Source organism: Streptomyces yangpuensis (genome assembly GCF_001005295.1).
Lineage (GTDB): Bacteria > Actinomycetota > Actinomycetes > Streptomycetales > Streptomycetaceae > Streptomyces > Streptomyces yangpuensis.
Window position 1 is genome coordinate 1 of sequence record NZ_LBMK01000008.1, and the last position, 56,067, is coordinate 56,067.

49 protein-coding genes and 3 pseudogenes (1 of these 52 only partly in view) are annotated in these 56,067 nt (G+C 74.7%); 29 read left to right on the top strand and 23 right to left on the bottom strand.

The window, feature by feature from the left end; translation table 11 throughout:
- Positions 1-317: aldo/keto reductase (locus tag AAT21_RS29205; protein ID WP_046779986.1), on the top strand; the 317-nt coding region annotated here is incomplete at its 5' end.
- Between the two features lie 287 nt (positions 318-604).
- Here AAT21_RS29205 and AAT21_RS29210 read toward each other — a convergent pair.
- Both AAT21_RS29210 and AAT21_RS29215 read right to left on the bottom strand, forming a co-directional pair.
- Positions 605-1,477 carry an ABC transporter permease gene (locus tag AAT21_RS29210; RefSeq protein ID WP_046779987.1) on the bottom strand — a complete coding sequence of 291 codons (873 nt, stop codon included), beginning with the start codon at positions 1,475-1,477 and terminating at the stop codon, positions 605-607.
- Positions 1,474-4,314, bottom strand: a complete 2,841-nt coding sequence (locus AAT21_RS29215) for an alpha/beta fold hydrolase (protein WP_046779988.1) — start codon at positions 4,312-4,314, stop codon at positions 1,474-1,476. Before AAT21_RS29215 ends, AAT21_RS29210 begins: the two co-directional genes overlap by 4 nt.
- Positions 4,315-4,466: 152 nt before the next feature.
- Here AAT21_RS29215 and AAT21_RS29220 point away from each other — a divergent pair, with 152 nt between their 5' ends.
- From AAT21_RS29220 to AAT21_RS29240, 6 genes are all read left to right on the top strand, one after another.
- Entirely contained in the window at positions 4,467-6,002 is a 1,536-nt protein-coding gene (locus AAT21_RS29220) for an ATP-dependent DNA ligase (protein WP_046779989.1), read from the top strand.
- A gap of 314 nt (positions 6,003-6,316) precedes the next feature.
- Positions 6,317-6,883 (top strand): HPP family protein, encoded by a 567-nt coding sequence (locus tag AAT21_RS29225; protein WP_235439265.1) that lies wholly within the window; start codon positions 6,317-6,319, stop codon positions 6,881-6,883.
- A gap of 90 nt (positions 6,884-6,973) precedes the next feature.
- Entirely contained in the window at positions 6,974-7,606 is a 633-nt protein-coding gene (locus AAT21_RS29230; RefSeq protein WP_046779990.1) for a helix-turn-helix domain-containing protein, read from the top strand.
- Between the two features lie 17 nt (positions 7,607-7,623).
- Complete coding sequence (locus AAT21_RS38265) at positions 7,624-7,788, top strand: DUF6126 family protein (RefSeq protein WP_167350634.1); 165 nt, start codon at positions 7,624-7,626, stop codon at positions 7,786-7,788.
- Between the two features lie 70 nt (positions 7,789-7,858).
- Positions 7,859-8,941 (top strand): NAD(P)H-dependent amine dehydrogenase family protein, encoded by a 1,083-nt coding sequence (locus AAT21_RS29235; RefSeq protein ID WP_046779991.1) that lies wholly within the window; start codon positions 7,859-7,861, stop codon positions 8,939-8,941.
- Positions 8,938-9,417, top strand: a complete 480-nt coding sequence (locus AAT21_RS29240; protein ID WP_046779992.1) for a carboxymuconolactone decarboxylase family protein — start codon at positions 8,938-8,940, stop codon at positions 9,415-9,417. The genes AAT21_RS29235 and AAT21_RS29240 overlap by 4 nt, the downstream gene beginning before the upstream one ends.
- An 85-nt stretch (positions 9,418-9,502) precedes the next feature.
- Here the strand turns inward: AAT21_RS29240 and AAT21_RS29245 are convergent, their stop codons facing one another.
- The 4 genes and pseudogenes from AAT21_RS29245 to AAT21_RS29255 form a co-directional block, all read right to left on the bottom strand.
- On the bottom strand, positions 9,503-11,152 hold the full coding sequence (locus AAT21_RS29245) for a GMC oxidoreductase (protein ID WP_046779993.1): 1,650 nt from the start codon (positions 11,150-11,152) through the stop codon (positions 9,503-9,505).
- A 91-nt stretch (positions 11,153-11,243) separates the two neighbouring features.
- Positions 11,244-11,525 (bottom strand): DUF6629 family protein, encoded by a 282-nt coding sequence (locus AAT21_RS29250; RefSeq protein WP_052758034.1) that lies wholly within the window; start codon positions 11,523-11,525, stop codon positions 11,244-11,246.
- 37 nt (positions 11,526-11,562) lie between these two features.
- Positions 11,563-11,640 (bottom strand): annotated as a pseudogene (locus tag AAT21_RS40100) (hypothetical protein); the annotation flags it as partial.
- Entirely contained in the window at positions 11,618-13,126 is a 1,509-nt protein-coding gene (locus AAT21_RS29255) for an MFS transporter (RefSeq protein ID WP_046779994.1), read from the bottom strand. The pseudogene AAT21_RS40100 and the gene AAT21_RS29255, both read right to left, overlap by 23 nt.
- A gap of 186 nt (positions 13,127-13,312) precedes the next feature.
- Between AAT21_RS29255 and AAT21_RS39770 the strand changes: the two genes are divergently transcribed.
- The 5 genes from AAT21_RS39770 to AAT21_RS29280 all read left to right on the top strand — a co-directional run bounded on the left by AAT21_RS39770 (position 13,313) and on the right by AAT21_RS29280 (position 21,309).
- Positions 13,313-16,921: a S8 family serine peptidase gene (locus AAT21_RS39770; protein ID WP_046779995.1), complete on the top strand. Its 3,609-nt coding sequence runs from the start codon at positions 13,313-13,315 to the stop codon at positions 16,919-16,921.
- 174 nt (positions 16,922-17,095) lie between these two features.
- Positions 17,096-18,034, top strand: a complete 939-nt coding sequence (locus AAT21_RS39415; RefSeq protein ID WP_063838160.1) for a serine hydrolase domain-containing protein — start codon at positions 17,096-17,098, stop codon at positions 18,032-18,034.
- 325 nt (positions 18,035-18,359) lie between these two features.
- Positions 18,360-19,745, top strand: a complete 1,386-nt coding sequence (locus tag AAT21_RS29270) for a cytochrome P450 (protein ID WP_046779996.1) — start codon at positions 18,360-18,362, stop codon at positions 19,743-19,745.
- 99 nt (positions 19,746-19,844) lie between these two features.
- The gene (locus tag AAT21_RS29275; RefSeq protein ID WP_052758035.1) at positions 19,845-20,807 is read left to right on the top strand and encodes a hypothetical protein; all 963 of its coding nucleotides are present in this window, start codon (positions 19,845-19,847) and stop codon (positions 20,805-20,807) included.
- 154 nt (positions 20,808-20,961) lie between these two features.
- Positions 20,962-21,309 (top strand): hypothetical protein, encoded by a 348-nt coding sequence (locus AAT21_RS29280; RefSeq protein WP_046780199.1) that lies wholly within the window; start codon positions 20,962-20,964, stop codon positions 21,307-21,309.
- A 41-nt stretch (positions 21,310-21,350) separates the two neighbouring features.
- Here AAT21_RS29280 and AAT21_RS29285 read toward each other — a convergent pair whose 3' ends face one another.
- Together AAT21_RS29285 and AAT21_RS29290 are read right to left on the bottom strand one after the other, a co-directional pair.
- Positions 21,351-21,728, bottom strand: coding sequence for a VOC family protein (locus AAT21_RS29285; protein ID WP_046779997.1), 378 nt, complete (start codon positions 21,726-21,728; stop codon positions 21,351-21,353).
- Positions 21,729-21,735: 7 nt separating this feature from the next.
- Positions 21,736-23,649, bottom strand: coding sequence for an ABC transporter ATP-binding protein (locus AAT21_RS29290; protein WP_046780200.1), 1,914 nt, complete (start codon positions 23,647-23,649; stop codon positions 21,736-21,738).
- 135 nt (positions 23,650-23,784) lie between these two features.
- Here AAT21_RS29290 and AAT21_RS29295 point away from each other — a divergent pair, with 135 nt between their 5' ends.
- The gene (locus AAT21_RS29295; protein WP_046779998.1) at positions 23,785-25,863 is read left to right on the top strand and encodes an AMP-binding protein; all 2,079 of its coding nucleotides are present in this window, start codon (positions 23,785-23,787) and stop codon (positions 25,861-25,863) included.
- Here the strand turns inward: AAT21_RS29295 and AAT21_RS39420 are convergent.
- The gene (locus AAT21_RS39420) at positions 25,845-27,734 is read right to left on the bottom strand and encodes a GNAT family N-acetyltransferase (protein WP_063838161.1); all 1,890 of its coding nucleotides are present in this window, start codon (positions 27,732-27,734) and stop codon (positions 25,845-25,847) included. The genes AAT21_RS29295 and AAT21_RS39420 overlap by 19 nt on opposite strands.
- Positions 27,735-27,828: 94 nt before the next feature.
- On the opposite strand from AAT21_RS39420, the gene AAT21_RS29305 reads away from it, so the two are divergent.
- Positions 27,829-28,251 (top strand): DUF350 domain-containing protein, encoded by a 423-nt coding sequence (locus AAT21_RS29305; RefSeq protein ID WP_046779999.1) that lies wholly within the window; start codon positions 27,829-27,831, stop codon positions 28,249-28,251.
- 87 nt (positions 28,252-28,338) lie between these two features.
- Here AAT21_RS29305 and AAT21_RS29310 read toward each other — a convergent pair whose 3' ends face one another.
- The 4 genes from AAT21_RS29310 to AAT21_RS29325 form a co-directional block, all read right to left on the bottom strand.
- Positions 28,339-29,580 carry an acyltransferase family protein gene (locus AAT21_RS29310; protein ID WP_046780000.1) on the bottom strand — a complete coding sequence of 414 codons (1,242 nt, stop codon included), beginning with the start codon at positions 29,578-29,580 and terminating at the stop codon, positions 28,339-28,341.
- Entirely contained in the window at positions 29,577-30,725 is a 1,149-nt protein-coding gene (locus tag AAT21_RS29315) for an alpha/beta hydrolase (protein WP_046780001.1), read from the bottom strand. Before AAT21_RS29315 ends, AAT21_RS29310 begins: the two co-directional genes overlap by 4 nt.
- 198 nt (positions 30,726-30,923) lie before the next feature.
- Positions 30,924-31,604: a response regulator gene (locus AAT21_RS29320; protein WP_046780002.1), complete on the bottom strand. Its 681-nt coding sequence runs from the start codon at positions 31,602-31,604 to the stop codon at positions 30,924-30,926.
- Entirely contained in the window at positions 31,601-33,055 is a 1,455-nt protein-coding gene (locus AAT21_RS29325; RefSeq protein ID WP_079026039.1) for a sensor histidine kinase, read from the bottom strand. Before AAT21_RS29325 ends, AAT21_RS29320 begins: the two co-directional genes overlap by 4 nt.
- Before the next feature lie 83 nt (positions 33,056-33,138).
- On the opposite strand from AAT21_RS29325, the gene AAT21_RS29330 reads away from it, so the two are divergent.
- Both AAT21_RS29330 and AAT21_RS29335 read left to right on the top strand, forming a co-directional pair.
- Positions 33,139-34,086 (top strand): AEC family transporter, encoded by a 948-nt coding sequence (locus AAT21_RS29330; protein ID WP_046780003.1) that lies wholly within the window; start codon positions 33,139-33,141, stop codon positions 34,084-34,086.
- A gap of 67 nt (positions 34,087-34,153) precedes the next feature.
- Entirely contained in the window at positions 34,154-34,546 is a 393-nt protein-coding gene (locus AAT21_RS29335; RefSeq protein WP_052758036.1) for a hypothetical protein, read from the top strand.
- On the opposite strand, the gene AAT21_RS34755 is transcribed toward AAT21_RS29335, so the two are convergent.
- A complete protein-coding gene (locus tag AAT21_RS34755) occupies positions 34,500-35,768 on the bottom strand; it encodes a trypsin-like peptidase domain-containing protein (protein WP_157879811.1) in 1,269 nt (422 codons plus the stop codon). The two genes, AAT21_RS29335 and AAT21_RS34755, sit on opposite strands and share 47 nt — an antisense overlap.
- A 12-nt stretch (positions 35,769-35,780) precedes the next feature.
- Positions 35,781-37,331 carry an FAD-binding oxidoreductase gene (locus AAT21_RS29350; protein WP_052758038.1) on the bottom strand — a complete coding sequence of 517 codons (1,551 nt, stop codon included), beginning with the start codon at positions 37,329-37,331 and terminating at the stop codon, positions 35,781-35,783.
- Positions 37,332-37,556: 225 nt separating this feature from the next.
- On the opposite strand from AAT21_RS29350, the gene AAT21_RS29355 reads away from it, so the two are divergent.
- Positions 37,557-38,756 carry a cytochrome P450 family protein gene (locus AAT21_RS29355; protein ID WP_046780005.1) on the top strand — a complete coding sequence of 400 codons (1,200 nt, stop codon included), beginning with the start codon at positions 37,557-37,559 and terminating at the stop codon, positions 38,754-38,756.
- Positions 38,757-38,771: 15 nt separating this feature from the next.
- Here the strand turns inward: AAT21_RS29355 and AAT21_RS29360 are convergent, their stop codons facing one another.
- Positions 38,772-39,185 (bottom strand): contact-dependent growth inhibition system immunity protein, encoded by a 414-nt coding sequence (locus AAT21_RS29360; RefSeq protein WP_046780006.1) that lies wholly within the window; start codon positions 39,183-39,185, stop codon positions 38,772-38,774.
- Between AAT21_RS29360 and AAT21_RS37815 the strand changes: the two genes are divergently transcribed.
- Complete coding sequence (locus AAT21_RS37815; RefSeq protein ID WP_157879812.1) at positions 39,178-39,339, top strand: hypothetical protein; 162 nt, start codon at positions 39,178-39,180, stop codon at positions 39,337-39,339. The two genes, AAT21_RS29360 and AAT21_RS37815, sit on opposite strands and share 8 nt — an antisense overlap.
- A 2-nt stretch (positions 39,340-39,341) precedes the next feature.
- On the opposite strand, the gene AAT21_RS29365 is transcribed toward AAT21_RS37815, so the two are convergent.
- Positions 39,342-39,740, bottom strand: coding sequence for a VOC family protein (locus tag AAT21_RS29365; RefSeq protein ID WP_046780007.1), 399 nt, complete (start codon positions 39,738-39,740; stop codon positions 39,342-39,344).
- Between the two features lie 92 nt (positions 39,741-39,832).
- On the opposite strand from AAT21_RS29365, the gene AAT21_RS29370 reads away from it, so the two are divergent.
- A complete protein-coding gene (locus tag AAT21_RS29370; RefSeq protein ID WP_157879813.1) occupies positions 39,833-40,138 on the top strand; it encodes a hypothetical protein in 306 nt (101 codons plus the stop codon).
- Positions 40,139-40,237: 99 nt separating this feature from the next.
- Here the strand turns inward: AAT21_RS29370 and AAT21_RS29375 are convergent, their stop codons facing one another.
- Complete coding sequence (locus AAT21_RS29375; protein ID WP_046780008.1) at positions 40,238-40,891, bottom strand: class I SAM-dependent methyltransferase; 654 nt, start codon at positions 40,889-40,891, stop codon at positions 40,238-40,240.
- A 33-nt stretch (positions 40,892-40,924) separates the two neighbouring features.
- Positions 40,925-42,439: an IucA/IucC family protein gene (locus AAT21_RS29380; protein WP_046780009.1), complete on the bottom strand. Its 1,515-nt coding sequence runs from the start codon at positions 42,437-42,439 to the stop codon at positions 40,925-40,927.
- Between the two features lie 130 nt (positions 42,440-42,569).
- Between AAT21_RS29380 and AAT21_RS29385 the strand changes: the two genes are divergently transcribed.
- From AAT21_RS29385 to AAT21_RS40160, 3 genes and pseudogenes are all read left to right on the top strand, one after another.
- A complete protein-coding gene (locus AAT21_RS29385; RefSeq protein WP_079026040.1) occupies positions 42,570-44,297 on the top strand; it encodes an IucA/IucC family protein in 1,728 nt (575 codons plus the stop codon).
- A gap of 61 nt (positions 44,298-44,358) precedes the next feature.
- Entirely contained in the window at positions 44,359-45,132 is a 774-nt protein-coding gene (locus AAT21_RS29390) for a GntR family transcriptional regulator (RefSeq protein WP_052758040.1), read from the top strand.
- Positions 45,133-45,201: 69 nt separating this feature from the next.
- A pseudogene (locus AAT21_RS40160) lies at positions 45,202-45,324 on the top strand (IS5 family transposase); the annotation flags it as partial.
- Here AAT21_RS40160 and AAT21_RS37820 read toward each other — a convergent pair.
- The gene (locus tag AAT21_RS37820) at positions 45,288-45,449 is read right to left on the bottom strand and encodes a hypothetical protein (protein WP_157879814.1); all 162 of its coding nucleotides are present in this window, start codon (positions 45,447-45,449) and stop codon (positions 45,288-45,290) included. The pseudogene AAT21_RS40160 and the gene AAT21_RS37820 overlap by 37 nt on opposite strands.
- Positions 45,450-46,144: 695 nt before the next feature.
- Entirely contained in the window at positions 46,145-48,358 is a 2,214-nt protein-coding gene (locus AAT21_RS29395) for an MMPL family transporter (protein WP_235439266.1), read from the bottom strand.
- A 258-nt stretch (positions 48,359-48,616) separates the two neighbouring features.
- Between AAT21_RS29395 and AAT21_RS29400 the strand changes: the two genes are divergently transcribed.
- The 4 genes from AAT21_RS29400 to AAT21_RS29415 all read left to right on the top strand — a co-directional run bounded on the left by AAT21_RS29400 (position 48,617) and on the right by AAT21_RS29415 (position 52,077).
- Positions 48,617-49,786, top strand: coding sequence for a sensor histidine kinase (locus tag AAT21_RS29400; RefSeq protein ID WP_046780011.1), 1,170 nt, complete (start codon positions 48,617-48,619; stop codon positions 49,784-49,786).
- Positions 49,783-50,451, top strand: a complete 669-nt coding sequence (locus tag AAT21_RS29405; RefSeq protein ID WP_046780012.1) for a response regulator — start codon at positions 49,783-49,785, stop codon at positions 50,449-50,451. The genes AAT21_RS29400 and AAT21_RS29405 overlap by 4 nt, the downstream gene beginning before the upstream one ends.
- Before the next feature lie 143 nt (positions 50,452-50,594).
- Entirely contained in the window at positions 50,595-50,831 is a 237-nt protein-coding gene (locus tag AAT21_RS29410) for a hypothetical protein (RefSeq protein WP_046780013.1), read from the top strand.
- A gap of 337 nt (positions 50,832-51,168) precedes the next feature.
- The gene (locus AAT21_RS29415; protein ID WP_046780014.1) at positions 51,169-52,077 is read left to right on the top strand and encodes a LysR family transcriptional regulator; all 909 of its coding nucleotides are present in this window, start codon (positions 51,169-51,171) and stop codon (positions 52,075-52,077) included.
- Here AAT21_RS29415 and AAT21_RS36220 read toward each other — a convergent pair.
- Positions 52,054-53,343, bottom strand: a pseudogene (locus AAT21_RS36220) (MFS transporter); the annotation flags it as partial. The gene AAT21_RS29415 and the pseudogene AAT21_RS36220 sit on opposite strands and share 24 nt — an antisense overlap.
- On the bottom strand, positions 53,340-53,942 hold the full coding sequence (locus tag AAT21_RS29425) for a TetR/AcrR family transcriptional regulator (RefSeq protein WP_046780015.1): 603 nt from the start codon (positions 53,940-53,942) through the stop codon (positions 53,340-53,342). The gene AAT21_RS29425 and the pseudogene AAT21_RS36220, both read right to left, overlap by 4 nt.
- Before the next feature lie 111 nt (positions 53,943-54,053).
- Between AAT21_RS29425 and AAT21_RS29430 the strand changes: the two genes are divergently transcribed.
- The 3 genes from AAT21_RS29430 to AAT21_RS29440 all read left to right on the top strand — a co-directional run.
- Entirely contained in the window at positions 54,054-54,314 is a 261-nt protein-coding gene (locus tag AAT21_RS29430; RefSeq protein WP_046780016.1) for a DUF6158 family protein, read from the top strand.
- A 39-nt stretch (positions 54,315-54,353) separates the two neighbouring features.
- Entirely contained in the window at positions 54,354-55,262 is a 909-nt protein-coding gene (locus AAT21_RS29435; RefSeq protein ID WP_157879815.1) for a hypothetical protein, read from the top strand.
- A gap of 78 nt (positions 55,263-55,340) precedes the next feature.
- Positions 55,341-56,067, top strand: partial view of an MFS transporter gene (locus AAT21_RS29440; RefSeq protein WP_052758042.1) — the 5' portion only. 53 nt of this gene lie beyond the right edge of the window; 727 of the gene's 780 nt are visible here — the first part of the coding sequence; the start codon lies at positions 55,341-55,343; its stop codon lies off the right edge, out of view.

Here is a 56,067-nt window from a genome sequence, read left to right on the forward strand (position 1 = left end):
ACGCCGGAACGGTGTCGATCTGGACGGTGGCCGGACGGCTGAAGAACGTCCGCTTCGCGTGCTCACCGGACGCGCTCAAGATGCCCGAGGAGCGCCTCGACGTGGTCGAGGCACTGGCCGCGATCGCCGAGAAGCACGGCCGCACCGTCCTCGAACTGGCCATCGGCTGGCTCTCCGCCCGCCCCGGCTGCGCCTCCGTCATCGCCGGCGCCACCTCCCCCGAGCAGATCCGCGCGAACGCGGCCGCCGGGGAACGCCCGCTGGACGCCGACCTGCTCGCCGAGATCGACGCGATCGCCCCCGGCCTCCCCTCGTAGGCCGTGTCGCCGAAGTCCCGCCTGGCCCGCTGCGCCCGGTGCCGCACCTCGCCGCGTTGGCGGGGCGCGACGAGTACGTCCGGTACGCGTCGCGCCCCTCCGCCTCGCGATGCTTCCCCTCGGCCCTGCGGGCCCGGGGAGGCCCCATGACACCGGACACCGCGGGGCCTGACCGGCGCTCCTTCGACGACAGAACCCGGGGGCGGTACACGCCGACGAGCGCTCCCCGCGCCCCGCAGGGCATGGGGAGCGCTCGTCGCGCGGGCGAGGCGGCGGCCGCCGCCGGGTCAGGACACGATGTCCTTGCGGGAGAACCCCCGGAAGGCGAGGGCGAACAGCACCAGCGCGTACGACACCGACACCACCGCCCCCTTGGCCATCCCGCCCCACTCCAGCTGCGGCTGCAGCGCGTCCGCCCACGCGAACTGCCAGTGCGCCGGCAGGAACTCGCGCCACGATCCGAGCGCCGTCACCGCGTCCAGCACGTTCCCGACGATCGTCAGACCGACCGCGCCGCCCACCGCGCCCAGCGGTGCGTCCGTCCGCGTGGACAGCCAGAACGCCAGCCCCGCCGTCACCAGCTGCGACACGAAGACGAAGGCGACCGCCAGCGCGAGCCGCGGCACCGTGTCCGCGGCAGGCAGTGCGCCGCCCGCCGGGAGCTTGAGCGGCCCCCACCCGTACGCGACCGTGCCCGCCGCCAGCGCCACCACCGGCAGCAGCACGATGGCCGCCAGGCTGAAGCCCAGCGCCACCACCAGCTTGCTCCACAGCAGCCGAGCCCGCGGCACCGGCGACGCCAGCAGATAGCGCAGCGAGGACCAGCTCGCCTCCGAGGCCACGGTGTCCCCGCAGAACAGCGCCACCGGCACCACCAGCAGGAAACCGGCCGACACGAACAGACAGGTCGCGGCGAAGTTCGCCCCCGAGGCCGTGGCCGTGTCGATCAGGGTGATCCGGTTGCCGCCGCCGCGCCGGCCCTCCGGGCCGCCGCCCACCGCGAACGCGATGATCATGATGAAGGGCAGCGCGGCCAGCACCCCGCCCATCACCAGCGTCCGCCGCCGGCGCCACTGCCGCAGCGCCTCCACGCGCAGCGGCAGCGTACGGCTCGCCCGGTAGCCCGGAGCCACCTCCCGCGCCGTCGTCGCCGTACTCACGCCGCACCTCCGATCAGGGTGAGGAACGCGTCCTCGAGTCTGCGGTGCGGCCCCACTCCGGTCACCGGCACCTCCAGCCGTACGAGTTCGGCGATCAGCCCGGCGGCCGTCGCGCCTTCGAGCCGTACGAGCAGACCGTCGTCCGTTGCCACCACCGAACCCACGCCCTCCAGTGCCGTCACCTTCTCGACGGTCACCTCGTCCACCGGCTCGGCCAGGGTCACCAGCAGCGTGTCGCCGCCCCCGGTGATCTCGGCCACCTCGCCCGCCGCCACGCGCTGCCCGCGGTCCATGACCACCAGGTGCGTGCAGGACTGCTCGACCTCCGACAGCAGGTGGCTGGAGACGATGACGGTCCGCCCGCCGGCCGCGTAGCGGATCATCACATCGCGCATCTCGCGGATCTGCGGCGGGTCCAGACCGTTCGTCGGTTCGTCGAGGATCAGCAGGTCCGGCATCCCGAGCATGGCCTGCGCGATCGCGAGCCGCTGCCGCATGCCCTGCGAGTACGTCCGCACCGCGCGCTCCAGCGCGTCGCCGAGCCCCGCGATCTCCAGGGCCTCCGCCATGTGCGAGTCCTCGGCCGGACGGCCGGTGGCCTGCCAGTACAGCTCCAGGTTGGCGCGGCCCGTCAGGTGCGGCAGGAAGCCCGCGCCCTCCACGAAGGCCCCGACCCGCGACAGGACCGGCGCTCCGGCCCGCACCGCGTGCCCGAACACCCGGATCTCACCGGCGTCCGGTGAGATCAGCCCCATCAGCATGCGCAGGGTGGTGGTCTTCCCGGCGCCGTTCGGCCCGAGCAGCCCCAGCACCTGCCCCTTCTCGACCCGGAACGACAGGTCCCGCACCGCGTACCGGTCCTGCGACTTCGCGTACCGCTTCGTCAGTCCCGTGATCTGGAGCGGTACGTCGGCCAGTGCCGGGTCCGGCTGCGGTACGCCGGCCCGCGCCCCGGCGGAGCCCGTCCCCGTCCGGCGGAGCCCGAGCAGCGCCGCGGCCAGGAGCAGCGCACCCAGCGGCAGTCCCCAGGTCCACGCGGGCAGTCCCGCCGTGGCGGTCCGCACCTGCGGGGCGACGGGCACGGCCAGGGGGCCGTCCACCGAGACCGTGTAGACGGCCGACGCGGCCGGGCTCGCATAGCCGAGGTCCGTGGCCGCGACCACCAGCCGCAGGCGGTGTCCGGCCGCGAAGGAGTGGTCGATCGCGGGCAGCCTCAGCCGCACGGTCGCACCCTGCTGCGCGTTCTCGACCCGCAGCGGGGCGACCAGCTGGGAGGGCAGCACCTGCTGCCGCCCGTCGGGCCCCACGTCGTAGACCTTGCCGAACAGCACGGCCGACCCGTCCGCGGCCGTCGACCTCAGCTTCAGGGTGACGGTCGGGGTCCCGGTGATCTGCAGGTCCTCCTCCAGCGGCGCCGACTCGAAGCGGGCGTTCTGCCCGGGGAAGTCCAGCGAGAGCCCGGCCCCGAAGGAGGCCAGCTGCCCGCCGATGCCGGGCAGGGAGGACAGCGCGGGCGGCGTGCCGCCCGCCGGGTTGGTGAAGGTCTGCTCCCGCCCGGTCAGGGGGAACTCCCGCGGGCCTGAAGCCAGCCCCGGGTAGCGGTCGCCGCTCGCGCCGCGCAGTATCACCTCGCCGTCGGTGGAGTCGATGCCGCCGGAACGCGAGACCCGGAACGCAGGTCCCGTGTCCACGCCCTCGTCACCCTTGAGGTGGCGGTCGAACCAGGCGGCCACCCGGGCCTCCACCCGGTCCGCCTCGCGCATGCCGCCGTCGTGCCCGCCGGCCGCCCAGTCCACCGCCACGGGTGCGCCGTTCGCCGCGATGGCGGCGGCCATGGCGTCGGCCTGGTCCAGGGGGAAGAGGGAGTCGTCCTGGCCCTGCACGATGAGGGCCGGCACCTTGATCCGGTCGGCGACCGCCGACGGGCTGCGCCGTTCCAGCAGGTCGCGGGCCTCGGCGTCGGGCTTCCCGGCGACGGCGACGCGTTCGTACATCGCGCACAGCTCCGGGGTGAACCTCCCGCAGCCGGGTCCGGCCGGGACACCGTCCTGGGGACCGGCACCGGTCGCGCCACCGTTCGCGGCGGCGGTCGCATCGGCGTTCGCGCCGGCGGCTCCGGTCGCGGCATCCGGCCGTCCGCCGCCGCCGTCCTGCGGCCGTCCGTTCCCGCTGTCCTGCTGCGCCGTCCCGGCCTGCTGCATCCCGCCGGCCGAGCCGGTGGTGAAGAAGATCCCGGACCACAGCTTCTTGAAGACGCCGCCCGGGAAGAGGGAGTCCGCGAGGTTCCAGTAGGTGATCTCCGGGGCGATCGCGTCCACGCGCCGGTCGTGACCGGCGGCCAGCAGCGAGACGGCCCCGCCGTAGGAGGCCCCGGACACCCCGACGCGCGGGTCGCCGGCCGCGTCGAGCCGCACCTCGGGCCGCGCCGCGAGCCAGTCGACGAGCCGCGAGACGTCCTTGACCTCGTGCTCGGGGTCGTTCATCCCGATCCGGCCGCCGGAGCGGCCGAAGCCGCGCGCCGACCAGGTCATGACGGCGTAGCCGTCGCGGGCCAGCCGTTCGGCCTGTTCGCGGACATCGTCCTTGCTCCCGCCGAAGCCGTGGCCGAGGAGCACGGCGGGACGTCTTGCCCCACCGTCCCGCCCGCCGCCCGCGACGAAGTAGGAGGTGTCGATGTCGGCACCGGGCATGTTCAGGACCTGGTCCTGGCGGTGCACGGCGGGCGTGTCGCCGGACGCGGACGCGGCCGTCCACGTACCGCCGCCCGCCACGACGGCCAGCGCGGCGGCGCCCGCGAGCAGTCGGTCTCGGCGCCGCCGGGGCATTCGGAGCTTCATACGGGCACCCTAAACGGCCGGTGGCCGGCGTCGGAGCACCCACAGGCGGAACCCCGGACCTTCTCAGGGAGTACTCCGGCTCCGGCGCGTACCGCACCTGCGGTACATCCGTCCGACCTGCACACCCCACCGCCGGGCGGGAGGATGGCCGCATGCTGCTGGCCGAGGTCGCTCGCGTGTCCAGGGAAGTCGCCGCCACTTCCGCCCGCTCCCGCAAGACCGCGCTGCTCGCGGAGCTCTTCGCCGCCGCGCCGCCCGAGGAGGCCGGGCTGGTCATCTCCTACCTCTCCGGACGGCTCCCGCAGGGCCGGCCCGGCATCGGCTGGCGCACCCTGGCCCAGGAGAGCGCACCGGCACCGCAGCCCACCCTCACCGTCCGCGACGTCGACGCGGCGGTGAGCGCCCTCGCCGCGGAGGCCGGCGCCGGCTCCGCCGCCCGCCGCAGTGCCCTCGTCGCCGGCCTCCTGGGCGCGGCCACCGAGGCCGAGCAGGCCTTCCTGCGCAGCCTGCTCTCCGGCGAGGTACGCCAGGGCGCCCTCGACGCCGTGGCCCTGGACGGTGTGGCCGCGGCCGCCGGAGTACCCGCCGCGGAACTGCGCCGGGCGGTGATGCTGGACGGCTCCCTGGCCCGGGTCGCCGGGGCCGTGCTCGCCGAGGGCCCCGATGCGCTGCGCGCCGTGACCCTGCGGGTGGGCCGTCCCGTCCAGCCGATGCTGGCGGGCACCGCCGGATCGGTCACCGAGGCGCTCGCCGCGCTCGGTCCGTGCGCGGTGGAGGAGAAGCTCGACGGGATCCGGGTGCAGGTCCACCGGGAGGGGGACGACGTACGGGTGTACACGCGCTCCCTCGACGAGATCACCGGGCGGCTGCCGGAAGTGGTGGAACTGGCCCGCTCGCTGCCGGGGGAGCGGTTCATCCTCGACGGAGAGGTCATCGGGCAGGCGGCGGACGGCCGCCCCGTCCCCTTCCAGGAGATCGCGAGCCGGGTCGGCTCCCGGGTGGACGTGGCCGCCGCCCGGCGGAGGCTGCCGGTCGTCCCCTGCTTCTTCGACGTCCTGGCCGCCGGCGGCGACGTCCTGCTCGACCTGCCGGTCCGCGAGCGGTACGAGGCCCTCGCCGCCCTCGTGCCCGAGGCCGCCCGGGTCCGCCGCCTGGAGGTGCGGGACCCGGCGGCCCAGGAGGCCGACGCCGTGGCGTTCTGGGCCGAGACCCTGCGCCGCGGCCACGAGGGCGTGGTGGTCAAGGCCCTGGACTCGGCGTACGCGGCCGGCCGGCGCGGCAGGCACTGGCTGAAGGTGAAACCGGTGCACACCCTGGACCTGGTCGTGCTCGCCGCCGAGTGGGGCCACGGCCGGCGCACCGGACTCCTCTCCAACCTGCACCTGGGGGCGAGGGCCGCCGACGGCACCTTCGCCATGCTCGGCAAGACCTTCAAGGGCCTTGACGACGAGATGCTGCGCTGGCAGACGGAGGCGCTGCGCGCGCTCGCCACCTCGGACGACGGGTTCACCGTACGGGTCCGGCCCGAACTGGTGGTGGAGATCGCCTACGACGGCCTGCAGCGCTCGCCGCGCTACCCGGCCGGAGTGGCCCTGCGTTTCGCCCGCGTGCTGCGGCACCGCCCGGACAAGACGGCGGAGCAGGCCGACACCGTCGAGACGGTCCTGGGCCGGGGGAACACCCCCTGAGGGCGCCGCCCGGCATGTCCGAAGCCTTGCACCCCCGGCGGGTGGCCGGAGCGCCGCTCCACCGCCGGCCCGGGGCTCCGGAGGCGGACATCCGGAAGGCGCAGGCGGACAACCGCGGTGAAGGCCCGGATGCCGGCCGACCGCGGCATCGAACCGTCGTAGGACGGCGATAGACGCGCGGGCCAAGGTGGCTGTCCACGTGCCGGGCCCTGACGGACGGCACGCACGCACGCACCACGACGGGCCCGCCCCCGCTCCCGTCACCCGCTCGACCGTGCCCGTGTCCGTGACCCGTTGTGCCAGGAGCCGCCATCGTGGACGTTGACTCCGTGCTGTCCCCCCGGGCCATCCCCGGCACCGACGCGCCCCGCGGCGCCGTACCCGTACCGAGGGAGACAGGGCGCCTGCACCGGGCCCGGGCCGCGGCCGCCGCGGTCCTTCACGGCTCCGGCGCCGTCGCCGCCGCCCTCCTCGCCATCGCCGCCATCGGCGTGGTCCTCGGCGAACCGGTCCTCATACCCTCCCTGGCCGCCAGCGCCGCCGTGCTCCACTACACCCCGGCCCTGCCCACGGCCCAGCCCCGGACCGTGGTCGTCGCCCACCTCCTCGGCGCCGCGGCCGGTTACGCGGTCCTCGCTGCCCTGCCGGGCAGCCCCTGGAGCGCGGCCCTGGCCGCAGGGCTGACCTTCGCCGCCACGAGCCTCACCCGGACCCAGCACTCGCCCGCCTGCGCCACCGCCGTCGTCGTCGTGTTCCAGGCCCCGGCCCCCGAGCGGTTCGTCCCGCTGCTGTTCTGTGCCACGGTGGTCCTCGTCCTCGGCGGTCTCGCCGCCTCCCGCCTGCACCGGTCGGCGCCCCGGTACCCCGTCCGCTGGTGGTAGCCGCGGCCGCCGCGATGGACGCGTGCAGGACAGTTTGCCTCAGAGGCAAGGAGGTTTGCCAGGAAGGCAAGACTCTGGCTCAATCGGGGCATGAACCCCGGTCCCGCCCCCGACCGCTCCGACGACACGGCCGACGAGCTGCCCGCCGTGGCACCGCAGCTGCGCGAGCTGCGCCGCCGCGCCGGTCTCACCCTGGAGGCCGCCGCCGTCCGGGCCCGGCTTTCGCCCGCCCACCTGTCCCGGCTGGAGACCGGGAGGCGCCAGCCCTCGCTGCCGCTCCTGCTGGGGCTCGCCCGCACCTACGGTACGACGGTCTCCGAACTGCTCGGCGAGACCTCCCCCGCCGCCGATCCCATCGTACGAGCCGGCGGTCCCGGCGCCCGCGAGGCCGACGGCTGGACGTACTGGCAGGCGGGCGGCGCCGGCCGCGGGATGCAGGCGCTGCGCGTGCACGTCCCGTACGGCCGCGGCCCGGACGAGCTGGTCCGCGTCCACCCCGGCGAGGAATGGCTGCACGTCCTCCAGGGGCGGCTGCGCCTGCACCTGGGCGAGGCCGAGTACCTGCTGGAGCCGGGGGACAGCGCCCACTTCGACTCCCTCACCCCGCACCGGATCGGCGCCGCCTCCTCCGGCGGGGCCGACCTGCTGTTCGTCCACACCCTGCTCCAGAGCAGCCTTGCCGGGCTGTGCCTCGGCGGGGCCCCGACCACCACGCACCACTGACAGGCGAGGAGCCACTCATGACCCCCGTGCCCCCTGCGGACAAGCCCGTCGGCGTCCGCGCGCGCTTCGAGGCCACGTTCCCGCGCGGCCTGATCATCCGGCTGATCGCCTACCTCTTCGTCGGCCACCTCTTCGCCTTCTTCGTCTACCTCCTCTTCGTCCTGGGTGGCCAGAACCAGTAACCGCCCCGAGCGCACGAGTTCGGGCCTCACGGCTATGGAAAGGTGCGGGGCCGGTGGCTACCCTCCGCGCATGATTCCCACGGTTGTCTGGGGTACCGGCAATGTCGGCCGGCTGGCCATCCGCGCCGTCACGGCCCATCCCGCGCTGAAACTCTCCGCCGTCATCGTCCACAATCCAGCCAAGGTCGGCCGCGACGCGGGCGAACTCGGCGGCCTCGACCACCTGTTGGGCGTCGAGGCCACCGACGACGCCGAAGCCGTCCTGGCCGGCCGCCCCCGCGCCGTGGTGTACGCCGCGTCCGGGGACGTCCGGCCCGACGAGGCCCTCGCCGACATCACCCGTGCGATCCGGGCGGGCGCGGTCGTCGTCAGCCCGGCCCTCTACCCGCTCTACGACCACCGCAGCGCCCCGCCGGAGTTCCGCGACCCGGTGCTGGCGGCCATCGCGGAGGGCGGCGGCTCGCTCTTCGCCTCCGGCGTCGACCCCGGCTGGGGCAACGACGTACTCCCGCTCCTGCTCAGCGGACTCGGCACCACCATCGACGCCATCCGCTGCCAGGAGATCTTCGACTACTCCACCTACGACCAGCCGGACTCCGTCCGCGACCTCGTCGGCATGGGACACCCCATGGACTTCGAGCCGATGATGCTCATGCCGTCGATCCCCACCATGGTCTGGGGCGGCCAGATACGGATGATGGCCCGGGCGCTCGGCGTCGAACTCGACGAGATCCGCGAGACGTCGGAGCGCCGCGCCCTCGACACCACCGTGACCACCCGCACCATGGGCATCTTCGAGGCGGGCACCCAGGGCGCCATCCGCTTCGAGGTCCAGGGCGTCGTGGCCGGTGAGCCCCGCATCGTCATCGAGCACGTCACCCGCATCCACGCCTCCTGCGCCCCGGACTGGCCCGTACCGCCGGACGGGGGCGACGGCGCCCACCGGGTCGTCATCGAGGGCCGCCCCCGCATCGAGGTCACCGTCGAGGCCACCGACGAGGGCGAGAACCGCTCGGCCGGGGGCAACGCCACCGCCGTCGGCCGTCTCGTCGGCGCCATCGACTGGCTCACCGAGGCCGAGCCGGGACTCTACGACGCCCTTGACGTCCCGCTGCGCCCCGCCACCGGCAGACTCGGAAGGAAACCGTCATGAGGATCGACATCCCCGAAGGCCAGCACCCGATCGAGTACGTGTGGGGCGACATGGTGCCCGGGATCGGCATGGCCGCCGCCAACTTCTCCCTGTCGGTGTACGCCCACACCACCCTGGGGCTGCGCGAGTTCGAGGCGGCCCGGCTGCGCGTCGCTCAGATCAACGGGTGCGTCTTCTGCCTGGACTGGCGGACCGAACGGGACGGGGAGAAGGTCGAGGAGGAGTTCGCCGACGCGGTCACCGAGTGGCGCACCACCGAGGCGTTCGACGAGCGCACCCGGCTGGCGGCGGAGTACGCGGAGCGGTACACCCTCGACCACCACGGGCTCGACGAGGAGTTCTGGGACCGGATGACCGCGCACTACAGCCAGTTGGAGATCGTGGAGCTCACGATGAGCATCGGGTCCTGGCTGGCCTTCGGGCGGCTCAACCACGTGCTGGGCCTCGACAGCGTCTGCGTGCTGCCCGGGCACTGAGCGGGCCCCGGGCGCGGGCGGGGCATGGAAAAGGGGCCGTTCGGCACATCCGAACGGCCCCGGCCGCTGGGGGGAGGGCACGGCCCTACGGGAGGTCGGTGGCGATGATCTTCTCGATGTTGCGCTCGGCGAGCGCGGTGATGGTGACGAACGGGTTCACGCTGGCGTTTCCGGGGATCAGCGCGCCGTCGATCACGTACAGACCGGTGTAGCCGTGCAGACGGCCGTAGTTGTCGGTGGCCCTGTCCAGAACGGCGCCGCCGAGTGGGTGGTAGGTGAGGGTGTCGTGCCAGATCCTGTTACCACCGAACAGATCGGTGCGGTAGATCGTCCCCTCCCTGGAGTTGATCTTGTCGAAGATGGTCCTGGCCATGGAGACGGACGGCTGCTTCCAGGCCGTCTGCCAGCTCAGGTCCGCCCTGCCCGCCGCCGCGTTCCAGGTGAACTCGGCGCGGTGGGGGTTCTTCGTGATCGACAGGTAGAAGGAGGCGTAGGTCTCGATCCCGGTGGGGAGCGGGGCGACCTCGGCGAAGGCACCGCCGGCGTCCCAGTTGTCGATGCCGGAACAGGGGATCGTCGACTGGAGCTTGCCGGTCGGGTCCCACATGTGGTTGGCGCGGCCGCACATGACGTTGCCGTTCTCTCCCCAGCCCTTGCCCACCTCGTCGTTGAGGTTCGCCAGCGCCCCGGTCGCCTTCAGCTTGACCAGGAGCTTGGCTGTACCGACGCTGCCGGCCGCGAAGAACACCCGGTCGGCGGTGACCGTCTTGGTGGCCACGGTGTCCCCGGTGGTGCTGATCTGGTCGATGGCGACCGTGTAGCCGCCGCCCGCGGCGGGGGAGACCGTGGTGACCTTGTGCAGGGGGGAGACGGTGACCCTGCCCGTGGCCCTGGCCTGCGCCAGGTACGTCTGCACCAGCGACTTCTTGCCGTGGTTGTTGCCGTAGAGGATCTCCCCGGCCAGCGCGGACCTGGTGACGGTGCCGGCGGCCTCCCGCTTCATGTAGTCCCAGTCGTACACGTCGGGCACGAAGGTCCAGGCGAAGCCGGAGCGCTGGGCGTGCTTGCGGCCCACGCGGGAGAACTGGTAGCAGTCGGCGGTGTCGAACCAGGCCGGGTCGACCGTTCCCACGCCGAGCCCGGTGTTGGCCCGCGGGTAGTAGGTGTCGTACATCTCGTCGGCGTTCACCGACGGGAGGACGGCGGCGAAGTTCGCCCGCCTGGGCGTGACCGCCATGCCGCCGTTGACGAGCGAGCCGCCGCCGACGCCGCGGCCCTGGTAGACCGTGATGCCGGCGAAGTCCTCGGCGTCCAGGATCCCCGTGTACCTGGGGACGTCCTTGTCGATGGGGAAGCCGAGGAAGTTGCTGAGCGGGGCCTTGGTCCGGGTGCGGAGCCAGAAGGAGCGGTAGTCCGGGCTGGTCACCTTCGGGAAGATCTTGCCGTCCGGGCCAGGGGTGTCCCAGTTCATGCCCATTTCGACCATCTGTACGTCCACTCCGGCCTGGGCCAGCCGCAGCGCCGCGACCGAGCCGCCGTAGCCGGTGCCGATGACCAGGGCCGCTACCCGGGCGCCGTCGGTGATGGGCCCGGCCGCGGCCTCCGCCGCCGCGGCGGAGGCCGGTGTGATGTGACCGGATAGTGCCACAGCCCCGATAATGGAACCTGTTCCACCCAGGAAGCCGCGACGTGAAATTCCATTGGAGCCTTTTTTGGTCAGGGTGTTGTCACCCATGTGATGTTCCTCACTCTCGATGGAATGGGAACGAGTTCTACTGCTGCCCGCGTGTGAAGTCACTACATACGTCTAGGTAACTTTCGGTCGATCAGTGGCCCCCGGCGGCCGGTTCCCGGCCCCGGACCCAGCCCAGGACGAGCAGTGAGGCGACCGCCGCGAAGGCGCACCAGGTGGAGGCGAATTCCAGCCGCCACAGCGCTGAGCAGGCCAGTGCCCCCACCGCGCGCACCACGCCGAGGGTCCGCAGCCGCCGGTCCCCGCCGAGCAGCAGCGCGCCCAGGGTGGCGAACAGGTAGCCCGCCAGGACCAGGGGCGTCCACGGAACATTCACGCCGTAGCCGATGGTGCGGCCCCGGATCTCGGCGGTCACCGGCCCGGCGCACCCGGGCCACGCAGACGAGTCCGACGGCGGCGACGGCCGTGCCCGCCACCAGATCGGCCGTCGCGCTCCAGCACACGGGATCAGCCCGGCGCCGTACGGTCACCCCGCTCGCGGGGTTCGAGCGGCGGGGAGGACAGCGCGCAGTGCGTGTGGCACCGCGGGTGGCACGCCCCGGGCGCGGGCGAGCGTACGGTCGCCCACGCCACGGCCGCGCCGGCTACGAGGGCGCCCGCGCACCATGGCATCGCCCGTCCGAAAGCGGCGTCGAACTGCGTGGCCGAGAGGTACGACTCCGGCCCCATCCCGGCCAGCAGCGGCAGCGCCGCCACCGCGAGCAGCCCGGCCGCGCGCGCCGCGGCGTTGTTGATGCCGCTGGCCAGGCCCGCCCGGCCCGGGTCCACCGAGGACAGCACGGTCGCGGTCAGTGGAGCCACCAGGGTCACCATCCCGAGCCCCATCACCACCATCGCCGGCAGCACGTCCCCCGCGTAGGAGGCCCCCGGGTCGATCCGCAGCGTCAACAGGGTCCCCGCCGCGCACAGCAGCGGTCCCACGGTGAGCGGGACGCGCGGCCCGGTCCGCTCGCCGATCTCCCCCGAGCGGGCCGACAGCAGCAGCATCAGCAGGGTCGTCGGCAGCAGGGCGGCCCCGGCCGCCAGTGCCGAGTACCCGGCGACCACCTGGAGCTGGAGCACGACGAGGAAGAAGAAGCCGCTGAACGCCGCGTACACGCACAGGGTGACGAGGTTGACGGCCGTGAACTGCCGGGAGGTGAAGATGTCCGGCGGCACCATCGGATCGGCCCGGTGCCGCTCCACCCACACGAAGGCGGCGCCGAGCAGCACACCGCCCACCGCCGCGGCGATCACCGGTGCGGTGCCCGACGAGGCCTCGATCAGTGCGTAGGTGACCAGGCCCAGGGCGCCCGCGCCGAGCACCGCCCCGGCCACGTCGAAGCGTCCGTGCGCCTGTGGGTCCCGCGACTCCGGTACATGCCGCAGCGCCACCGGTACGCACAGCGCGGCCACCGGCACGTTCAGCAGGAATACCCACCGCCAGCCCGGCCCGTCCACCAGCCAGCCGCCGAGGAACGGTCCCACCGCCGCGCCGACGCCGCCCAGCCCCGACCACAGACCCACCGCGCGGCCCCGGTCCCCGGCCCGGATCGAGCCCTGGATCAGGGCGAGCGAGCCGGGTGTCAGCAGCGCTCCGCCCACGCCCTGCAGGGCCCGGGCGGCCACCAGCACCCCGGCGTTCGGCGCGATCCCGCACAGCAGGGACCCCACCGCGAACCACACCGTGCCCAGTACGAAGATCCGGCGGCGGCCGAAGCGGTCGCCCAGCGCCCCGCCGACGAGGATCAGGCCGGCCAGGGTGAGCAGATAGGCGTTCACCGTCCACTGCAGCGCCGCAAGATCGGCGTCGAGATCCTCCCCGATGCGGGGGAGCGCCACGTTCACCACCGTCGAGTCCAGCATGGCCATGGTCGACCCGAGCACCGTGGCCAGCAGGATCCACCGGCCGCGCGCCGAGGCGAGCGGGACGGCGGGCTCGGGCGGCACGTCGGGCGACTCGGCGGGCACGGTCATGCCTTCAGGCTGGCCCGCCGCGCGCCGAAGGGCCAGCGGGGCGCCCCGGTCCGCGGGGCCGAGGACGGCTCGGGACGGCTCATTAGGCCCTCTTGTAATGGACATGACGTCTCGTTCACCATGACCCGCGCACGTCACGCGCACCCTTCCCGCACATCCCGCACACGGCGTACGAGGAGACAACACGTGGTCCGACGCGACAAGCGGTCCTCACGAGCCCTACGGCCCACAAGGCCAGGCCGGCCCGCACGGTCCTTACGCACGGCGCTCGCCGCCCTCACCTCGGTCCTGCTGCTCCCGCTCGGCGCGGGCGCCGCCGCGGCCGCACCGGATCCCGGCACCGGCGCGCCGAGCGCGGCCGAGCGCAAGATCGAACCCAAGCTCCGCGCCCAGCTCGACAGCTCCGCCAAAGCCGTCTTCTGGGTCTACCTCGACAGCGCCGCCGACCTCACCGCCGCGGGGAAGCAGCAGACCCGCGCCGCCAAGGCCGAGACCGTGCTGAGGACGAAGAAGGACCACGCCGCGCGCAGCCAGGCCGACGTCGTCAAGGCCCTGGAAGGCGCCGGGGCCGAGTACACCTCGTACTGGATCGTCAACGCCGTCCGCGTCGTCGGCAGCGAGAAGCTCGCCGGGACCCTCGCGCAGCGCCCCGAGGTGGCCCGGATCGACGCCGACGACAAGGTCGACCTCCCCAAACCGGCCGAGGGTACGCGCGAGAAGGCCGTCGCCGACGCCGTCGAATGGAACATCGACCGGGTCAAGGCCCCGCAGGTGTGGGATCAGACCGGGGTCCGCGGCGAGGGCATCGTCGTCGCCAACATCGACAGCGGCGTCGACTTCACGCACCCGGCCGTGGCGGGCCAGTACCGCGGCCGGAACGCGGACGGCACTCACTCCCACGCCTACAACTGGTTCGACCCGGCGGGCGTCTGCGCGGGCGCCGCTCCCTGCGACAACAACGACCACGGCACCCACACCATGGGCACGATGGTCGGCGACGACGGCGGCGCCAACAAGATCGGCGTCGCCCCCGGCGCCAAGTGGATCGCCGCCAAGGGCTGCGAGTCCAACTCCTGCTCCGAGGCCTCGCTGCTCGCCTCCGGCCAGTGGATCGTCGCCCCGACCGACCTGAACGGTCAGAACCCGCGACCCGACCTCGCCCCGCACATCGTCAACAACTCCTGGGGCGGAGCGGGCGGCGACAGCTGGTACCAGCAGATCGTCGACACCTGGCGGGCCGCCGGCATCTTCCCGGCCTTCTCCAACGGCAACGCCGGACCCGGCTGCAACACCAGCGGCTCACCCGGTGACTACGCGAGCTCCTACAGCTCCGGCGCCTTCGACATCAACAACGCCATCGCCTCCTTCTCCTCGCGCGGCGCCGGTCCCGGGGGCATCGTCAAGCCGAACATCTCCGCCCCCGGCGTGAACGTCCGCTCCTCCGTCCCCGGCGGCGCGTACGAGGCCTTCTCCGGCACCTCCATGGCCTCGCCGCACACCGCGGCCGCCGTGGCCCTGCTGTGGTCCGCCGCCCCGGCCCTCGAAGGCGACATCGCACAGACCGAGTCCCTCCTCGACGGCACCGCCCTGGACACCGACAGCGGCCAGTGCGGCGGCAACGCCGCCGACAACAACGTCTTCGGCGAGGGCCGGCTCGACGTCCTCGCCGCCGTGGGCGCCGCCCCGCGCGGCGCGCTCGGCGCCCTCGGCGGCACCGTACGCTCCGACGGCCAACCCCTCGCGGGCGTGAAGGTCACCGCGGACGGCCCGATCGACCGTACCGCCACCACCGCCGCCGACGGCAGCTACTCCTTCCCGGCGCTCTCGGTGGGCGAGTACACCGTGACCGCGGCCAAGTTCGGCTACGGGCAGCAGACCACGACCGCCACCGTGACCGAGAACGCCACCGCCACCGGCGACTTCACCCTCACCCAGGCCGCCTCCGGCAAGGTCACCGGCACCGTGGCCTCGGCCTCCGGCCCGGCCGCGGGGGCCGCCGTCACCATCGCGGACACCCCGGTCACCGCCACCGCCGACGCACAGGGCCGCTTCGAGGTCACCCTGCCGCACGGCACCTACCGGGTGAACGCCACCCACACCTCCCGCTGCCTCAGCCCCGGCACCGCCGAGGTCACCGTCGGCGGCGACACCACCGTCGCGGTGAACCTGCCCGAGCGCACCGACGGCTACGGCTACGCCTGCGCCACCGCCGGCGACCGGCCGTACGCCGAGGGCAGCCGGCAGCTCGCCCTCACCGGCGACAACACCACCGAACGGGTCGACCTGCCCTTCCCGCTGCCGCTGTACGGCAAGACGTACGCCCAGGCCTGGATCGGCACCAACGGCACGGTCAGCTTCGGCGGCAACCACACCGGCGACATCAACGGCGACCTGCCGAGCACGGCCACGCCCAACGCGGCCCTCTACCCCTTCTGGGACGACCTGGTCGTCGGCGCGGCGGGCAGCGGCTCGGGCGTCTTCACCGCGGTCACCGGCACCGCCCCGCACCGCAGTTACGTGATCGAGTGGCGCGAGGTGTCCCACTGGTCGGCGCAGGCCGACAAGTTCTCCTTCTCCGCGGCGATCGGCGAGGACGGCACCGTCACCTACTCCTACAAGGGCACCGGCGGCACCGGCATCAAGGGCGGCTCCACGGCCACCGTCGGCGTGGAGAACGCCACCGGAACCGACGCCTTCAAGTACTCCTTCAACACCCCGGTCATCACGGGCGGCCTGTCCATCGCCTTCCGCACCACCAAGAGCGGCGTGGTGGCGGGCCGCGTGCTCGACGCCAACGACGGCAACGGCATCGCGGGCGCCACGGTGACCGTCGGCACCGGCGACACCGCCGTGTCGGCGACCACGGCCGCCGACGGCGGGTACGTCGTCCAGAGCCCCTCCGGCTCGCGGAGCGTCTCCCTCGCGGCGCCGCAGTACCAGTCCGCCACGGCGACGGTGGACGTCAGGGCCGCAGACGTCACGACGGTGACGCAGTCCCTGCGCACCGGCCGGGTGACGGCCTCCCGGCCGGCGCTGGAGGTCGTACTCCCGGCCGGCCAGCAGCGCACGCGGACCCTGGATCTCACCAACCCGGGCCTCGGCACGGCGTTCACGGTGTCCGAGGACGCGGCCTGGCTGACGGCCACACCGCCGAGCGGTGACCTGCCGACCGGCGGGAAGGTCCCGCTCACCCTCTCCGTCGACACGACCGGGCTGGCTCCCGGCACGGTCCTCACCGCCGACCTGAAGATCGCCTCGGCGAGCGGCCGCACCCCGGTCCTCACCGTCCCGGTCAAGGTCGTCGTCCCCCGCTACCAGGTCGCCCTGGACGCGGGGTCCGGCTACGGCACCACCGACGCCCTCGGCGACGCCTGGTCCCCGGACCGCAAGTACACGGCGGGCTCGTACGGATACCAGGGCAACAGCACCGTGCAGTCCACCGGCCGCACCATCGCCGGCACGGACGAACAGCGGCTCTTCCGCAACGCCCGTGAGGGCATGTACGAGTACCGCTTCGACAACGTGCCGAACGGCACCTACACGGTGGAGCTCGGCTTCGCGGAGCTCTCCTCCACCAAGCCGAACAAGCGCGTCTTCGACGTCCTGGCCGAGGGCACACAGGTCCTGCCCTCCCTCGACATCGCGCTGGAGGCAGGCACCTACAAGGCCCTGACCCGCACGTACACGGTCACGGTCACGGACGGGGTGCTCAACGTCCGCTTCGTGACGCACTCCGGATTCGGCAAGCCCCTGCTGAACACCCTCCGGGTGACCGACCGGCCCGACCAGGGCTGACCGGCCGGCACGGTGAGGGGGCGGGGCGCCCACCGGCCCCGCCCCCTCCTCCCGGCCCCGGGCCGGTTCCCTCCGGTCCGGGCCCGGTGGCTTCCGGCCCATTCGGGTGGCGGGAGCGGCGGATCCGCGCGACCTGCCGCGGGCCCGCGGCGCCGGTGGTTAGCGTGAACCACCATGACGCTCCTGAGCGACCAGGCAGACGCCGTCCGGGCCCTCGTGGAGTCCGCCGATCCCGGGGCGGTGTGGGCCGTCGGCGGACCGGACGGCCCGTACGCCGGTTCGGACGGCGCCGACGACATCCTCGACGTCGGCGGCCTCACCACCGTCCTCGCCCTCTGGCCGGCGGTCGGGACCCTCGTCGACGAGGGCGCGCTGAGCCTGCACACCCCCCTGGCCGCGTACGGGGACGAGGCCGCGGCGGGCACCCCCGCCGGGACCACGCCCCACCAGCTCCTCACGCAGCCCGGTGGCACCGCCGCCCTCACCCGCCTCGTCGAACACCTCTCCGGCAGCACCCTCGCCGACCTCGCGGCCGTACGCGTCTGGGCCCCGCTGGGCATGACCCGCACCCGCCTCGCCGACGGCACCCTCCGCGCGCCGCTCGCCGACCTCGTCCTCTTTCTGCGGAACCTCTTGCACCCGAGCGCACCGAGCGACCCCAGTAGTTTTGGTGGCCCCGGTGGCCCCGGTGGCCCCGGTGGCCCCGGTGGCCCCGGTGGCCCCGGTGGCCCCGGTGGCCCCGGTGGCCCCGGTGGCCCCGGTGGCCCCGGTGGCCCCGGTGGTCCGGCCGACCCGCATGCTCCCGCCGATCGCGGCGACGCGTTCCGCCCCGCACGCCTCACCCACGCCTGGACGGCCGAGTCCCTCCGCATCCGCACGGGCGAACTCACCCCCGCCCGCGGGCTCCTCTGGCACCCCGCGCCCCACGGCGTCTGGACGCACCACGCCCCGGCCGACCCGGGCCCCGCCGTCTGGATCTCCCCGCGCCACCACCGCTGGGCCGTCCTCCTCCCCGCCGTCCGCAGCCCGCTGCGCACCACCTTCCGCGAGGCCGTCTTCACCCCGGACGCATCCGCGCGGAGCAGCCGGCCGGACGGGATCCCCCGGGCGTAGCGCTCGGAGCGCGCACTCCGCGGGCGGGACGTACGGTGATGCCGATGTCACCGGCCGTTGTCGTCGTTCCCGTCGCGGAGGTACACGGATGCGTACGGTCCAAGGGGCCGCCCTCGACGGGCTCAGGGCCCGGGTACGGGCCCTCGCGGAACGGACCGGACTGCCGGTGCGGTCCACGCGGGGCGAACCGCGGACGTATGGCGGACCGGCCGTCCGGCCACGTCCCACGGAGCTACCGGTCCGGACACCCCCTGGCGGAGCGCCACTCGCGGACCCCGGCCCGGCCGCGCCGCCGCGCACGGACACCCCCGCCCGGCGGACATCCGTGACCACCCCGCTCCGACGCCGGCCGGCCGTGCCCGCCCGGACCGCCGTCCTCATGGCGCCCGCCGTGTCCCCCACGGCCGCGACCACCGTGTTCGCCGCCCTCGGCGCCCTGCTCTCCGGCACCGGACGGCCACGCACCCTCCGCCGGCGGTCCGACGAGGTGCGCGCCTCCGCCGCCGCCCTGCGCGCCCTGCGCGCACGCCACGGGGAGGCGCCCGCACTCGTACGCACCCGGTCAGGGAAGACACTGCTCGTCCTCCTCGACCCGCGGGACCTGCGCCGCTTCTACGCCGAACCCGTCACCGTCCTCGCGGCCGACCCGCCGCGCAAGTGCCGGGGCCTGAGCATGTACGAGCCCGACCCCGACGGGGACAGCACCGGCTGCGCCCGCGGTGAACAGCGCGCCGAGCGGCGGCGGATGAGCGCCGACGTGCTGGCCCCGGGACAGCCCGTGCACCCCGCGGCCGGGCCGATGCTCACGGTCGTGTCCGACGAGGCCCGGTACCTGAGCGCCGCCGGGACCCTCGAACTCGCCCGCGCCCGGTACGCCGTGAGCCGGGCCGCCCGCCGGATCGTGCTCGGCGACCCGGCCGCCGAGGACGACGAACTCGCCGGATGGCTCACCCAGCTGCGCGCCGAGGACAAGCGCCTGCGCGGCGGCCCGAGGCGCGCCGCGCGCTCGGTCCACGACAAGGCCCGGGCCCGCATCCGGGAGTACGTCCGCCGCGCGGGCGAGGACACCCTCGCCGGCCGCGCCGCCCGCCTGGCCGACGCCGCCTGCGCCGGTACCGGCGGGGCCGTCGACCCCGGCGACGAGGCCCGGCTCTGGCTGCTGGCCATGGACGCCGTGCCCGAGACCCTGCTGCGCACCCTGCTCCTGCTCGGCGCGCACCCCTGCGAACAGGACGCCGCCGCGGCCGAAGCGGCCGCCGAGGTCGCCGCCGGTCCGGCCCGGGGCGAACTGCCCAGGCTACGGGCCTGCGTCCGGGAGTCCCTGCGCCTGTACCCGGTGGTGCCCGAACTGATCCGGGTCACCCTCGCCGAGACCGAATGGCAGGGGGTGCGCCACCCGGCCGGCACCTCGGTGCTCCTGCCCGCCGCGTTCCACCAGCGCGACCCCGAGCGGGTACCGGCCGCCCATGTCTTCGTACCGGGCCGCTGGAAGAACCCGGGTGCCGACCAGGACATCCGGATGGCGCCCTTCAGCCACGGCGGCGGCCGCTGCCCCGGAGACCAGCTCGGACTGATGATCACCGCTGCCTTCTGCGCCGAGGTGCTGCTCGGCCATCGGATCACCGGCACCCGGCCGGTCCTGGACCCCGTGGGGCCCCTGCCCGTGACGCTCGACCCGCACGGCGTCCGGCTCACCCTCACCCGCCGCTGACTGCCGGCCGTCACGCAGGCGCCACCCGTCGTACCCGCCCCACCCGTTCCGTCCTGCTCCCTACGCCTTCAGATCCCTGCCGAAACCCACGAGGAACCCATGTCCGACGCCGCGACCTCCGCGTCCACCGCCCCGGACGCCGACCAGCTCGACGCCCCGTGCCGCGCACTTGCCGAGGCCGCCGACGCGGTCGGCGAGGCCGCCCGCTACGCCTCCGGCCTGGCCTTCGGCGCCCGCCTGCCCGCGGCGGCGCTCGCCCGGGCCGGCCGCAGCAGACGCGGCTGGCGCACGCTGCTGCGCACCCTCACCGACCCGGCGGGCCTCGGATGGGCCGCGCGCGGGCGGGGCGCGGCCCGTGCAGGCCGGTTCGCCGGGGTACTGGCCGGCCGGGAGAGCCTCGCCATCAGCATCGCCGTCTGCGGCCTGAAGGCCCGGATCCGGGCCGCGAGCGCCTGCCGTCCCGAACTCCTGGAGGACCCGGGCTCCGCGGCGGTGCTGCGGGCCGCCGAGGCCGGCCGCCAGGCCGAGGCCGTCCGGCTGTTCCGCGACATCGTGCGCGAGCGGGGCAACGAGCACGCCTTCTCCCTGCTGGCGCCGTCGTTCGCCGACATCCTCGCCTGGAACGCCCTGACCGACGCGAACCCCTTCAACGACCACGCCGGCTGGCAGGTCGCCACCGGCCGGGCCGAGACGGCGCCACCGCTCCTCGGCCTCGGCGCCGCCCTGCGGGCCTTCTGCGACCGCGGCCCCGGTCTGCCCGTACGGCCCCCGGCGGGGCCGGTACCCGACCGCGGTCCCGTCCGGCGGCGTGCCGCGGCCGGACCGCCCCAGCGGCCCCGTCCGCTCCGGCCGGCGCCGTGGCCCGCGGGCGGGAACCTGCGCGACCACGCCGCCGCGCTGCGCTCGCACGCGGTCCGGCTGCGCGGGGCCGCGGCCTGGTCGCCGGGGTGGCAGGGCCGGGAGACCGCGGCCCTGCGCGCCGAGGTCGAGAACCTCGCAGCCCGCTGCGCGACGGCGGCGGGCGGCCTCGCCCTCGCCGCCGCCCAACTCCAGGACCCGTGACGGCTGCGGGACCGCGGCCGGCCCCGGCCTCGGGCGCCGTGCGGCCGGCTGCGCAATGGATCACCGGCAAGCCGCTTCGGCATAATGACCGCGAACGGCAGAAGCACTGGAGACGCCGGGGCACATGGTGGTCCGGCAGGAGAGGGAGCCCCCGATGGACGTGCAGCACTTCGAGCGGATCACCGCTTTCATCGAGGCGCGGCTCACCCCGCTGTTCGACGAGGCGACGGGCAGCGAGCACGGCTTCGCGATGGACGACACCTCCCGTGCGCTGCGCGCACTGCGCAACTCCGTCCTGGAGGCCTCGGCCGTCAAGGGCCTCATCGAGAAGCGGGAATCCTCCGAACCGGCCACGCGCCGCGTCATCGACCAGTCCGTGGAGCACAACTGGGACGTGCTGCGCGGCATCGCCCGCCAGTGGGAGGATCACGCCGACTTCCGCCACGAGTTCAAGCACCACGCCTGGGAGCTCGACCACCACCACGCCGCGGCGGAGGTCTGAGCCCCACGGCCTGACCGCAGCCGCGCCGCCGGCCGGCGCTCCTACTCCGCCGGCTTGCGCGGCGTGGTCTGCTGGACCGCCCAGCCGTTGCCGTCCGGGTCCGAGAAGTAGACGAAGGAGCCCCACGGCAGGTCCTGGACCTCCGTCACCTCGACCCCCCGGCCGCGCAGGTCCTCGTACGCCTCCTCGATGTCGGTCACGACGACCTGCATGTTGTCGAGGGATCCCGGGGTCATCCGGGTGAGACCCCGGCCGATCGCGATCGAGCAGGCCGACCCCGGCGGGGTCAGCTGCACGAAGCGGATGTCCTCGCTGACGGTGACGTCGTGGTCGGCGTTGAAGCCGATCTTCTCGTAGAAGGCCTTGGCCCGGTCGACATCGGTGACGGGGACGGCGACGAGTTCCAGTTTGATGTCCATCACAGCATCATGCGCCCCGCACCGGTGCCACGCCGTCGGATTCCGCGTCGGCGGGCGTGTCCGCCGGGGCGAACTGCGTACGGTACAGCTCCTCGTAGCGGCCGCCCGCCGCAAGCAGAGCGGTGTGCGTGCCCCGTTCCACGATCCGGCCGTCCTCGACGACCAGGATCAGGTCGGCCGCCTGCACCGTCGACAGCCGGTGCGCGATCACCACCGCCGTCCGGCCCGCCAGCGCCTCGCCCAGGGCCTCCTGCACCGCCGCCTCCGACGTCGAGTCCAGGTGCGCGGTGGCCTCGTCGAGGACCACGACCCGCTGCCGGGCCAGCAGCAGCCGGGCGATCGTCAGCCGCTGCCGTTCACCGCCCGACAGCCGGTAGCCGCGCTCCCCGACCACCGTGTCCAGACCGTCCGGCAGCGAGGCGACCAGGCCGTCCAGCCGGGACCGGCGCAGGGCCTCCCAGATCTCCTCCTCGGCGGCCTCCGGCCGGGCCAGCAGCAGGTTGGCCCGGACCGACTCGTGGAAGAGGTGTCCGTCCTGCGTGACCATGCCGAGCGTCTCGCGGATCGAGTCGGCCGTCAGGTCCCGTACGTCGATCCCGCCGAGCCGGACCGTGCCCGCGTCGGCGTCGTACAGCCGCGGCAGCAGCTGCGCGATGGTCGACTTGCCTGCGCCGGACGAGCCCACCAGGGCGATCATCTGCCCCGGTTCGGCGCGGAACGACACCTCGTGCAGGACCTGTGTACCGCCCCGGGCGTCGAGCGCCGCGACCTCCTCCAGGGAGGCGAGCGAGACCTTGTCGGCGGCCGGGTAGCCGAAGGACACCCGGTCGAACTCCACGGTCACCGGCCCCTCCGGCACCCGGCGGGCGTCCGGCTTCTGCGCGATGAGGGGCTTCAGGTCGAGGATCTCGAAGACCCGCTCGAAGCTCACCAGCGCGCTCATCACCTCGACGCGGGCACCGGCGAGCGCGGTCAGCGGGGCGTACAGCCGGGTCAGGAGCAGGGCGAGGGCGACGACGGAACCGGCGTCCAGGGTCCCGCGCAGCGCGTAGTACCCGCCGAGGCCGTAGACCAGCGCGAGGGCCAGCGCCGAGACCAGGGTGAGGGCCGTGATGAAGGCCGACTGGGCCATCGCCGTACGGATGCCGATGTCCCGCACCCGCGCCGCCCGGACCGCGAACTCCGCGGACTCCTCCGCGGGCCGCCCGAACAGCTTGACCAGCGTCGCGCCGGGCGCCGAGAACCGCTCCGTCATCTGCGTGCCCATCGCGGCGTTCAGCGCCGAGGCCTCCCGCTGCATCGCCGCCATCCGCGCACCCATCCGGCGGGCGGGCAGCACGAACACGGGCAGCAGCACCAGCGCCAGCAGCGTGATCTGCCAGGAGATGCTCAGCATCACGGTGAGGGTCAGCAGCAGCGTCACGGTGTTCGCGACCACTCCCGACAGGGTGTTGGCGAAGGCCCGCTGTGCGCCGATGACGTCGTTGTTGAGGCGGCTGACGAGGGCGCCGGTCCGGGTCCGGGTGAAGAAGGCGACCGGCATCCGCTGCACGTGGTCGAAGACCGCCGTCCGCAGATCCAGGATCAGCCCCTCGCCGAGGGTGGCGGAGAGCCGGCGGGCCAGCAGCCCGAGCCCGGCCTCCGCGAGCGCGATCAGCGCGATCAGCAGGGCGAGCCGGGTCACCACGCCGCCGTCCCCGCCGTCCACGATGGCGGTGACGACCCGGCTGGCGAGCACCGGCGTGGCCACCGCCAGCAGGGCGGTCACCACACTCAGCAGCAGGAAGGAGACGAGCCCGCGGCGGTGCGGGCGGGCGAAGGCGGCCACGCGGCGAAGACCGGCCCGGGAGAGCGGGCGACGGTCCTGCTGGGCGTTGATCGCGCTGTGCAGCGATGTCCAAGCGGTGACTTCCATGTCCATGACCCGCACGCTAGGACCTCGACCAAGCTTGAGGTCAAGGATTCGGCTCCGGACCCCTCGACCGGAGCAACTGCGTCCGCCGGGAGGTGACTTCGGGGCTCCTCCGATGTCGGTGCCCGGTGGCATCATCGGTCCATGACGCAGGGATCCGAGTCCGTCCGGTTCACCGAGGACACCACCGATACCGTCCTGCTCCACTTCGAACGCTGGGCACGGGACACGCCCGAGGCGCCCGCCCTCATCGCCGCCCCGAAGTACCGGCTCCCGTACGGGGTGCTCGACGCCCGAGCCAACCGGCTGGCGCACCACCTGCTGGCCCGCGGCCTGCCGCCCGGCGGCCTCGTCGCCATCGGCACCACCCGCCACGACGAACGCCTCGTCGCAATCCTCGCCGTCCTCAAGGCCGGCGGGGTCTACGCCGTCGTCGACGCCGAGACGCCCCGCACCGGCCGGCAACAGCTCACCGCGCTCCGGCCCTTGGAGCCTTTCGCCCTGCTCACCCACTCGCCCCACCGGGCGGCCCTCGACACCGGGACGGGCCTGCGCACGATCCGGACCGACGACGACGCCACCGAGATCGCCGCCCGGCCCGGCTACGCACCGGACCGCGCGGAGTCGGCGGACGGCCGCGCCACGCCGGCCGCCGGCGGGCCGGCCACCGGTGGCGCGGCCGTCCTGTTCACGGCGAGCGCTGAACCGCGCCCCGTGCCCGTCGGCCACGCCGTGCTGCACGCCGCCCACGCGGGATGGACCGAGCTGGCCCGGCCGACCCCGCAGGACCGGCACCTCATCACCGCCCGCCCCGACGTCACCGCCTTCGCCGCCGGCTGGACCCGGGTCCTGTGCACCGGCGGCGCTCTCGTCCTGCCCCCGGACGCCTCCTGGCGCACCGAACGCTCGTACCAGGTGCGCACGGCCGTCGAGGCCCAGAAGGTCACCGTCCTGCACACCGACCCCGCCGGGATCGCCACGCTGGTGGTCGACGGCCCCCGGCCCGCCATCGCGGCGGACCGCAGGACCGGCCCCCGGCCACTGCGCTCGCTGCGGCTGGCCACCGTCACCGGCGACCGTCTCCACCTCGACGAACTGGACGCCCTGCACACCCGGTTGCGTCCCGGCGTACGGATCCTCGACGTCTACGGCCTCACCGAGACCGCCGGAGCGGGCACCTGCTTCGAACTCCCGCACCTGCCCGCACCCGTCGCCGAACCGGAACGGCTCTGCCTGCTGGGCACCCCCTTCGCCGGATGCCGAATCCAGGTGCGGGGCGGGGAGATACACCTCACCCCGCCCGGCGGCGGTGACGCGATACCCACCGGCGACCTCGGCGTGCTCCGCCCCGACGGCCTGCTGGAGTACGCGGGCCGGCTCCGGGACCGGATCTCCGTCCGGGGCGGCTCCTTCGACCCCCACTTCGTCGAGACGGCGATCCGCACCCACCCGGGCGTCGGCGGCGCCCTCGTCGCCGCGGTCGACAAGGACGGGGAGCAGCGGCTCGTCGCCTACGTGTCCCCGCCGCCCGGCGACCCGGCCTGGGACGCCTCCGCGCCGCTGCCCGAGATCCACGGCCTGCGCAACCACCTGGCCGGCACCGTCTTGAAGGAGGAGTCGCCGACCATCCTCGTCCGGCTCCGGGCCCTGCCGCGGGGGCGGGGCGGACAGGAGGACCGCTCGGCCCTGCCGCTGCCCACGCAGCCCGTCTCAGAACAGCCCGCCGTATACGGGAGCAAGTTCGCCCGCGCCGCCACCGGCGCCGGCGACCCGGACGCCGGGCGCGTCGTCGCCGCCGGCTGTCTGACCGTCGTCCTGTCCTTCCTCGCCTTCGCCCTGACCGGCGTCGTATGGCCCGGCTCCACCGATCTCTCCGCCGTGCCCGGCCCGTGGGCGGCCCTGTTCTTCCTGCTCTACCTCGCCGAATGCGTGTCCTTCGGAGCGGGCCTCGCATTCCTGTTCACCGGATACCGGCTGATGGCCCGCCGGGAACGCGGCCGGCCCCCGGCGCGTATCAGGGCCGTCCACCTCGCCGCGAGCTACCTGCTGCTCGCCTGGTGGCCGCAGGACAACGCCTACCGGCTGGCGGCCAAGCAGGACTGGCCCCTCCAGGCCCTCCTCGTCTACGCCTTCAACATCCCGCTGATGATCGCGGGCCTCATCGTGGCCGCCCACCTGGCCCGCAAACCGGACTCACCCTTCGACTACGAGGACAGGACCTGACCCGGCCCCGCCACCGGGGTACCGGACCCGGCGCTCCGGTCAGCGGGCGGCGGGGCGGCGAACAGGGCGCCGACGGCCGCCGCACCGGACCGGACCAGGGCCTCGGCCGCGTCCAGGGTCTCCGGGCTGTGCGCGGCCACCAGGACACCCAGCCAGGGCGCCGGATCGAAGGCGCCCGTCGGGATCGCGGGCACGAACACCGCCCCGATCTCCGCGCACGCCCGCGCCAGGTCCGCGCACAGCTCGTCCGCCTGCGCCTCGGGCAGCCGTGCGCCGAGCTCCACCCGGTCGGCGATCCGTACGAGGTGACCCGCGCCCCGCAGCGCGTCGAGCCGGGCCGCCACCATGAAGGCGATCGCCGGCCCGGTCAGCCGCAGGTTCGTCTCCGTCGGCGCGAGCCGCCCCTCGGCGTCCACGACGAAGTCCACGTCGAACCAGCCCCGGTAGCCGGACGCCGCCAGCTCCCGGCCCACCGCCGCACCGAAGGCGAGCAGCGGCTTCTCCGCCCACTCCGGCACCGCTCCGGGGCCGACCGTGGCCCCCCGGTAGGCACCCTCCGTCACGTCCATCAGCGCCGCGCCGACCTCGTGGACCCGGCCGGCCGGGTCCACGAAACCGTCGTACGTCAGGTCCCGGGCCGCGCCCGGATCCGTCGGCCCCTCGACGAACTCCTCCACCAGCAGCGGCCCCCGCGGCAGCCGCCGCAGGACGGCGCGGGCGCCGCCCGCGGCCCGGACCTGCCCGGCCGTGACCACGGTGGTGCCCGAACCCCCGACCCCGTGCTCCGATTTCACAACGGTGCTCTTCCCTGCCCGCGCCCGTGCGGTCAGCAGCCGCGCGGCCGCCCACCGGGTGGCGGCCCGTACCTGCGAGGGGAGCACGATCCCGGGATGCCCGCCGTCCGCCAGGATCCGCTCGAACAGGCCGTGCGCCGCGGCCTTCGACTCGTAGCGCAGCTCCCCGGGCCGCCACGGCCGCCCCGTCAGCAGAGCGAACGGCCGGGTGAGCCCCCACGGTACGAGCGGCTCCCCGGCCCCCGTCAGCCGTGCGGCGAGCGCCGGCCGGGCCCGTACCGCGCCGGCGAGCCCGGGCCCCCGCTCCACCAGGTCGTCGTACACCTCGACCCCGGTCCAGCCCAGCTGCCGGCCGACCAGTTCGGTCCAGCCGGCCGGCACCGCCCGGGGCAGGACCAGGGCGGACGGGAGGGGGCTGTAGAAGGCGGCCAGGCAGGAGTAGTGGTGCGCCGCCGACTGCTCGCGGTCGAGGGAGGAGTCGGCGAACTGCACGTTGAACTCGGCGACGTTCCCCACGTGCACGGCCCGCCCGCCGCCCGTCCAGGCCCGGGCCCAGTCGGCGAGCGGGGCCGGGGCCACCTCGAACCGCACCAGGGACCCCGGCCACCCGGCCGCCGTCGAGGCCGGCCCGCCCCCGGCCATCGTCCCGGCCGGTCCGGGCGTCGCGCCCCGCACGTCCGCCAGTACCGCGACGGCGCCCATCGCCCGGTAGAAGCCGGCCGCGTGCGGATCCGCGTCGATGACCAGCCTGCGCACCCCCTGCTCCACGGCCCGCCGCAGCACGTCCCGGTACAGGAGCCGTCCCACCCCCTGCCCGATGGCGGCGGGTTCCACGAAGAGCAGCCCCAGCGTCGCCAGCGGGGCGGCGCCCTCCAGGGAGGCGACCCCGAGCACCGCGCCCTGCGGGTCCTCGGCCACCACGATCCTGCGCGCCGTCACCTCGTCGGGCCGGATCCGCAGTTCCGGAGCGCACGCGGCCAGGAATCCGGCGTCGTACCCCCAGTGCGCCTTGGACCGCATCACCAGCCCGGTCAGAGCCTCCGCCTCGGCCGCCCGCGCGGCCCTGACCTTTACCATTCGCCGACCTCCCCATGGTCTGCGGGAGGGGCGTGCGATAGATTCGGCCTCCCCACAGCAGGTATTTTCCCACCCATCGGAGACAGGCTTCTCAATGAGCGACATCATCAACGGACTTGGCCGCACCAGTGCCTACGGCGCCCTGGGCCTGGTCCTGCTGATCCTCGGCATCGTCCTCGTGGACGTGCTGACGCCCGGGAAGCTCCCGAAGCAGATCTGGGAGGAGCGCAACCGCAACGCGGCCCTCTTCCTCAGCTCCGCGCTGCTCGGCATCGGCGGCATCGTCTTCACGTCGATCTGGACCACCTACGACGACTTCGGCAAGGGCCTGGCGTCGACGGCGGCCTTCGGGCTCCTCGGCCTGGTCCTGATGGCGCTGGCCTTCCTGGTGCTCGACCTGGTGACCCCGGGCAAGCTCGGCGCCATAGTGGTCGACCCGCAGCCCCACCCGGCGGTCTGGGTCTCCTGCGCCTGCAACCTCGCCGTCGCCGCGATCGTGGCCGCGTCGATCGCCTGACGCGGGAGCACCCGTACGCGTAGAGAGCGCCGCTCCGTCAGGGGAGCGGCGCTCTTCGCGGACCCGGTCCCTCCGCGGGCACCCCGGCTACGCCAGGCCCAGCGCGAAGGCCCCGAAGCCCACCGCCAGCAGCCCCGCCACCGCACCGCGGACCGTGCGGCGCACCGTGCCCGCCCGGCGGCCCTCCACCGGCGGTACCTCGAACCGCCGCGCGTACCGGGCGATCCCCACCAGCAGCACCGCGAACACCGGCATCCACGCCACCCGCGCCGCGATCCAGCCCAGGCTGTCGGGCGCCGTCGTCAGCCCGGCCACCCCACCCGCGAACGAGGCGGGCACCGCCGCGGCCAGCATGGCCGTCTGGTGCCAGCACAGGATCGTCATCGCGCACAGGTTGATCACGACCACCGGCGCCCACAGCGCCGGCCGGCCCAGCAGCCGCGCCAGCCGGTCCCGCAGCAGGATCGCCGCACCCGACTGGGCCGCCGCCAGGGCGAGCACCAGCAGCGACGGCGGGTGCGAGTTGGTCCGGGCCGCACCCGGCACCCCCACCATCGACGCCGGATAGTGGAACACCACCAGCAGCGCCGCGAACAGCAGCGCCCCGCCGGCCAGCAGCAGCCAGGCGCCGCGGCGCCCGGTCCGCCGCTCGCCCCAGGCCACGCCCAGCTGGTACGCGAACAGCCAGCCCGGCAGGATGTTCAGCAGCGACAGCCAGGACGGCACGGACTCCGCGAGCGGCCCGTAGCGCAGGAGGTCCACCACCGCGACCGAGACGAGCAGCGGGGCCGCGGCCCAGCCGCCGAACCGCCGTGCGGCCCGCACGCAGTGCGGGGTCAGCGCGGTGACCACCACGTACACCCCGACGAACCACAGCGGCTGGACGACCAGCTTCGCGCCGGTCCGCAGCGACGCCTCCGGCACCCCTGCCGTGTACAGCAGCGGCGCGGCCAGCGCCCACACCGCCGTCACCCCGAGCACGGGCCGCCCGAGGCGTACCACCCGGCCCTTCAGCCACGCGCCCGCCGACCCCGGCCGGCGCCGGTAGGAGAGCGCCGAGGCGTAGCCGCCGACGAGGAAGAACACGCCCAGCATCTGGAGCACCCAGCCGGCCGGCGCCAGCGCGCCGAGGGACGACAGGGGACTGGCGTTGTGCAGACCGCCGTCGGCGTCGAGGGTGAAGCCGCCGAGCAGCCAGTGGCCGGTCGGTACGGCCAGCAGCGCCAGGGCGCGCAGCCCGTCGACCGCCCGGTCGCGGTGGGCGGGGGTCCGCCGGTCGATCCGCTCGGCGGCCTCGCGCAGCGGGGCCAGAACGGTCGACGCGCTCATCGGGCCTCTCCCTTCGCGATCGCGGCGAACACCGCGAGGGACTGCGTACCGGGGGTGAAGTAGCCCGCGTGGCCCCGTACGTCGGCGGCGGGCACCCGGCGGGCGCCGAACGCCGCGGAGGTGGGGTCGGCCCCGTGACCGAGCCCGGCGAAGCGGACGTTCGGGACGTCCGCGATCCAGTCCGAGGGGCCCCGGGCGGCCCAGACGCGCGCCCCGGTACGCAAGGCCTCCGCGGTGTCCGCCCGCATGCCGGGCGAGCCGAGGGCGACGAGGTCGGTCGCGTCGGTGTGCCGGGCCGCCAGTCCGCAGACGACGGAGCCGTAGCTGTGGCAGAACAGGACCGGGTCGGGTGCGCCGACCGCGTCGAGACCGGCGGTGAAGCGGGCCAGGCGGGCCGCCCCGGCCGCGGCCAGCCGCCCGTCGGCGGCATCGAGGCCGACGCCGACCGGAGTGGTGTACCCGGTCCACGCGACGACGGCCACCGGCCCGCCGGCCACCGAGCCCGGGGTCACCGGCCCGCCGGCCACCGAGCCCGGGGCCACCGGCCCGCCGGCCGCGGCCCCTTCGGCTGTCGTGCCGTCGGCCGCCGGGCCCGCGGCCGCGACGTGCAGCGCCCGGGCCATGCCGGCCGGGCCGGTGTACGGCGCGCGCCGGGAGTCGTACGAGGCGGCGTCGTTGTCGTTGCCGGGCACGATCACCGCCACGTGCGCGGCGTGCTCCAGGTCCCCGAAGACCTCGGCGACCTGGCCCCGGCCGCGCGGGTCGAAGGCCAGGATCCGCCGGTCCGGTGCGGCCAGGGACGCGTACCGCGCCTCACCCGTGGCGGCGACGGCCAGCCGGTTGGCCTCGTACCGAAGGGCCGGCGGCGCCCCGTCGAGGTTGCCCACCACCAGCGGGTGGGTCCGTACGAGCGCCGCGCGCTGCGTGTCGTCCAGCCCGGCGAAGAACCGGGCCACCTCGGACGGCGCCGCCGTAGCCGGATCGGGCAGCACCCGGCCGTACGCCGTGTCGGCCCGCCAGGCGGCGGCCCCCGGCGGCGGCCCGGTGACCGCCGACTGGCTCCCGCCCGAGGCCCATCCGGCCGTCCCCCCGACGACGGCCACCGCCAGCGCGGCCGTGACCAGCGTCCTTCCGAAGCGGCGCATGCCCCTTCTCCTCTCCTCGTGACGAGGGGGAAGGTAGGAAGACGGCACCACCGCGGACGTCGGACCGTGGAGCCAAGTCCGATGTCATACCCCGGTAGGGGGTGGAGGAGACGGCGACCGGTGCCGGACGTGTGGCACCGGCCGGCCGACGGACCGACTGGCAGACAGGGAAGGGGAGTCGGTGGCAGGGCCGTCGGTTCAGGCCGAGTCGCCCGGGCGTACCAGGGCGGCCTCGTAGGCGAAGATGACGGCCTGGGCCCGGTCCCGCAGGTCGAGCTTGGCCAGCACCCGCCCGATGTGCGTCTTCACCGTCTGCTCCGCCAGCACCAGATGGGCCGCGATCTCCTGGTTCGACAGCCCGCGCGCGATCAGCTCCAGCACCTCGGTCTCGCGCGGCGTCAGACCGTTCAGCCGCAGCGCCGGGTCCTTGCGCGGCGCCGGCCGCTGCTGGACGAAGTCCGCGATCAGGCGCCGCGTCACCGAGGGCGCCAGCAGCGCCTCGCCCGAGGCGACGACCCGCACCGCGGCGATCAGGTCCGCCGGAGGGGCGTCCTTGAGCAGGAAGCCGGACGCCCCGGCGCGCAGCGCCTCGTACACGTAGTCGTCGATGTCGAAGGTGGTCAGCATCAGCACCCTCGGCCGGTGCACCACGCCGGGCGGCGGGCCGAGGATCTCCCGGGCCGCCGTCAGCCCGTCCATCTCCGGCATCCGTACGTCCATCAGCACCACGTCGGGGTGCGTGGAGCGGGCCACCTGCACCCCCTGGCGCCCGTCGGGGGCCTCGCCCACCACGTCGATGTCGGCCTGCGCGGACAGCAGCGCGGCGAACCCCGCCCGCACCATGGCCTGGTCGTCGACGATGACCACGCGGATGGTCAACTGCGCTCCTCGTTGGTGTCGTTCATACCCTTCGTACCGTTCGTACCGTGCCGACCGGCGGCCGCGCCGCCGTAGCCCAGCGGCAGGCGCGCGGCGACCCGGAACCCCCCGTCGGGCAGCGGCCCGGTGTCCAGCGTGCCGCCTGTCAACCGTACGCGCTCGCGCATCCCCACCAGACCGTGCCCCGTGCCCGGCCCCTCCGGCTCCACCACCGCGTCCCGGGCCGCCGGACCGTTCACGACCAGGATCAGCACCTCGTCGTCGTCGACCGTCACCGAGACCCGGGTGGGTGCGCCCGGCGCGTGCCGCACCACGTTGGCGAGCGCCTCCTGCACGATCCGGTACGCCGACAGGTCCACCGCGGGCGGCGCGGCCTCCGCGGCGCCGGCCGCCAGCGACAGCACCACCGGCTGCCCGGCCCGTACGGTCCCCTCCACCAGTTGCTGGAGCCGGCCGATCCCCGGCTGCGGAGCCCGTACGCCGCCGGCACCGTCATCGCCCGCACCGCCGCCGTCCGGGGCCCGCAGGACGGTCAGCAGCCGCCGCATCTCGCCGAGGGACTCCCGGGCGCCGGCCGCGATCGCCGCGAACTCCTGCTGCACCGGCTCCGGCATGCCCGGCAGCCGGTAGGGCGCGGAATCGGCCTGCACGGTGATCACCGACATGTGGTGGGCCACCACATCGTGCAACTCGCGCGCGATACGGGCGCGTTCCTCCAGCAGGGTGCGCCGGGACCGCTCGGCCTCGCTGATGCTCTCCTGCTCCGCGATCCGCTGGCGGGCGTCGCCCAGCCCCCGCAGCGCGCCCGTCAGGGCCAGCACGACACCACCGAGCACGAAGAGCAGTGCGGCGGTGTTCATGGTGTCCGCGGGCTGGAAGAAGCCCAGCACCGTGCCGAGCGCGCCGGTCACCAGCCACACCCCGACCAGGGTGCGGACGGACTCGCGCAGCCCCAGGCAGGCCATCAGCACCAGGTTGCCGACGATGACCATAGGCGTCCACGGCCAGGGGTGTCCGGCCACCTTGTCGGCCTGGGTCAGCAGGATCGCGCCGACGGTGTCCGCGACCGTGACGAGGGCCCACGCGGGCACCGGCCGTGTCACCGCCAGGAGCAGCGGTACGGTCTGCGCCACCCCGAGCGCCCCCGACCAACCGCCGTCCATCCCGTAGTCGCCTGCCAGTACCGCGATGGTCGTCGGCAGCAGGGAGACCACGAAGAGTCCGACCACGAGGTACGGGAGCGCCCGCTGCCATGCCTTGGGAGCCTGGGCGAAGAGTGGCTGGGCCGCGGCTGCGGGAGTGCGCAGGGACGCGGCGAGCTGGGCCAGGGGACGGGGCTCCGGGGTGTCGGCCGTGCGGGCGGGGCCCCTTGCCGGGGTCCGTCGTCCGGGCCGCCCTCCAGGCTGTCGTCCGGTCCGTACTGCGGTCCGTTCGCGGGCGTCGTCGCTCATGATCGCACCAGCCTATGCTCCAACGGGCCCGCACGGGCGCAGAGGTAGGGTCCGCATCAGCCGATCACGGGGGAGATGTTCGCATGGGCGGGGCGGCCGCGCTGGAGAAGCTGGTGCCGGTGCTGCTGGCCTTCGGCGGCGGGGTCCTCCTCGCACGCCGCAAGGTGGTTCCGGCCGAGGCCTCCAAGGCCTTCTCCGACTACGCGTTCCTCTTCGCCGTGCCCTGCTACCTCTTCGGCAACATCTACGCCAGCGACCTCGCGGCCCTGTTCGACCGGCGGGCGCTCGGCGGATACGCCGCGGCCGCGGCCGTCGCCGTGGCCGCCGTCGCGGTGGCGGCGGTCGCCCGGGGCCTGCGGGAGCCCCGCGAGGTGGCACTGCGCGTGATGGCCGGAGTGCAGGTGAACACCGCCTACTTCGCCGTCCCCGTGTTCATCACCGTCTTCGGGACGGCCGCGCCGGTCTTCCCGATCCTGCTCTTCCAGGTCTGCGTGCTCTCGCTGGCCGTCATCGCCCTCATGGAGCTGGGCCGCGCCGGCCCCGCCGGGGGCGGCCCGGGCCGGCGTCTGTCCCGGGCGGTCGGAGCCTCGCTCGCCACTCCGCTGGTTCTCGCCTGCAACGCGGGCATCCTGCTCAACCTGCTCTCGGTGCGGGTCCCGGCCGTCGTCCTGGACGGAGCCGCCTTCGTCGGCGACAGCGCCTCGCCGGTGGCCCTGTTCGCCCTCGGCCTCCACCTCGGCGGCGTCGGCCTCCACCTGCGGGGCACCACGCGCGAGGAGCTGGCCCTCATCGGCTTCAAGTGCCTGGTGTTCCCGCTGCTGACCTGGGCGGTGTGCGGGCTGCTCTTCGGGGTGCGGGGCGACTGGCTGGCGTACCTCGTACTGATCGCCGCGATGCCCACCCCGCAGAACCTGTTCATCTTCGCCCAGCGCTACGACGTGGGCGTCGGCCTCTCCGCCTCGGTCGTGATCAAAACCTCGCTCGTCTCGCTGGTACTCCTGCCACTCTGGCTGCGGACGGTCGCCACCTGACCGGCGGGCGCGCAGACCCGCGGCAACGCCGACGTACCCCCGGGCGGGAGCGGCTCGTTGGACCGGTATGGAACTGCCGACCATCGCGGCGCCGGGCGTCGGGGAACGGGCCGACGCCGCGGCCGATGCCGCCTGCCACCTCTACGACACCGTCGCACCCTGGGGGCCCGCAGCCCCCGGAGGGTGGAGCCGGACCGCCGCCGAGGACGCCGCGGAGACGATCGAGACCACCGCGTACGCCCTCGCTACCGCGGCCCCGGGCGCCGAGGTCGTCCTGGCGCCCGTCCACGCGGCCCTGGCCGACCTGCGCCGCCGCCTCGGCCTCGCCCCCGCCGAGCCGCTGACCGGCGGCGGGCTCCCGGCGACCCCGCGTACGGTGGGCAACCCGCGCCGGACCCGGTGGGTACGGGCCCTTACGGCGCCTTCGCCCCGGCAACCGCCTTCTCGTACAACTTCCTGATGTCCGCGCCGAAGTACGAGCTGTAGGAGACGTCGGGCCGGTCCCCGCCCGTCTTCCATCCGCCGATCACGCCCACCACGTCGCCGGTCCCGGTGCGCCCGTTGAGACGGAGCAGGAACGGGCCGCCGCTGGTGCCGCCCGGGTAGCCGGTGCAGGCGATGCGCAGGAACGAGCCCGGGATCCGGGAGTCGGTGCTGGTGTACTTCGTCGTCCGGTTCACGCACAGGCGGGGCCGGGCGGCGGTGGACGGGTGTCCGATCAGCGTGGCCCGCGCGTGTGCGTAACCGGCGCCGGTGACCAGCCGGTTGCCGCCCACCACGTCCTGGACGCGGAACCCCTTCGGGCCGGGTCCGACCTGCGCGAAGGCCACGTCGAGGGCGGCCGCGCGGTTCACACCCTGGGTGCGGTAGCGCTGGTCGATCCAGATCTTGGAGCGTCCGGCCGCGGAGCGCAGGACTGGGAACATGCCGAACGGCCGGGGCCTGGCCCGTGTGTACTGCGGTACGAAGGCCACCTGCTGGGTGTCGGCGCCGGTCAGGCAGTGGGCGGCGCTGATGATGAGGTTGCGGCCGGGGGAGGCGACCACGCTCGCGGTGCAGAAGTAGGAGCCACCGCCCTTGACGAGGAACATCCGGCCGACGACCGGGAGGCCGCCGAAGTCCTGCCCGACACCCGGGCCGGCGGCGGGAATCCGGGGGAGGGCCGGACGTACGGGGGCGGGCGCGGGCAGGGTGACGGGCGTCGGCGGGGTGGGCGTCGGCGGGGTGGGCTTCGGCGTCGGGGCGGTGGGGGTGGCGGACGGGGCAGGGGCCGCGTCCGGGCCCGGCTCCGGGTCCACGGGGCGGACCGGTTCCTCGGGCTCTCCCGGCCCTCCCGGCTCGTCCGGTCGGAGCGGCGGGAGAGGCGGGGCGGGGGCGACGGGCGCGATCGGCACGGGCGACCCGGGAGCCGGGGGGTTCCAGGGATCCACGGGAGCCTGGCGATCCGCGGGCGGTTCCGGGGCGACCGCGTCCCGCGGTGCCGTGGCCCGCCGCCCCGGAGGGCCGGGCGGCAGCGGGCGGGCCGATGCCATCCGCTCGGGCGTCCAGAAGGACTCCGCCTCGTGCGCGCCCCAGCGGCCCGCGGCCACCGGAACCGCGCCCCCCGCCTCGGCCACGGGCAGCGGCCCCGCGGACACCAGCAGGGCGGCCGCCGCCGCGGCCACCGTCAACGTACGTCGCATGCCGGACACTCCCTAAACGGCCTGGGGGAAACGGAAGAGCCGGTCCGGATCGTGGGTACGCCGGACCTCCTCCAGCCGGGCGAGGTTCGGGCCGTAATAGGCCTCGCGCCAGCCGCTGAGCTTCGGGTCGATGTAGTTCTGGTAGGCGCGGCCGCTCGCCCAGGGACGCAGGTCCCGCCACAGCCCGTCGAGCCAGGCCTCGTGCCGGGCCACGTCGGCCGCCGGCGCGGATCCGGGCCAGTGCACGAGGTACTGGCCGAGGAAGGCGCTGTCGCGGTGCACGAAGGCGGTGCCGCCGGCCGCGACGCGGTTGACGGCGCCGCCGCAGACCCCGTCGAACTGCACCACGCCGAGCCCGCCCCGGGGAGCCTCGGCCCCGTACCGCCGGACGGCGTCCAGGACGGTGTCGATCGCCGCGTCCGGCAGTCCCGCACCGGCCCAGAAGTCGGAGCGGGCGGCGTAGGAGTCCCTGCCGAGCCGGCCCCGCGGGTCCCGGCCCGGCAGCGTGCCCGGCAGCCGGCACTCCGCGGCGCTCAGGTCCAGGCACCCGGACATGGCCCGCAGGGTGTCGCCGTGGCTGCGTACGACGACCCAGCTGTCCCGGGGTGCGGCGCCGACCAGGTCGGACAGCCGTGTCAACTGCCGTTCCAGTTCCGGGCGCCCGTCGAGGCACACCACCCGGAGCGAAGGCACCGTGGCGGCCGCGGCCGCGGCCGCGTCCCCGGCTCCGGGTCCTGGGCCGGCCTCGACGGTGAACTCCACCTGGCTCCAGAACGGGTCCGGCAGCTCGGTCAGCCAGCGCTGCCAGCCGCGCAGGACGTCCGCGGAACCGGCGGCCGGCCAGTGGAGTTCCGCGAAGGCGCAGTCGCCGACCGGGTGCGTCCGGAAGCGGAACTCGGTCACCACCCCGAAGTTGCCGCCGCCACCGCCGCGCAGGGCCCAGAAGAGATCCGGGTCCCGGTCCCGGTCGGCGGAGACCTCGCGGACGGTCCCGTCGGCGGTGACCACCCGCGCCCCGGTCAGCCGGTCCGCGGTGGTGCCATACGCCCGCGAGGCCAGCCCGAGCCCGCCGCCCAGCGTGAGGCCCGCGATGCCGACGGAGGGGCACAGTCCGGTGGGGACGGACAGGCCGCGCCCGGCGAGGGCCGCGTGCACGTCACCGAGCCGGGCGCCCGCGCCGATCCGTACGCCGTCCCCCTCGACCGTCACCGCGGCCATCGCCCCGGTGTCGAGGACCAGGGCGCCGGCCCGCGTGGACCAGCCCGCGTAACTGTGCCCGCCACCGCGCGGCACCACGGCCACGGCCTCGCGCCGGGCGAAGTCCAGGCAGACGGCGACATCCCCCGCGTGCGCGGGATAGGCGACCGCGGCCGGTACGACGGCGTCGTAGCGGGGCTGGAACAGCCGCCGGGCCTCCGGGTGGTCGCGGTCCCCGGGGAGCACCAGCCGCCCGTCGATCCCGCGCGCCAGCGCGCGGAAGTCCGGGCCCCGGGCCGCCGCGCCGACGGTGGCGAGGACGGCCGCGGCCGCACCGCCGAGGACCTGGCGCCGATCGAGGCTCATGCCTCCTTCCTGCCACCGTCCGTCCGGATCGCCGCGCAGGCGGGTCCCACGCGCACCGCGGTGCCCCTCGAACGGCGCATCGCCGAAACGGTTCGACTCGTCCTATGGAAGGACCGCGGCGGTGGGTCGGATCCGGCCCCTCGACCGCTCCCGGACCATCCCGGACCATCCCCGGCCCCCCCGGCACCCCCCCCGCCCGGTGAACCCCCGCCGTACGCTGCCCCCATGACTTTTGTGGATCTCACCGCGCACGCCGAGGAGTTCAACGCCGACCCCTATCCCTTCTACGAGGCCCTGCGCGCCGCCGGCCCCGTCCACCGGCTGGTGCTGGGCGGCGAACGCGCATGGCTCGTCGTCGGCCACCAGGAGGCCAGAGAGGCCCTCAGCCACCCGGGGCTGTCGAAGAACTGGCTCGGATCGGAACTGTTCGAGGTCACACAGGTCCACGCCGTCGCCACCAACATGCTGGACACGGACCCGCCGCACCACACCCGGCTACGGCGCCTGGTGGCCCGCGAGTTCACCACCCGCCGCGTCGAGGCCCTGCGCCCCCGCATACAGCAGATCACCGACGGGCTGCTGGACGCGATGGAGGCCCTGCCCGGACGCCGGGCCGACCTGATCCGGTCCTTCGCCGTACCGCTGCCCATGACCGTGATCTGCGAGCTGCTGGGCGTACCCAACCTGGACCGGGCCCGGTTCCGCTACTGGTCGGGCGAGATCGTCGCCCCGCTCGACGGCGTCGGCGCGGACCCCCGGGTCCTGCAGGACATGACCGCGTACCTCTCCGAACTCGTCGCGGACAAGGCCGGGGAACAGGGCGACGACCTGCTCAGCGCCCTCATCAGGACCCGGGACGAGGACGGCGACCGGCTCTCCCCGGACGAACTGATCGGGATGGCCTTCCTGCTGCTGGTCGCGGGCCACGAGACCACCGTCAACCTGATCGGCAACGGGGTACGGGCCCTGCTCGCGCACCCCGACCAGCTCGCCGCGCTGCGTGCCGACCCCGACGGGCTGATCGGCGGCGCGGTGGAGGAGATGCTGCGCTACGACGGCCCCGTGCAGCACGCCACGTACCGCTTCGCCGACACCGATCTGGAGCTGGGCGGTGTCCCCATCGAGGCCGGATCCTCCGTCATGGTCGCCCTCGCCGCGGCCGATCGTGATCCGGCCCGGTTCACCGGGCCGGGACCCGGGCCCGAGGCGTTCGACATCCGCCGCCCCGGCCCGGGCCATCTGGCCTTCGGCCACGGCATCCACTACTGTCTCGGCGCGCCGCTCGCCCGCGTGGAGGGCCGCATCGCGATCCGCTCTCTGCTGGAACGTTTCCCTACCCTGGCCGAAGACCCGGCCGCAGGCCCGCCCGACTGGCTCCCGGGCACCCTGATGCGCGGCGTGACAAGGCTCCCCCTGCGCTGGTGACCCCGCGCGGCCCCATCAGCCCCGCGCGACGAACCGTGCCAGGTCCGCGTCACTTCCCCGGGGCAGCTCCCGCACAGCCGCCGCGGGCAGCCCCGCGACGACGGCACGCAACCGCGCTTCGAGCCCCGGGAGCGCCGCCCAGGCCCCTTCGGGGACAGCGACGGTCGCGAGCAGCAGGTCTCCCTCGTAGAAGCAGGCGTCAAGCAGCGGTTCCTCGGCCAGCCGTCGCACCGCGAGGGGAAGGAGGAACGGGAGCGCCACCTGCTGCGCGAGGAGGGTGCGCAGGTCGGCCGGCTGCAGTTCGCCGAGCGGGACCCGGCGCAGACCGTGCACCGTGCGGACCAGCCGGGTCGCGTCGGCGGGCGCGTCCTCCCAGCGCGGCGGGTCGAGTTCGTCGAGTGTGCGGTCGAGGTGCAGCAATGTGTCCATAGGTGCCATGGTCTCGTGGACGGTCGTCGGGGACGACCTGCTGCCGGAGTACCCGGCGGACGTGGCCGAGGCGGACGCGGCGCTCGTCGCGGACGCCCTGGTCGCCTCCTGCGGCGGACGCCGCCCGGCCGCCGGCGGACCGCCCGACGTCTGAGCTCAGGGCGCCGGCGGGGCCAGGGGTTCGAGGCGGCGGCGGAGGAGGCAGAACTCGTTGCCCTCCGGGTCGGCCAGGACGTGCCAGTCCTCCGTGCCGTCCTGGCCGATGTCGACGGGCCGGGCGCCGAGGCCGAGCAGTCGTTCCAGCTCGGCGGCCTGGTCGCGGTCGGTGGCGTTGACGTCGATGTGCAGGCGCAGCTTGCCGGTCCGCGGGGCGCCGCCGGGACTCAGGACGAGTGTGGGCTGCGGGCCGCCGAAGCCCGCGCCGGGCGGCCCGATCTCGATGCTGCCGTCGTCCTCGCGGCCGAGTTCGACGTAGCCGAGGACCTCGCTCCAGAACGCGGCGAGCCGTTCGGGCTCGGCACAGTCCAGGACCAGCTCACTGATGCGGCATGCCATGGCGGCCAGTCTACGGAGCCGACCCGCCCGCCGGCGGGCATGGCGACCCCGAAAACGGTGAGCTCCGGGCAGCCGTCCCCCCCATGGCCCCCATGCTGACCCGTGAACCCGACACCCCCGGCGTGCTGATCACCCGTATCGATCTCGCCGCGACCCGGACCGCGCTCCAGCAGGCGGTCATGAAGGCGGAGTTCCAACGCAGCGCCGACAACACCAGCTTCAGTCTCATCGACGACACCTGGGACCTCCCCCGTGCCCGGCACGACGCCCGGTACGCCGACGAGGCGGATCTCCTGTGCCGGCGGGCCGCCGAGGCCAGGGCCTTCGTCGAACGACCCGGCGCCGGATCCGTGCCCGCCCCCTGCCCGCCGCTGGGCTCGCTCACCTACCCGGCCTGAGGCCCGCGCCCCGCCCGACCGGCCCCGATCCTGCCGGCCGGGCCCCGAGCCGCCTGACCAGGTGGCGCCCCGCCCGCCCCGCCCCGCCCCGTACGCCCGTCAGCCCTTGCGGGCCAGCAGAAAGGCCTGCTGCGAGGCCTCGTGCGGGGTCGGCTCGCGGACCAGGCGGGCCGCCTCGGCCAGTCCGGCCCCGGCCAGCAGGGCGGCGATCCGGTCGGGCGGTGTCCGGTACACGTCGAGGTCGACCGGATGCCCGTACGCATGGTCCAGCCGGACCCGTTCGTCCCCGGCCTCGAAGGCGACCAGGGCGTGCCCGCCCGGCGCCAGCACCCGGGCGAACTCCGCGAACACGCCGGGAAGTTCCGACGGCGGCGTGTGCCCGGTCGAGTACCAGGCGAGGACCCCGCCCAGCACCCCGTCGGCCACGTCCAGCGCGGCCATCGACCCCACCTCGAACCGCAGCCCCGGATACGCCCGGCGGGCCACCGCCACCATGGCCGGGGACAGGTCCACCCCGAAGGTCCGTACGCCGAGACCGTCCAGATGGGCCGTCACCCGGCCCGGCCCGCAGCCCAGGTCGGCGACGGCCCGGCCGGGCCCGCCCCGCTGCCCGCGCACGCACTCGGCGAAGGCCCCCAGCATGGCCCGGTCCAGCGGCTTCCCGGCCAGATCCGCGCCCAGCAGCCGTGCGCAGTCGACGGCGACGGCGTCGTAGGACGCCCGGACGGAAGCCAGGTACGAGGAAGCTGTCATGCCCCTGAACAGTAGCCCGCCCGGCGCTCCGGATCATCCTCCGGCCAGCGGATTGGGAAGTTCCGCCCACTGGTCGCCCGGGACGCCCGGGCTCAGCCGCATGAGGGTGAGCGCCTTCGTGGGCAGCCCGCCCGTCAGCAGGACCTCGGTGTCGGCGGTGGACGGCAGGGCGGTCACCTCCGCGAGGGCCTCGGCGAAGGCTCCGGCCGAGCCCGCCGTGGCGCCGAGCGCACCCGTCAGCAGGGACCCGAAGAGCTTGCGGCGCAGCACCGTCACGTCGTCCGTGACCAGCCTGCCCGACAGCGGTGGCACCGGCAGCCCGTGCGCCCGCAGCCGGGCCGGGCTGATCCGGATGTCGGCGAGGTCGCGGTAGACCAGCCGCAGCGGCTCGCCGGTGGGGGAGAGGACGACCAGGAGGTTCTGCCCGTGGGCCTCCAGGGCCACCCCGAGTTCCAGTACCCGCAGGCACACCGACAGCACGAGGCGGGCGAACCGCGCCCGCCAGGCCGCGGACCGGGCCGGCGGGTACGAGGCCAGCGCCGCCACCGGCAGCACCCGCTCGCCCGCGGCGGCATCCGCGTACACCTCCGGCGGCTCGCGCAGCACGGCCGCGAGGTCCGGGCTGTGCGCGGTGACGGCGCCCAGGGTGCGGGTGATGTGCAGCCGCCCGTCGAGCCGCTCGGCGAGACCCTGGGCGAAGTCGGACACGGCCGCCGCCGTCTCGATGGAGTAGACCGAGATGTCCCGGACGGAGGAGGTCAGCCGGGCGCTGAGCGCGGTCTTCACGTGCGGGCCGCCGTCGGCGGGTGCCAGCGTGCGCAGGGCCATCAGCGGATGCGCCGCGAAACCGGGCCGCACCCGCTCGTGCCCCAGGACGTGCGCGGCCTGCCACGGGTGCACGGGGACCAGGACCCGCCCGGCCTCGCGCAGCCGCGCCGGCCAGTCGCCGGTGACCAGGCACTCCTCGGCGCGTACGGAGACCAGGCCGAGCTCCACCACGGGCCGGTGCTCGGGCGCGTACGCCAGCTCCTCGGCGACCGAGAAACCGGGCCGGGAGCGGCAGTTGGGGTGGTACGGATGGCCGTCGACCACCCGCTGCTCCCACTCCCAGGGGACCTGCGCCGGGTGGTCCTCGGCTGCGGGCGGCTGTCCGGCGCGGGAGAGGGCGAGAGAGGCCGTACCGGCGTCCAGCTCGACGGCGAAGTCCTCCCCGTGCGGAACCCCGAGGGCCCTGACGAGCTGCCCGGCCCGGCGATGGGCCCTGCCGTCGAGCAGCAGTTCGTCCACGTACGGCCGCGTCGCGTACGGGTCCGCGGGCGGGCCCTCCAGCCGCCCGCCGCCCGCCAGCAGCAGGGCCAGACCGTCCGGCGTCGCCTCCCGGCCCACGACGCACGGCAGGGGTTCGAAGGCCAGGGCCCGCCACAGCCGGGTGAGCACGGCCGCCCGGGCTCCGTTCAGCGCGGCGGCGTACGGGGTGGCGAGCGCGGGCCGTACGACGGCCAGTTCGGAGGCGACGGCTTCTTCGGCCGCGGAGGGGGGAAGGTGCATGCTGGGCTCCGCCTTCGGAATGTCGCTTCGAGCTTCGTTCGAATGTCGCTTCACGGGATGATCAAGTAATCATTGCGGATACCGACGATCACGGCCGGTGGTTCCGCCCCGCGGACCTCCTGCCCACCGGATGGACCGAATGGAACCAGTGGACCTCAACGCCGCCGCAGACGCGTACGCCGCAGCCCCGCTCCTGAACTGCCTGCTCCGGGAGGCGGCCGAGCCGGCGGGGCCGGACGGCTCCGCGAGCCCGGCCGTCCACCGGCTGCGGGGCAGCGGGCGGCTGCTCCGGGTGCGCGGCGGACGCCGGCCCGCATGCCCCGAACTGCGGACCGCGAGCGGCTGGCACCCCCTCAGCCACACCGAACTGGTCAAACTCGTCTCCGACGAACTCGGCCGGTTCACCGGTGTCACCAACGACGAGCTCCCCGTCGAGATCACCGACAGCCGCGACGCGCTCGTCGCGCTGCTCGCGGCCCGCGCCGCCGCCGAGCCCCCGGCGGACCCGTACATGCTTTCCGAGCAGTCCCTGGTGACGGGCCACCCGCACCACCCCGCCCCCAAGGCCCGCGGCGGGGCGCCGGCCGGCAGCTGGCTGCCGTACGCGCCCGAGGCGCACGCCCGCTTCCCGCTGGTCTTCCTGGGGCTGCGCGAGGACCAGTGCGTCGAGGAGGGCGGGCGGGCCGTCGCCGAGGCGATCGACTCCCTCTCCGACCTCCTCGACGGGCCGCGCCCGCCCGCCGGCTACCGGCTGCTGCCCGCCCACCCCTGGCAGCTGGACCTGGTGGCGGACCGGCCCGCGGTGCGCGAGGCGTTCGCCGACGGGCGGCTGCTGCGGCTCGGCGCGAGCCGGCGGCCGGTCTGGCCCACGGCGTCCATCCGGACCGTCCACGTTCCCGGTCCCGGTGCGGCTCCCGCTCCTGGTCCCGCTCCCGGTCCTGGTCCCGGTGCGGCTCCCGGTGCGGCTCCGGCTCCCGGTACCGTTCCCGCGGCGGACCTCTTCGTGAAGTTCAGCCTCGACGTGCGGATCACCAACGACGTGCGCCGGCTGTGGCGGCACGACCTGCTCGCGCTGCGCCGCGCCGACGCGGCCGTCGAGGCCGGCTTCGCTGCACTGCGCGCGACCGGCTCGGACGCGGCCTGGCTCGCCGACCGCGGCTACCGCACCGCCGCCTTCGCGTTCGAGGAACTCGCGGTCCTGATCCGGGACGGACTGCACGCCCACACCCTGCCCGGGGCCACCCCGCTGCTCGCCGCCGCGCTCGCCGAGGGCGCTCCCGGGAGCCCGCCGGCCGGCGTCGCCGACCCCCTCGCCTGGTGGCGGGCGTACCTGCGCCAGGTCGCGCCGCCGGTACTCGAACTCTTCGCCCGGCACGGTGTCGTGCTGGAGGCCCACCTCCAGAACACCCTGGTCGCGGTCGACGCGGCGGGCATGCCCGTGCAGGCCCTCTTCCGGGACGCGGAGGGCGTCAAGCTCCTGCCGGACGTGTCGCGCACGGACGCCTGGGAGCGCCTGGTGTACTGCCTGGTGGTCAACAACCTGGCCGAGATCGCGGGCGCGCTGGCCGATCGGTATCCGGACATCTCGCCGCTCCTCTGGCCGGCCGTACGAGAGGAACTGCTGCGCTACGAGGCCCAGCGCGGGCTCCCCGAGATCGCCGCGCTCCTGGCCGCCCCCGCGCTGCCCGCGAAGACCAACCTGCTGCTGCGCTGGACCCGGGCCGACGGCGCGGACGCCCGCTACCGTCCGCTGCCGAACCCGCTGCGCGGGCAGGCGGGACCGTCCCGTCGGGGCCCGGGGGCGGGAACCGGCCAAGGCGGGCGGGCTGCCCCGATCTCCCCTCACCCAAAGGTATAGACCAATGCTAGGTTGGTCGGGCAGACCGCGCAGTCCTTGACCACCCGTCAGAGGAGAAGTCATGCCCTCCCCTTCGCGGGGCGGCGGCCCGGCCGCCATGCCCAAGTACCAGCGGATCGCCGCAGCGCTGCGCCGCGATCTCGACCGCGCCGCGCACACCCCCGGCGGGAGACTGCCCTCCGAACGCAGCCTGGCCGCCCGCTACCAGGTCAACCGGCAGACCATCAGGGCCGCCCTCCAGCACCTGCGCGAGGACGGCCTGGTCGTGACCGGGCGCCGCGGCTCCCGCCCCGCCGTCACGGCCGAGGTGGTCCCCACCGCGGCCGATCCGGTCGCCTTCGGGCCGGCGTCTCCGGCGCCCGCCCTCACCCGGAGCTGGGTCACCGTGGTGACCGTCCCGCCCTCGCTCGCCGTGCCGCTCGGTATGTCCGGCGGGGACCTCACCCTCGTCCATCACCACCGCGAGCGGGGGCGGACCGGGGAGACCCTCCGGCACGCCGTCACCTACTTCAGCCCGGACGTCGTCGCCCGGAGCCCCGAACTCGCCACCTGCCGCAGCCGGGCGGGGCGGGTCCAGGAGCAGGACCTCAGCCCCCTCCAGGACTGGCTGGAGCGGGCCGCGGCGGGCGGCCGGGTCGCCGAGACCATCACCATGACCCGCACCACCCACCCGCCCGCCTCCGCACCCGCCTGCGGCCTGACCGTACGCCGCACCGTGCACGCCCCCTCCGGTCTCCTGCTGGCCGTCACCGACCTGGCCTTCCCCACCTGGGACCACCTGACCTTCCACCGTGACCGCCGTCACCCCGCCACCGCCGCGTTCCACATCGGCTAGTGCTGTGGCCGGAAAGGTTCACCAGGTCGCGACGCCCGGCACTGCACCTCGCCGCGTTGTCAGACCTGCCGCGAGCGCCACGCGGTCGAGTGTGGGATCAACCGTCTCAAGAGGAACCGCGCTGTCGCCACGCGGTACGACAAGTTCGCTGTCCGCTACGAGGCGACAGTCCTGGTCGCGGCGATCAACTGAAAGGCATCGGGGTCCACGGCAACGCCTCCCGCCATCTCGGACAGCAGGTCGTGCGGAACCTCCTTGGCCGGATCGTCCACGGTACGACCGCCCGCTTCAGCTACACGCAGCACTGGCTTCAGCATGCACGCGACTGTACCGACCCATAGGACTCAACTGCCCAGCCGTCCACAACCTCCCGAGGCACACTACGGGTAGGCTCGTAGGTATGGGAATTGACTGGGAGAACATACTCGGCGCAAGCGGTAACGGCCTCGACGGTGCCTACGACAGCGCGGTCTCCGCGGCCGTCTACAGCGATGACCCGGTGGAGGACCGTCGGCCACTCCCAGTCGGCGAAGAGCACGACGACACAGACGGCTTGCGCTGAACTGAGCGCACGCACGAAACGCCCCGGCATGCCGCGGCGTGTCGCCGTCTCAGAGATCGTGTCAGCTCAGGGGCCAGTCAAGAGGCGGCCTCGACCTCTGGCAGAGAGCGGACGGGCCGGACCGGGACTGCACCCCGCCCGGCCTGTCCGTGCTTTCGATACACGCCCTGGCGACCGGCGACCGTCCGTACCCCCGTGCCGTGGTGCCCGCCACACTGACCGCAGCCCTCGGCCGCCAGGTCTCCCGCTGGGCCGGCGCACCCTCGCCGGGGCCGGTCGGCCGTCACCGGCGCCGGAGCAGCAGGCGGTCCGCGCCTGGCTCCAGGAGCACCCGGAGGTCGCCGCACTGTCCTGACACGCGGCACACCGTGAGGAACGGCGCAGGCGCCGGGCGCGCGGATCCCGTACGGGAACCCGCGCGCCCGGCGCCCGCACGCGTACCGGCCCCGCTCAGGGCACCAGGACGCGTTCCGGTGCCCCGGCCCCCGGGCCCGGCCGGGGCTCCGCCGGCCGCGGCCGCACGGGCCACCAGAGGGACCGGCCCAGGAGCACAGCGCACGCCGGCACCAGGACGACCGACAGGACGAAGGCGGAGAGCAGGATGCCGAGCGCCGTCGCGAAGCCGATCTGCTGCGTGGCCGCGACCGGGTTGACCGCCAGGCTGCCGAACGAGGCGGCCAGCACCAGCCCGGCCGTCGCCACGGCCGGCACGGTGTGCCGCACCGCCCGGGCCACCGCCTCCCGGGCCGGACCGGGCTGCTGCATCTCCTCCCGGATCCGGTCGGTCACCAGGATGTTGTAGTCGGTGCCCAGCGCGACCACGAACAGGAACAGCACCAGCGGCAGCGTGAACGCCACCCCGGGCTGCCCCAGTCCGTGCTGGAAGACGAGCGCCGCGGCACCCAGCGTGGCCGCGAACCCCAGCCCCACCGCGAGCATCAGGATCAGCGGGGCGAGCAGGCTGCGCAGCAGCAGGAAGAGGATGAGCGCGATCAGGGCCGCCGCGACCGGGAACACCAGGCGAAGGTCCTCCTCCACGGCCGTCGAGACATCGGCGAACACCGCCGCGGTGCCGCCCACATGGGCCTCGGTGCCGTCCGGCCGGTGCACCGAGACCGCCTCGCGGACCGGGCCCGACGCCAGGTCGCGGGCCTCCTGGCCGTGCGGATCGGTGTTCGGGAACAGGTCGATGCGGGCCGCCAGCCGGTCCTCGCTCAGCACCGTCGGGGCGACCTGCCCGACACCCTCCACCCGGGCGAGCGCCGCGGCCAGTGCGGCGACCCGGCCGGTGGAGAGCGGGGCGCCGTCCGACGCGGAGACGTAGACACTGACCGGGTCCGAGACCCCGGCCGGCATCGCACGGGAGATCTCGGCCGCGGTGGCCGCCGCGGCCGTCCGCCCGTCGCCCGCGCCGCCCGACCCGTAGTCCATCCGGATGCCGGCCGTGCCGGCGGCGAGGGCGGCCAGCAGGGCCACGGAGGCGAGGGCCGCCGCGAGGGGCCGCCGGACGATCCATGCGGCCAGCCGGGCGGCCGAACCGCCGCGCGGCTCGCGCCGGTGGGCCCGCGAGGGCCAGAACATCCTGCGCCCCGTGACGGCGAGCAGGGCCGGCATGAAGGTGAGACTGCCGAACAGCATCACCAGCACGGACACCGCGATGGCCGGACCGAGCACCCGGAACTGTCCGAAGGAGGCCACACCGAGCGTGGCGAACGCCGCGACGATGGTGAGCGCCGCCGAGGTCACGGCCGTACCCACGCGCCCGGAGACCTCGGCCGCGGCCGCCCGCCCCGGCTGCTCGGGCCGCCGGCGCAACTGCTCGCGGAAACGGAACAGCAGGAAGAGGAAGTAGTCGATGCCGATGCCCACCAGCACGACGTTGATCAGCTGAGGGGTGGACGGGTCGAGGGTGATCCCGGTCAGCATCGCGACACCGACCACCGTGCCGGTCGCGGCGCCGCCGATGACGGACACGACGAGCAGCGGCAGCAGCGCGGCGAGCACACTGCGGAACACCAGCACGTGCAGCAGCACGATCACGCCGAGCATCACGACCGCGATCACCCGCGCCCGGGTCTCCTCGGCGTCGATGCCGTCCACGGTGGTGGCGAGCCCGCCGGTGTGGCCCGTCCGGAAACCGGCCTCCGCGAACCCGGCCCGGGACTGCTCGCGGAAGGCCCGGTAGGTGTCCTGGAGCCCGGGGTCCTGGGGGTTGCCCTTCAGCTCCACGGACAACAGCCGGAAGGAGCGGTCGGGAGCCGTCATGGCCGGGGCGACCCTCGGGGTCTGCGAGTGGTCCCGGGCGAACGGCGTCTCCTCCTCGGGCTTCGGCATGGCCACCCGGCGGCGGCCCAGCTCCGCGGCCTCCTCGTCGATGCGCCGTTCGTCGGCGTCGCTCAGCGGCGCGCCGTCCGGCCGGGCGACCAGCACGGTCAGCGTGTTGGCGTCCGGCTTCACCCCGAACCGCTCCTCGGCCACCTTCAGGGCCGCCGCCGAATCGTAGGAAGGGGGCAGGAAATCGCCGGTGCTGCTCTGGGTGGCGCGGAAGACGAGCGCCTGGCCGGCGATCGTCAGGGCGATGCCGAGCACTGCCCAGAGGGCGATCACCTTCCACGGATTCCTCGTCGAGAACCCGGTCAGGGCGCGGATCACGTGACTCCTCATGTCGATGGTGCGGACCGGGGTTTCCGGCCCGGCTCCAGACCATCAGCCGGGGGCCGCGCGAGCATCGGCGCGCGGGAGGAACCGCACCCCGGGAGCAGGGTCCGGGACACGGCCCGGACCAGGACCCTGGTCCCGGTCCGGGACCGGACCCCAGGACGGCGGCACCGGCCGTCCGGGCTGCCAGAATGCAACGACAGCAACCGGCACGAACCGTCCCCGCACCGCGGGGGAGCAGGCCGGCGGGGAGGACCGGAAGAAATGAACAAGGGCGCCGACAGGCTGCGCTGGACACGCAACGACGCGCTGGTGGCCATCGGAGCCGCCGCCGTGGACCTGCTCGGCTTCTCGGTCGGCACCCGCACCGAGGGCATTCCCCTCACTCTCTCCGCCGTCTGCGCACTCATGGCGGCCGCCGCGTGCCTGCTGGCACGCCGCAGCCGGCCCGTCCCCGTCCTCGCCGCGGTGCTGCTGCTGGGGATCGTGCCCAACGTCGTGATCCCGGACCTCACACCGCACTTCCCGGCCGGCCTCGCCGTCGCCCTCTACTCGGTGGTCCGGTTCCGTCGGCCCGTCGTCGCCGCGGCGGCCGTCGCCCTGACCGTCCCACTGGCCTCGGCAGGCCAGGGCGGCACGCCGGTCCCCTCCGGCTGGTCCCTCGTCGCCAACGCGGCGGCCGTGGCCCTGGTCACCGGCGCCGCGCTGGTCGTCAACCGCTGGCAGCGCGAGGCAGCGGCGAACCAGGCCCTCCAGGCCGAGCGCGCGGTCGCCGAGGAACGCCGCCGGATCGCCCGGGAGCTCCACGACATCGTCGCCCACCACATCACCGCCATGCAGCTGATGGCGGGCGGCGCCCGGGCCAACCTGGCCCACGACACCGAAGCGGCCCGCGAGGCCCTCGTCACCCTGGAGGACTCCGGCCGCATCGCCCTGCGCGAGATGCGTCAACTCCTCGACGTCCTACGGGCCGGAGACGAACCGGACGAAACACCTCCGGCACCCCAGCCCGGTACCGCGGACCTGGAACGGATCGTCACCGAGTCACGGATGGCCGGAACCGAGACGGAGTTCACCGTCGACGGCCCCGTCCGCCCTCTGCCGCCCAGCGTCGGCCTCACCCTCTTCCGTATCGTGCAGGAGGCACTGACCAACACCCGCAAGCACGCGGGGCAGGCACGGGCCGAGGTACGGCTGACCTACCGCCCCGACGAGGTCTGCGTGGAGGTCTGCGACGACGGGGCCGGTGCCCCGCCGCCGCTCGCCCGGCCCGCCGCGCGCACCGGGTACGGTCTGATCGGAATGCATGAACGCGTGGCCCTCCAGGGCGGAACCATGGAGGCGGCCGCACGCGACGGCGGCGGATTCCGGGTGGCGGCCCGCCTCCCGGTCCCGGCCGGGCGGGGCGGCGAAAGAGAGGAACGACACCGATGATCCGTGTGCTCATAGCCGACGACCAGCCGCTGGTCCGGCGGGGACTCGCCCTGATCCTCGGCCCGGACCCGGAGATCGAGGTGGTGGGCGAGGCCGAGGACGGCGCCCGCGCCGTCGCCCTCGCCCGCGAACTACGGCCCGACGTGCTCGTCATGGACATCCGGATGCCCGTCCTCGACGGCGTCCGGGCCACCGAGGAGCTGGCCCGCACCCTCCCCGACGTCCGCGTCCTCGCGCTCAGCACCTTCGACATGGACGAGTACGTGGTCGCCGCCCTGCGCGCCGGGGCGTACGGCTTCCTCCCGAAGGACGTCTCCCCGGAGGAACTGGGCGCCGCAGTCCGCATCGTGCACGCCGGCGAGGCGGCCGTGGCACCCCGGCTGCTCACCCGGCTGCTCTCCGCCTATGTGCGGACCCCCGCGCCGGCCCGCCCGGCCGCCGCCGAGGTCCCGTCCGGCATGACCCCGCGCGAGCGGGAGATCTGGCAGCTGCTGGCCACCGGCCTCGACAACGCGGAGATCGCCGCGGAACTGGACATCAGCGTCTCCACGGTCAAGAACCACATCACCGGCCTCTTCGGCAAGCTGGGCGTCCGGGACCGCGCCCAGGCGGTGATCGCGGCCTACGAATCGGGCCTGGTGGAAGCCGGGTGCGGGAGCGGTTGATCACAAAGTGCCCGCAAGAGGACCGGAATCCCCCTGGTGACCGTACCTCTGACCAGCCGGAACACTGGATGATTCGCCCGTGCGGACGAGGCCCCGGCCATGGCACAGTGCGATCAGTCCAACCGCACGATCAGGGAGCCTCCATGCGCGATCCGCACGTCACGCCGCTCGCGGCCGCCCCCGCGTGCCCGCCGGAGCCCGGCCCGTTGCCCCGCTGCCCGCTGTGCGCCGGGGTGCCGGAACGCATCTCCTGGCGCCAGCGCCCGGGACAGCCCGTGCTGCTGGCCTTCGAGCCCTGCGGCCACCGCTGGACCACCCCCGCGCCGCCCGTCCTCGCGGTCACCCCGCCACGGGAACACGGTCACGCCGACGCCGGCTGAGCCGGCGCATCCGGTCAGCCGTTCTGCTCCTGGGACAGGCCGCCCTCGATCCTGGCGCGCCGGACGCTCTGTTCGCCCGGTCCGGTCCAGGCCGACGCGTTCGAGCCGTTCCCGCCAGGACTGCGTGAACCCGTGCAGCCTGGGCCCGGTCACCGACGATGTCGGTGGCCTCGGGGCGGTGGGTCGGCACCCGTCCGCGCCTTTCGCCGGGGGTCCGGACCCCGTGGCGAAGGCGGGGACGGGTTGCCGCCCGGGCCCTGCATCGATCTTGGTCCACCGCAAAACCCAAGTCAATCCTCCTGTTTGCTCCCCACATCCAAGGAATATCTTGGGTCTCATGACCCTCGACGATCTCCGCGTGTTCGTGGCCGTCTGCCGCGCCGGCAGCCTCAGCGCCGTCGCACGCGACCTCGGGTGCACCCAGTCCGCCGTCAGCCAGCACGTCCGCCGCCTGGAGAAGCAGACCGGCACCAGCCTCCTGGAGCGTCACGCCCGCGGCGTCGTGCCGACCGAGGCCGGCCGTATCGTCCAGGCGGCCGCCGCCGACGGCATCGCCGGCCTGGACGGCGCCCTGCGCCGCGTGGAGGACCTGGTACGGGGCGGGGGCGGCACCGTGCGCGTCACCACCGGTGCGACGACCGTCCGGCACTTCATGTCCCAGGCGGTTGTCTCCTTCCGCCGCGGCCACCCCGGGGTGAGCCTGGAGTTCCAGACCGAGAACTCCAGCCGCAGCTGCTTCGACGCCCTCGCCGCCGGCGACCTCGACCTCGCCTGGATCACCATCGGCGCCCCTGTGCGGGGCATCGAGCAGCGCCCGGTCATGGAACTGCCCTGGGTGCTCGCGGTCGGCGCCGACGACCCCCTCGCCGGCCGTACCGGCCTCACCCCCGCCGACCTCGCCGACATCCGCCACATCCGGCTGCCGGAGAACTCCGCCTCCCGGGCCCACCTCGACGCCGCCCTCGCCGAGTCCGGCATCCACGTACGCTCCGACACCAGCGTGGCCGACTGGGACACCGCCCTGCTGCTCGCCGAACTAGGCCTGGGGCACGCCGTCGTGCCCGCGCTGCCCGGCTGGCAGGTTCCCGGCACCGGCGGCCCGCTGCGCCTCGTGCCCATCCTCGCCCTGCCGCCGCTCGCCGTCGGCTGGGCCGTCCGCCGCTGGGCCGCCCTCTCCCCGCCGGCCCTGGCCTTCGCCGACGAGGTCGCCCGCAGCTGCCGGGCGCGCGCCGCCGGGCAGCAGTGACGCCGCGGCCAGACCGACGGCGGCCAGCACGGCCAGGGCCACCAGCGACGGGCCGCGCACCCCGGCGCTCGCCGCGACCGCGATGCCCAGGGCCGGACCGACGTGCATGGCCGTCTGCCCCAGCCCTCCCACGACCCCGGCGTACCCGGCCGGTGCCTCGCCGACCACCGCCCCGGTGGCGGTGACCATGACGGTGGTGAATCCGGCGCCGAGCACCGCGAAGGCCGGCCCGGACGCCGAGCCCAGCCCGGCGATCCCGGCCACGACCAGCGCCGTACCAGTCAGCGCGGTCGGCCGCGGCCCGAACCGGCGCAGCGCCATCCCCGCCACCGGAGCCCCCGCGACCATCACCGCCGTCAGCGGCAGCACCCGCAGGCCGGTGTCCAGCGCGTCCAGCCCCTGGACGTCCTGGAGCCGGAACGTCGCCGTGAACAGTGCCCCGAACATGCCCGCGGAGACCACCAGCAGCAGGCCCATCGACGCCGTCACCGCCCTGGCCCGGGCCACGGCGGGCGGCACGAGCGGCGTCGCGGAACGCCGCTCACGACGCAGGAACAGGGCCGCGAGCACAGCGGCGCCCGCGAACCCGAACAGCGTCGGCGTACCGGCCCACCCGTACTGCGGTACGCCGACCAGCGCGTGCACGAACACCGCGAGGGCCGTCGCGAGCAGGGCCGCGCCGCCGAGCTCCAGCCGGCCCGCCTCGCTACGCGGCGGCTCGGGCGCTCGTACGGCGAGTGTCAGCGCGGCGATCACCACGGCGACGGGCACGTTGACCACGAACACGGCCCGCCAGTCCCACTGGGCCACCAGCAGGCCGCCCAGCAGCGGACCGGCCGCCGCGGCCAGCCCGATCGCGCTGGTCCGTACGGCCACCGGCGTGGCCAGCCGGTCCGGCGGATACGCGAGCCGCAGCAGCGCCAGCGTCGCCGGCTGGAGCAGCGCACCGAACACGCCCTGCACGGCGCGCAGTCCGATCACCCAGCCCACACCGGGCGCGAACACGATGCCCGCGGAGGCCGCGGCGAAGCCGAGCACGCCCACGAGGAGCAGCCGGGCGTGCCCGTACCGGTCGCCGAGCCGCCCGGCGAGGACCAGGAACGCGGCCACCGCCAGCATGTAGGCGGTACTGGTCCACTGGACCTGCGTGACGCTCGCCCCGAGGTCACGGCTCAGGCTGGGCTGCGCCACCGTCAGTACGGTGCCGTCGAGGGCGACGAGCATGGCGCCGGCCACGCTGACAAGCAGGGAGATCCGCTGTCTCATGCGGGAGCACCCCCCAGGTGCGCGTCGACGGCGGCGTCCACCAGCCGTTCGACCCCGACGGCTCGGTCCTCGCCGAGGACCAGCGGCAGGCTGCCCCATCCCCACAGCTGGGCCACGCCGTGCAGGTTGGCCCACAGCGCGGCGGCGGTGACGGAGGGCTCGGCCGCCCCGCACCGGCCGACGAGCGAGACGAGCAGGGCGAACAGCGGGAGGGTCGATTCGCGAAGCCGCGGCTCGTCCGAGGGGTCCTGTCCGGTGCTGTCCAGCAGGTCGTGCCGGAACATCAGCTCGAACATGCCGGGGTGCTCCAGCGCGTAGCCGACGTAGGCGCATCCGATCGCCCGCACCCTCTCCCGCGGGGACGACTCCCTCGCCCCGGCCGCCACGGCGGCGAACCGGTCGCCGAGGTCGGCGAAGCCGCGGCGGGCGATCGCCGACAGCAGGGACTGGTGGGTGGGGAAGTACCGGCGGGGCGCCCCGTGCGAGACGCCCGCCCGGCGGGCGATCTCCCGCAGCCCGAGCGCACCGGTGCCCTCGCTCATGACGAGGTCTGCACCGACGTCGATCAGACGTTCCCGAAGGGGTCTCTCCTGGTCCATGGAGCTCTGTCTACCAGCGCTAGTAGACAGTGTCTACTAGCGCTGGCCGGGACGCGCGGCGCGGTGCGGTGGATGATGGTGGGGCGGGGGCCCGAGGAGGAGGTGCGTGCCATGACGGAGCACGACGGCGGTCCGTCGGCGCGGAAACTGGAGGAAGGCCGGCTGCTCAAGGAGCTGGAGGCCATCCACCGCACGCGCCACGAGACCCTGCTGCACGGGTCCGACGACGCGCTGGTCACCCATACGAAGCGGATGAACGAGCTGGAGCACGAGTACGTGCGCCGCCATCCGCAGCGCGCCCAGACCGCCTCCCGCACCCGCTCGGGCGCCCGCGCCCGAACCGAGGGCGAGCACAAGGAACAGCCCATGTGATCATGAGGCGTTGCGTTCCTTCGCCCGCGAGGTGATTTCTTGACGAAGGTGGCACTGCGGCCCTACGCACTGTTGCCTCGGCAGTACGACGAACGGCAGGTTCTGGCCTCCACGGTGGACGCGTGGGGGAGGGCCCTCTGGCTGATCTGTACTGATGCGCGTTTCGTGACCCGGCCCTACGGCGGGCGTTCCGCGGAACCGCTCGCACTGCCCTTCGACGCCCTGCTCGTCACCCGCGACGGTGACTCGGTCCGGGAGCGGACCCTGTACGGCGTGGCCGTGAGTCCGGACGGCCTGGAGGCGCTGCCCGGGGGCGGTCTCGTGGTGCACGGGAACCACGGGGCCGACCGGCGCAACGGCCAGGTCTTCGGCCGGGGCGGCCGTCCCCGGCGGAGGTTCGCCATGGGGTCCCATCTGATCCAGTTGGTCGGGGACCGCCGGGCCGGCCTGTGGGCCTGTTATGGGGACGAGGGGATGTACGGGGGCGATCCCCTGAGCGCGGACGCCCTTGCCCGGTGGGACGGCGGGGGCAACCGCCTCCACGGCTTCCGTCCCCCCGAGGGCGCCCGTTTCGTCGTCGAGGTCGACGCGCTCAACGTCACGAACTCGGTGATCCGGGTTGCGCACGGGTTCGGCCGGGTTCTCGTCGAGCAGGGGACGGGTGAGCCGCCGCGCCTGTGGTCCTCCTTGCCGGTGGCCGGCATTCGTGGCCTCGCGGTGCGGGACAGCAGCTTGCTGCTGCTCGGCGGCGGCACCGAGGGCGCCGGGCGGCTTCACCACTGCCGCCTGGACGAGGGCCGGGTGGTGGTCACCGGGCGGGGTGAACTCGTCTGGCCCAACGGCGATCCCGTCCGCCGGTACAGCCGTCCCATCGGCCGCGGTCCCCACCTCTACCTGCGCAACCCCCGATCCATGCGGATGTGGTACGTGCTGAGCGTGCCGGACTGAGCCCGCGCCCCCCGGCTGCGTGCCGCGGGGTGGGGTCTCGGGCGGAACCTGGCGAGAGGTGGAGCTCCTTTTCCTCGGATGAGACGGCTGACCAACCCGCTGCTCCAGGTGCGGCTGTTCGCCGAGCCCGCGTTCAGCGTCGCGGCCACCGCGATCTTCCTGCCGATGGTGGGCATGGGCGCGATCCTGTTCCTGGTCACCCAGTGGTTCCAGTACGGCGAGGGCTACACCCCGCTGGAGGCCGGACTGCGCCTGCTGCCGGCCCCGCTCGCCCTGATCGCCGCCTCCATGGTCGCCCCCCCCGCACTGGTGCAGCGCTTCGCGATCCGCCACGTGCTGGGTGCCGGACTCGTCGTCCTGGCCGCGGGCATGGCCCTGCCGTGGACCCTCCAGCAGTTCACCGACCTCGGCTACCCGGCCTTCGCGGCCGCCCTGACCGTGATGGGACTCGGCGCCGGCATCGCGACCACCGTCGCCTCGGTGACGCTGGTCTCCGCCGCGCCCGCCGCCGAGGTCTCCAGCGCCGCCGCCATCGAGGAGACCTGCTACGAGCTCGGCTCCGCCATGGGCGTCGCCGTCCTCGGCTCCACCGCGGCCGCGCTCTACCGGGGCAATCTGCCCGCCCTCGACCTGGACGGCCCCACCGCGGCCGCCGCCCGGGACTCCGTCGGCGAGGCCGCGCACATCCCCGAACGGCTCGGCGGCGCCGTCGGCCAGGCCCTGCTCGACGCCGCCTCGCACGCCTACACCCTCGCCATCACCCCGGCGTTCCTCATGGCCGGCGGCCTGGCCGTCGCCGCGGCGG

What these genes read in the sequence shown, in the direction of transcription:
- AAT21_RS29215 (WP_046779988.1), bottom strand. Translation starts at nt 4,314, where the DNA reads ATGAAGCTCCGAATGCCCCGGCGGCGCCGAGACCGACTGCTCGCGGGC.
- AAT21_RS29220 (WP_046779989.1), top strand. Translation starts at nt 4,467, where the DNA reads ATGCTGCTGGCCGAGGTCGCTCGCGTGTCCAGGGAAGTCGCCGCCACT.
- AAT21_RS29230 (WP_046779990.1), top strand. Translation starts at nt 6,974, where the DNA reads ATGAACCCCGGTCCCGCCCCCGACCGCTCCGACGACACGGCCGACGAG.
- AAT21_RS38265 (WP_167350634.1), top strand. Translation starts at nt 7,624, where the DNA reads ATGACCCCCGTGCCCCCTGCGGACAAGCCCGTCGGCGTCCGCGCGCGC.
- AAT21_RS29235 (WP_046779991.1), top strand. Translation starts at nt 7,859, where the DNA reads ATGATTCCCACGGTTGTCTGGGGTACCGGCAATGTCGGCCGGCTGGCC.
- AAT21_RS29240 (WP_046779992.1), top strand. Translation starts at nt 8,938, where the DNA reads ATGAGGATCGACATCCCCGAAGGCCAGCACCCGATCGAGTACGTGTGG.
- AAT21_RS29245 (WP_046779993.1), bottom strand. Translation starts at nt 11,152, where the DNA reads ATGGGTGACAACACCCTGACCAAAAAAGGCTCCAATGGAATTTCACGT.
- AAT21_RS29255 (WP_046779994.1), bottom strand. Translation starts at nt 13,126, where the DNA reads ATGACCGTGCCCGCCGAGTCGCCCGACGTGCCGCCCGAGCCCGCCGTC.
- AAT21_RS39415 (WP_063838160.1), top strand. Translation starts at nt 17,096, where the DNA reads ATGACGCTCCTGAGCGACCAGGCAGACGCCGTCCGGGCCCTCGTGGAG.
- AAT21_RS29275 (WP_052758035.1), top strand. Translation starts at nt 19,845, where the DNA reads ATGTCCGACGCCGCGACCTCCGCGTCCACCGCCCCGGACGCCGACCAG.
- AAT21_RS29280 (WP_046780199.1), top strand. Translation starts at nt 20,962, where the DNA reads ATGGACGTGCAGCACTTCGAGCGGATCACCGCTTTCATCGAGGCGCGG.
- AAT21_RS29285 (WP_046779997.1), bottom strand. Translation starts at nt 21,728, where the DNA reads ATGGACATCAAACTGGAACTCGTCGCCGTCCCCGTCACCGATGTCGAC.
- AAT21_RS29290 (WP_046780200.1), bottom strand. Translation starts at nt 23,649, where the DNA reads ATGGACATGGAAGTCACCGCTTGGACATCGCTGCACAGCGCGATCAAC.
- AAT21_RS29295 (WP_046779998.1), top strand. Translation starts at nt 23,785, where the DNA reads ATGACGCAGGGATCCGAGTCCGTCCGGTTCACCGAGGACACCACCGAT.
- AAT21_RS39420 (WP_063838161.1), bottom strand. Translation starts at nt 27,734, where the DNA reads ATGGTAAAGGTCAGGGCCGCGCGGGCGGCCGAGGCGGAGGCTCTGACC.
- AAT21_RS29305 (WP_046779999.1), top strand. Translation starts at nt 27,829, where the DNA reads ATGAGCGACATCATCAACGGACTTGGCCGCACCAGTGCCTACGGCGCC.
- AAT21_RS29310 (WP_046780000.1), bottom strand. Translation starts at nt 29,580, where the DNA reads ATGAGCGCGTCGACCGTTCTGGCCCCGCTGCGCGAGGCCGCCGAGCGG.
- AAT21_RS29315 (WP_046780001.1), bottom strand. Translation starts at nt 30,725, where the DNA reads ATGCGCCGCTTCGGAAGGACGCTGGTCACGGCCGCGCTGGCGGTGGCC.
- AAT21_RS29325 (WP_079026039.1), bottom strand. Translation starts at nt 33,055, where the DNA reads ATGAGCGACGACGCCCGCGAACGGACCGCAGTACGGACCGGACGACAG.
- AAT21_RS29330 (WP_046780003.1), top strand. Translation starts at nt 33,139, where the DNA reads ATGGGCGGGGCGGCCGCGCTGGAGAAGCTGGTGCCGGTGCTGCTGGCC.
- AAT21_RS29335 (WP_052758036.1), top strand. Translation starts at nt 34,154, where the DNA reads ATGGAACTGCCGACCATCGCGGCGCCGGGCGTCGGGGAACGGGCCGAC.
- AAT21_RS34755 (WP_157879811.1), bottom strand. Translation starts at nt 35,768, where the DNA reads ATGCGACGTACGTTGACGGTGGCCGCGGCGGCGGCCGCCCTGCTGGTG.
- AAT21_RS29350 (WP_052758038.1), bottom strand. Translation starts at nt 37,331, where the DNA reads ATGAGCCTCGATCGGCGCCAGGTCCTCGGCGGTGCGGCCGCGGCCGTC.
- AAT21_RS29355 (WP_046780005.1), top strand. Translation starts at nt 37,557, where the DNA reads ATGACTTTTGTGGATCTCACCGCGCACGCCGAGGAGTTCAACGCCGAC.
- AAT21_RS29360 (WP_046780006.1), bottom strand. Translation starts at nt 39,185, where the DNA reads ATGGACACATTGCTGCACCTCGACCGCACACTCGACGAACTCGACCCG.
- AAT21_RS29365 (WP_046780007.1), bottom strand. Translation starts at nt 39,740, where the DNA reads ATGGCATGCCGCATCAGTGAGCTGGTCCTGGACTGTGCCGAGCCCGAA.
- AAT21_RS29370 (WP_157879813.1), top strand. Translation starts at nt 39,833, where the DNA reads ATGCTGACCCGTGAACCCGACACCCCCGGCGTGCTGATCACCCGTATC.
- AAT21_RS29375 (WP_046780008.1), bottom strand. Translation starts at nt 40,891, where the DNA reads ATGACAGCTTCCTCGTACCTGGCTTCCGTCCGGGCGTCCTACGACGCC.
- AAT21_RS29380 (WP_046780009.1), bottom strand. Translation starts at nt 42,439, where the DNA reads ATGCACCTTCCCCCCTCCGCGGCCGAAGAAGCCGTCGCCTCCGAACTG.
- AAT21_RS29385 (WP_079026040.1), top strand. Translation starts at nt 42,570, where the DNA reads ATGGACCGAATGGAACCAGTGGACCTCAACGCCGCCGCAGACGCGTAC.
- AAT21_RS29390 (WP_052758040.1), top strand. Translation starts at nt 44,359, where the DNA reads ATGCCCTCCCCTTCGCGGGGCGGCGGCCCGGCCGCCATGCCCAAGTAC.
- AAT21_RS37820 (WP_157879814.1), bottom strand. Translation starts at nt 45,449, where the DNA reads ATGCTGAAGCCAGTGCTGCGTGTAGCTGAAGCGGGCGGTCGTACCGTG.
- AAT21_RS29395 (WP_235439266.1), bottom strand. Translation starts at nt 48,358, where the DNA reads ATGAGGAGTCACGTGATCCGCGCCCTGACCGGGTTCTCGACGAGGAAT.
- AAT21_RS29400 (WP_046780011.1), top strand. Translation starts at nt 48,617, where the DNA reads ATGAACAAGGGCGCCGACAGGCTGCGCTGGACACGCAACGACGCGCTG.
- AAT21_RS29405 (WP_046780012.1), top strand. Translation starts at nt 49,783, where the DNA reads ATGATCCGTGTGCTCATAGCCGACGACCAGCCGCTGGTCCGGCGGGGA.
- AAT21_RS29410 (WP_046780013.1), top strand. Translation starts at nt 50,595, where the DNA reads ATGCGCGATCCGCACGTCACGCCGCTCGCGGCCGCCCCCGCGTGCCCG.
- AAT21_RS29415 (WP_046780014.1), top strand. Translation starts at nt 51,169, where the DNA reads ATGACCCTCGACGATCTCCGCGTGTTCGTGGCCGTCTGCCGCGCCGGC.
- AAT21_RS29425 (WP_046780015.1), bottom strand. Translation starts at nt 53,942, where the DNA reads ATGGACCAGGAGAGACCCCTTCGGGAACGTCTGATCGACGTCGGTGCA.
- AAT21_RS29430 (WP_046780016.1), top strand. Translation starts at nt 54,054, where the DNA reads ATGACGGAGCACGACGGCGGTCCGTCGGCGCGGAAACTGGAGGAAGGC.